Genomic DNA, 40858 nt, shown 5'->3' with positions numbered 1-40858 from the left:
TGACATGGTCGACGACGCCGAGCTGCTTGAGCTGGTCGAAATGGAAGTGCGCGAGCTGCTGAGCAAGTACGACTTCCCGGGCGACGACACCCCGATCATCGCCGGTTCGGCCCGTCTGGCGCTGGAAGGCGACCAGAGCGACATCGGCGTGCCGGCCGTCATCAAGTTGGTCGAAGCCCTGGACAGCTGGATTCCGCTGCCGGAGCGTGACGTCGACAAGCCGTTCCTGATGCCGGTGGAAGACGTGTTCTCGATCTCCGGCCGCGGCACCGTGGTGACCGGTCGTATCGAGCGCGGCGTGATCAAGGTCGGCGAAGAAATCGAAATCGTCGGTATCCGCGACACCGTCAAGACCACCGTCACCGGCGTGGAAATGTTCCGCAAGCTGCTCGACCAGGGTCAGGCAGGCGACAATGCCGGTCTGCTGCTGCGCGGCACCAAGCGTGACGACGTGCAGCGCGGTCAGGTCCTGTGCAAGCCGGGTTCGATCAAGCCGCACACCGAGTTCGAAGGCGAAGTGTACGTGCTGTCGAAGGATGAGGGCGGCCGTCACACCCCGTTCTTCAACGGCTACCGTCCGCAGTTCTACTTCCGCACCACCGACATCACCGGCGCTGCCAAGCTGCCGGAAGGTGTTGAAATGGTGATGCCGGGCGACAACGTGAAGATGGTTGTCACCCTGATCAACCCGGTCGCCATGGACGAAGGCCTGCGCTTCGCCATCCGCGAAGGCGGTCGTACCGTCGGCGCCGGCGTGGTCTCCAAGATCATCAAGTAATCTGTTAGACTCTGCACCCCGATGTTGCCTGGGTAGGGCATCGGGGTGCTTTTAAAAGGGAAAAGAAACACAGGATGTGTTTCGTGTTCCCCGGACCAGGATCGGTCGCGCCATTCAGGCTTTGTCAACACGCTGTGTTGACAGGCTTTTTGTATGTGCGCTATGCTTCTACGTCTGGGCAGGCCGGGAAACCGACCTGCCTACGTTTTTGAGGTTAAGGGATTGACCTTGTCGGCCTGCAGGAGTGCGGGCCGTCTGTATTCAGGATATTCATGGGACATGGCAACCCAGAGGCCTTGTCCGTCGCTCTTTTAACGAAGGAACCCCCGTCATGGCGGACCAAAAGATCCGTATCCGGCTGAAGGCGTTCGATCATCGCTTGATCGACCGTTCGGCCAGCGAGATCGTAGAAACGGCAAAGCGGACCGGCGCGCAAGTGCGTGGCCCGATCCCGCTGCCGACCAAGATCGAACGCTACACCATCCTCGTCTCCCCGCACGTCGACAAAGACGCGCGTGACCAGTACGAGACCCGCACGCACAAGCGCGTGCTCGATATCGTTGATCCGAACGACAAGACCGTGGACGCGCTGATGAAGCTCGAACTGGCTGCCGGCGTCGACGTTCAGATCAAGCTGACCTGAGGACTACGACCATGACGAAGAAATATTCGTTGGGCTTCGTGGGCCGCAAGGCTGGCATGAGCCGCGTTTTCACTGAAGATGGCCAGTCCATCCCGGTGACCCTGATCGAAGCTTCCCCGAACCGCATCGCGCAGATCAAGACCGTCGAAACCGACGGCTACAGCGCCGTGCAGGTGACCGTCGGCGCACGTCGTGCTGCCCTGGTCAACAAGCCGGAAGCCGGCCACTTCGCCAAGGCGAAGGTCGAAGCCGGTCGTGGCCTGTGGGAATTCCGCGTTGAAGACGCGCAGCTCGGCGATTTCGCCGTTGGCGGCGAAGTCAAGGCGGACATCTTCGAAGTCGGCCAGATCGTCGACGTCCAGGGTGTCACCAAGGGCAAGGGCTTCCAGGGCACCATCAAGCGCTACAACTTCCGCATGGGTGACGCTACCCACGGCAACTCGCTGTCGCATCGCGCGCCGGGTTCGCTGGGTCAGCGCCAGACGCCCGGCCGCGTGTTCCCGGGCAAGAAGATGTCCGGTCACATGGGTTCGGTGCAGCAGAGCACCCAGAACCTGGAAGTTGTCAAGGTCGACGTCGAGCGCGGTCTGATCGCAGTTCGCGGCGCCGTTCCGGGCGCGGCGGGTGGCGACGTGATCGTCCGTCCGGCGAGCAAGGCATAAGGAGAGATGACGATGGAACTCGTTATCACGGGTAGCAACAACAAGGTCTCGGTCTCCGAAGCCGTGTTCGGTCGCGATTTCAGCGAAGATCTGGTTCACCAGGTCGTCGTCGCCTATCGCAACGCCGGTCGCGCTGGTACCAAGGCTCAGAAGACTCGTTCTGAAGTGGCTGGCACCACCAAGAAGTCGAAGAAGCAGAAGGGCGGCGGTGCGCGTCATGGCGCGCTGACGGCTCCGATCTTCGTCGGCGGTGGCGTCACCTTCGCGGCCAAGCCGCGCAGCTTCGAGCAGAAGGTCAACCGTAAGCAGTACCGTGCCGCCATGTGCGCGATCCTGTCCGAGCTGAACCGTCAGGGCCGTTTGACGATCGTGGAGGCCTTCGATGTCGAAGCGACCAACACCAAGTCGTTGATCGCCAAGCTGGCCGGCCTGGAAGTGGGCAAGCGCCCGCTGATCGTCACTGAAGATGCATCCGAGCACCTGTACCTGTCGGCCCGCAACATTCCCTACGTGGAAGTGCGTGACGTGCAGGGCCTGGACCCGGTGTCGCTGGTCGGTGCCGATACGGTCATCATTACCGCTGACGCGGTCAAGAAGGTCGAGGAGTGGCTGGCATGAGCAGCAACGAGAAAATCTTCAGCGTGCTGCGCGCTCCGCGAGTCTCTGAAAAGACCGCGCGCCTGCAGGAACTTTCCAACCAGTATGTCTTCGAGATTTCGAACGAAGCCACCAAGGCCGATGTAAAGGCCGCGGTAGAGCAGCTGTTCGACGTCAAGGTCGAGGCCGTCAACGTGCTGAACGTCAAGGGCAAGAACAAGTCCTTCCGTAACCGCGCTGGCCGCCGTGGCGATTGGCGCAAGGCGTACGTGCGCCTGGCCGATGGCCAGTCCATCGATGTAACGGCCAAGGCCTGAGGTCCATCCCATGCCATTGATGAAATTCAAGCCCACTTCCCCCGGCCGCCGTTCGGCCGTGCGCGTGGTTACGCCCGATCTGCACAAGGGCGCACCGCACGCAGCGTTGCTGGAGCCGCAGAGCAAGTCCGGTGGTCGTAACCACCACGGTCGCATCACCACGCGTCACGTTGGTGGTGGTCACAAGCAGCATTACCGCGTCATCGATTTCAAGCGCAACAAGGAAGGCATTCCGGCGCGCGTGGAACGGATTGAGTACGATCCGAACCGCACCGCCCATATCGCCCTGCTGTGCTACGTCGACGGTGAGCGTCGCTACATCATCGCACCGAAGGGCCTGAAGGCCGGTGACCAGGTGATCGCGGGCTCCGATGCGCCGATCAAGGCAGGCAACACGCTGCCGCTGCGCAACATCCCGGTCGGTACCACCATCCACGGCATCGAACTGAAGCCGGGCAAGGGTGCACAGATCGCTCGTGCCGCCGGCGCCGCCGTGCAGCTCGTTGCTCGTGAAGGCATCTACGCCACCCTGCGCCTGCGCTCGGGTGAAATGCGCAAGGTGCCGGTCGAGTGCCGCGCCACCATCGGTGAAGTCGGTAACGACGAGCACAACCTGGAAAAGCTGGGCAAGGCTGGCGCCAAGCGCTGGCGCGGTGTCCGCCCGACCGTTCGTGGTGCTGCCATGAACCCGGTTGACCATCCGCACGGCGGTGGTGAGGCGAAGGCCGGCCAGGGTAATCCGCATCCGGTCACCCCGTGGGGTGTCCCGACCAAGGGTTACAAGACGCGCCACAACAAGCGCACTCAGCAGTTCATCGTCCGCGATCGTAGGGGCTAATCGACCATGGCACGTTCACTCAAGAAAGGCCCGTTTGTCGATCACCACCTGGTTGCTAAGGTGGCTGCCGCTGCGGGTAGCAAGCGTCCGATCAAGACCTGGTCGCGTCGTTCGATGATCCTGCCTGACATGGTAGGCGTCACCATTGCCGTGCATAACGGCAAGAACCACATCCCGGTTCTCATCAACGAGAACATGGTCGGCCACAAGCTCGGCGAATTTGCCATCACCCGGACCTTCAAGGGTCACGGTGGTGACAAGAAGTCCGGCAAGTAAGGAGAGATGACAATGGAAGCGAAAGCCATTTTGCGCTCCGCACGCATCTCTGCGCAGAAAGCACGCCTGGTCGCTGACCAGGTGCGTGGCCTGCCTGCCGAGCGTGCGGTCAACCTGCTGAAGTTCTCGGACAAGAAGGCTGCCCACCTGATCAAGAAGGTGGTGGAGTCGGCTATTGCAAATGCCGAGAACAACCAGGGCGCTGACGTCGACGAGCTGAAGGTCCAGACCATCATGGTAGATGAAGGTCCGACCCTGAAGCGTTTCATGGCGCGGGCGAAAGGCCGCGGTACCCGCATCCTCAAGCGCACCAGCCACATCACTGTGGTTGTGGGCGCCGGCAAGTAAGCGGAAAGGAAAAGACCATGGGTCATAAAGTTCATCCGATTGGTATCCGCCTCGGTATTTCCAAGGATTGGAACTCCAAGTGGTACGCCAACAAGGCCGAGTTCGCTGGTTACCTGGCGGCCGACCTGAAGGTGCGGGAAATGCTGCGCAAGAAGCTTGCGCAGGCCGGCATCAGCAAGATCCTGATCGAGCGTCCGGCAAAGACCGCTCGCGTGACGATCCACACCGCCCGTCCGGGCGTGGTGATCGGCAAGCGCGGTGAGGACATCGAGAAGCTGCGCAAGGAAGTGAGCGAAATGATGGGCGTCCCGGCGCACATCAACGTCACCGAAGTGCGCAAGCCCGAGCTGGACGCCCAGCTGGTTGCCGAGTCCATCGCGCAGCAGCTTGAGCGTCGCATCATGTTCCGCCGTGCAATGAAGCGCTCGGTCGGCAACGCGATGCGCCTCGGTGCCCTGGGCATCAAGGTCAACGTCGGTGGCCGTTTGAACGGTGCTGAAATCGCCCGTTCGGAGTGGTACCGCGAAGGCCGCGTGCCGCTGCACACGCTGCGTGCCGACATCGACTACGGCTTCGCTGAAGCCAAGACGACCTACGGCATCATCGGCATCAAGGTCTGGATCTACAAGGGCGAGGTCTTCGATTTCTCCCAGGTTGGCCAGGAAAAGCAGGACGATTCCCCGCGCAACGATCGTAACGATCGCGGCGACCGCGGTGACCGTCAGCGCCCGGCTCGTGAAGCGAGGTAACGACAATGTTGCAACCCAAGCGAACCAAATACCGCAAGGTACATAAGGGTCGTAACGACGGCCTGAGCTGGAGCGCCAATGCTGTCAGCTTCGGCGAGTACGGCCTGAAGGCAACCGCCCACGGTCAGCTGACCGCGCGTCAGATCGAAGCGGCCCGCCGCTCGATCAGCCGCTACGTCAAGCGCGGTGGCAAGATGTGGATCCGTGTGTTCCCCGACAAGCCCATCACCAAGAAGCCCATCGAAGTTCGAATGGGTTCGGGTAAGGGCAACGTGGAATACTGGGTGGCCCAGATCCAGCCCGGCCGCATGATCTATGAAATCGAGGGTGTAACCGAAGACGTGGCACGCGAGGCGTTCCGCCTGGCCGCCGCCAAGCTTTCGGTCACCACCACTTTCGTAACCCGGACGGTGCGCTGATGGACCTCAAACAACTCCGTGAAAAGTCGGCTGACGAACTGAAGGCCCACCTGATCGACCTGCGTAAGGAACAGTTCTCTGTCCGTATGCAGCAGGTCACCGGCCAGCTGCCGAAGACTCACGATATCCGCCGGGTCCGGCGCGAGATTGCTCGCACCAAGACCCTGCTCGGCAGCATCAAGTAAGGATGGCCGCTATGAGCGACAATACTGAAAACAAAGCGCTGCGCACGGTCGAAGGCCGTGTCGTCAGCAACAAGATGGACAAGACGGTCACCATCCTGGTGGAACGCCAGGTCAAGCACCCGCTGTACGGCAAGTACATCAAGCGCTCGACCAAGCTGCACGCCCACGATGCCGACAATGCCTGCAACGAAGGCGATGTCGTGCGCGTGACCGAGATTGCTCCGATGTCCAAGACCAAGAACTGGCGCGTGGTGGAAGTCATCACGCGTGCGGCTGAATAAGGAGATCTGACTCATGATCCAGATGCAGAGCTACCTTGACGCCGCGGACAACTCCGGTGCCAAGGAACTGATGTGCATCAAGGTGCTTGGCGGTTCCAAGCGCCGTTATGCCCACATCGGTGACATCATCAAGGTCACCGTGAAGGATGCGATTCCGCGCGGCAAGGTCAAGAAGGGCGAAGTTTACGACGCCGTTGTTGTCCGTACCCGTAAGGGTGTTCGTCGTCCGGACGGTTCGCTGATCCGCTTCGACGGCAACGCGGCTGTCCTGCTGAACAACAAGCAGGAGCCGATCGGCACCCGTATCTTCGGACCGGTGACGCGTGAACTTCGTTCCGAGAAGTTCATGAAGATCGTCTCGCTCGCTCCCGAAGTGCTGTGAGCGACAGGAGATAATCATGGCTAACCGTATCAAGAAGGGCGACCAGGTTGTCGTCACCGCTGGCAAGGACAAGGGCAAGCAGGGCGAAATCGTCCGCGTCGACGGCGACCGTGTGGTCGTCGCCAACGTGAACATCGTCAAGCGCCACACCAAGCCGAATCCGCAGGCAGGCGTTGCCGGCGGCGTGGTCGAGCGTGAAGCGTCGATCCATATCTCCAACGTAAGCGTCGTCAACCCGGCAACGGGCAAGGGCGAGCGCGTTGGCTTCAAGGTGCTGGAGGATGGACGCAAACTGCGTGTGTTCCGCTCCAGCGGTGAGGCGCTCGACGCCTGAGGATGCGCTGATGAATACCCGTCTCGAAAAGTTTTACAAGGAAGAAGTAGTCCCGGCGCTGATGAAGCAGTTCGGCTACAAGAATCCGATGGAAGTGCCGAAGCTGGTCAAAGTCACCCTGAACATGGGTGTCGGTGAAGCAGCGACCAACAAGAAGATCCTGGAAAACGCCGTCGGCGACATGACCAAGATTTCCGGCCAGAAGCCGGTTGTCACCAAGTCGCGTGTGTCGGTTGCGTCGTTCAAGATCCGCGATGGTTGGCCGATCGGCTGCAAGACCACGCTGCGCCGTGAAAAGATGTACGAGTTCATGGACCGCCTGATCAACATCTCGCTGCCGCGCGTGCGCGACTTCCGTGGTGTTTCCGGCCGTTCCTTTGACGGTCGCGGCAACTTCAACATGGGTGTGAAGGAACAGATCATCTTCCCGGAAATCGACTTCGACGCTGTCGACGCGATCCGCGGCATGGATATCGCCATCACCACCACGGCGAAGACCGATGCGGAAGCGAAGGCGCTGCTGGCAGCGTTCAAGTTCCCGTTCCGTAACTGATACGTCGAGGAATAACCGAAATGGCAAAGACCTCCATGGTCAACCGCGACATCAAGCGGAAGAAGCTGGCTGAGAAGTTCGCTGACAAGCGCGCTGCCCTGAAGAAGATCGTGTCCTCCCCGGACGCGTCTTACGAAGAGAAGATCGAAGCCTCCACCAAGTTGTCGAAGCTGCCGCGCGATTCGTCGCCGAGCCGCCACCGCAACCGTTGCGAACTGTCTGGCCGCCCGCGTGGCGTGTACAGCAAGTTCGGCCTGGGCCGCAACAAGCTCCGCGAAGCCACCATGCGTGGTGACGTCCCGGGCCTGCGCAAGGCCAGCTGGTAACAGCTGACCGCCTTGCCTGAACAGGGCGGGGCGGATCCAGGGGAGGCAAGTTCAGCTGCCCTCCAGAAAAAACCAGGGAGCCCGACGCAAGTCGGGCTCTTTTGGCGTATACTCCCGCGTCTCGCTCTGCGCCTGTCGTGGGGGAGTAACAGGGTTCTGGCCCATTCCAGGAACAAAAACAGAATTCGCGAAAGCGGATATCGGTGCACTCAAAGGTACTCATAATGAGCATGACTGATCCCATCGCCGACCTGCTGGTCCGCATCAAGAATGCGGCAGCGGTTGGCAAGCAGACGGTGAAAGCCCCGTCGTCCAAGATCAAGGTTGCGATCGCCCAGGTCCTGAAGGACGAGGGTTACATCACCGACCTGCGCGTTACCGCGCTCGAGAACAACAAGTCCGAGCTGGAAATCGTGCTGAAGTATTTCGAAGGCAAGCCGGTCATCGCGACCCTGAAGCGCTTCTCGCGTTCGGGCCTGCGCCAGTACCGTGGCAAGAGCGAACTGCCGAAGGTCATGAACGGCCTGGGCATCTCCATCATTTCCACCTCCAAGGGCATCATGACTGATGCGCAGGCGCGCCAGTTGGGCGTCGGCGGCGAAGTCCTGTGCTTCGTGGCCTAAGGCGAAAGGAGTAAGACATGTCCCGTGTAGCCAAGAAGCCGATCGACCTGGGTAAGGTCGAACTGAACGTCCAGAACGAGAACGTCACCGCCAAGGGCCCGAAGGGCACCCTGTCGCTGGCCAAGCCGGCTGGTATCGAAATCAATGTCGAAAACGGCGTTGCCACCCTGAGCACCGAAGACGCAGCCCTCGTGCCGCTGACCGGTACCGTCCGCGCGATCCTGGCCAACATGGTCAAGGGCGTCACCGAAGGCTTCGAGCGCAAGCTGGAGCTGGTCGGCGTCGGTTACCGTGCGTCGATGCAGGGCAAGGACCTGAGCTTGGCGCTCGGTTTCTCGCACCCGGTGCTGTACGTGGCGCCGGAAGGCATCACCATCACCACCCCGACCCAGACCGAGATCCTGGTCCAGGGCGCGGACAAGCAGGTCGTCGGTGAAGTCGCCGCCAAGATCCGTGCGTTCCGCAAGCCGGAACCGTACAAGGGCAAGGGCGTGAAGTACTCCGACGAAGTCATCATTCGCAAGGAAGCCAAGAAGGCGTAAGCGCGAGTCCCTCGCAAGAGCCCGCACCTCCGTGTGCGGACTCCCCGGGGAGAAGCCTGACCTTCAGCTTTCCAGGACAAATAATCATGAACAAGAACATCGCCCGTCTGCGTCGTGCCAAGTCGACCCGCGCCCACATCCGTGTGCTCGGCGTCGCCCGTCTGTCGGTGCTGCGCACCGGTCAGCACCTGTACGCGCAGGTCTTCACTGCCGACGGCTCGAAGGTGCTGGCTGCCGCCAACACCACCCAGGCCGACGTCAAGGATGGCCTGAAGAGCGGCAAGAACGCCGAAGCCGCCGCCAAGGTGGGTCGCATCGTTGCCGAGCGCGCCAAGGCCGCTGGCATCGAGAAGGTGGCCTTCGATCGTTCGGGTTACCGTTACCACGGCCGCATCAAGGCCCTGGCTGACGCTGCCCGCGAAGCCGGCCTGCAGTTCTAAGGGACAAGGAAGGGAGCCTCCGGGCTCCTTTCCGCCTGCTCGCCGGCCAGAGGGTGGCCGGACGCTGTCGTTCTTCTGCAACGACATGACGGAACAACGCATCACTTCACAACCATAAGCGGCCCTGAGCCGTACATACCCAATCAATCAAGGAATAGAAATGGCAGAAGAACGTCAGCAGCGGGGTCGCGATCGCGACCGTAACCGCGAAGAGAAAGTCGACGACGGCATGATCGAGAAGCTGGTCGCGGTCAACCGCGTCAGCAAGACCGTCAAGGGCGGTCGCCAGTTCACCTTCACCGCACTGACCGTGGTCGGCGATGGCGAAGGCAAGGTCGGTTTCGGCTATGGCAAGGCGCGCGAAGTGCCGGTCGCCATCCAGAAGTCGATGGAACAGGCTCGCAAGAACCAGGTCACCGTCGATCTGAACAACGGCACTCTGTGGCACACGGTCAAGGACGGTCACGGCGCAGCCCGTGTGTTCATGCAGCCGGCCTCGGAAGGTACCGGCGTGATCGCCGGCGGCGCCATGCGTGCCGTGCTGGAAGCAGTTGGCGTGAAGAACGTGCTGGCCAAGGCCACCGGTTCGCGCAACCCGATCAACCTGGTGCGTGCCACCGTGAAGGGCCTGGCTGCCACGCAGTCGCCGGCCCGCATCGCGGCCAAGCGCGGCAAGAAGGTAGAGGATCTGAACCATGGCTAATGAAACCGGCAAGACCGTCAAGGTGCGCCTGGTGCGCGGCCTTCGTGGTTCCCAGTCGCTGCACCGCCTGTCGGTCCGCGCCCTGGGCCTGAGCAAGCTCAACGATGTGCGTGAACTGAAGGACAGCCCGCAGGTTCGCGGCCTGATCAACAAGGTTCACTACCTCGTCAAGGTTGAGGAATAATCCAATGACCATGCATCTGAATGACCTGAGCCCGGCACCGGGCGCCCGTACCGCACGCACCCGCGTCGGTCGTGGCATCGGCTCCGGCCTGGGCAAGACCTGCGGCCGCGGCCACAAGGGTTCGTTCGCCCGCAAGGGTGGCGGCAAGATCAAGGCCGGCTTCGAAGGCGGCCAGACCCCCATGCAGCGTCGTCTGCCGAAGATCGGCTTCAATTCGCCGATCGCCAAGGACACCGCTGAAGTGCTGCTGTACCAGCTGGACAAGCTGCCGGCCGGCGAGATCACCTTCGCCATCCTGCGTGAAGCCAAGCTGGTCCCGAGCATTGCCAAGCGGGCCAAGATCGTCGTCAAGGGCGAACTGACCAAGGCGTACACCCTGAAGGGCATCGTTGCCACGGCTGGTGCCAAGGCTGCGATCGAAGCTGCCGGCGGCAGCGTAACGGAGTAATAGCATCATGGCGCAAGCTGGCATCGGTAACCTCGCGGGTGGAATGGGCAAGTTCACTGAACTTCGCCAACGTCTGCTGTTCGTGGTCGGGGCTTTGATCGTCTATCGGATCGGCTGCTATGTGCCGGTCCCGGGCGTCAATCCCGATGCCATGCTTGCCATGATGGAACAGCAGGGCGGCGGCATCGTGGACATGTTCAACATGTTCTCGGGCGGCGCCCTGCACCGTTTTTCGATCTTCGCGCTGAACGTCATGCCGTACATTTCGGCATCGATCGTGATGCAGCTGGCGGTCCACATCTTCCCGGCGCTGAAGGCGCTGCAGAAGGAAGGTGAATCCGGACGCCGCAAGATCACCCAGTATTCCCGCATCGGCGCCGTGTTGCTGGCGGTGGTGCAGGGCGGCAGCATCGCGCTGGCGCTGCAGAACCAGGTCTCGCCTGGTGGCGCGGCCGTGGTATATGCGCCGGGCATGGGCTTCGTGCTCACGGCCATCATCGCGCTGACCGCCGGTACGATCTTCCTGATGTGGGTCGGCGAGCAGGTCACCGAGCGCGGTATCGGCAACGGTGTGTCGCTGATCATCTTCGCCGGCATCGTCGCCGGTCTGCCGGGTGCGATCATCCACACCTTCGACGCCTACCGTGACGGCAACATCCAGTTCATCCAGCTGCTGCTGATCGCGCTGGTGGTGCTGGCCTTCACCTTCTTCGTGGTGTTCGTCGAACGCGGCCAGCGCCGCATCACGGTGAACTACGCACGTCGCCAGGGCGGCCGCAACGCGTACATGAACCAGACCTCGTTCCTGCCGCTGAAGCTCAACATGGCCGGCGTGATCCCCGCGATCTTCGCCTCCAGCCTGCTGGCCTTCCCGGCAACGCTGGCGATGTGGTCCGGCCAGGCGGCCAACCAGAGCACCACCGGCCAGTGGCTGCAGAAGATCGCCAATGCGCTGGGCCCGGGCGAGCCGCTGCACATGATCGTGTTCGCTGGCCTGATCACCGGTTTTGCGTTCTTCTATACCGCGCTGGTGTTCAACTCGCAGGAGACCGCCGACAACCTGAAGAAGTCGGGCGCGCTGATCCCGGGCATTCGTCCGGGCAAGGCCACCGCCGATTACATCGACGGCGTGCTGACCCGCCTGACCGCAGCTGGTTCGGCCTACCTGGTGATCGTCTGCCTGCTGCCGGAACTGATGCGCACCCAGCTGAATGCTTCGTTCTACTTCGGCGGCACCTCGCTGCTGATCGTGGTGGTGGTGGTGATGGACTTCATCGCCCAGGTGCAGGCGCACCTGATGTCGCACCAGTACGAGAGCCTGCTGAAGAAGGCAAACCTGAAGGGCGGCAACCGTGGCGGTTTTGCGCGCGGCTGATCTCCCTGTTACACTATCGTCTTCCTGATGTGATGGTCCTCCGCTTCGCGGACCCGGCTATCCAAAGAAGGGCGGCCCCCGCAGCGGTTCCGGGTGGGGGTGAGATCTGGTGGTCCTGCGCAGGAGTAGCGCGGGCGGCCACGGCAGCAATCCCCCGGGATTGCCGTCGCGACCAACCTGATCCGGCGCCGGAGCCTGGGCACACTCCCCGGGCCAAGGTTCATGAAGCCTTCGTGGTTTCACGGACTTTCCAGTAAACCGGAACCTGTTCGTTTGTTGGTTACCATTTTTGATCCATCCTGCCGGATTTGCGCGCCTTCATGGTGCGCTGTCGGCCATCACTCAGCTGGAGAACCGCGTCATGGCGCGTATTGCAGGCGTCAACCTGCCAGCCCAGAAGCATGTCTGGGTCGGGTTGCAAAGCATTTACGGCATCGGCCGTACCCGTTCGAAGAAGGTCTGCGAAGTCGCAGGCGTTGCTTCGACCACCAAGATCCGCGATCTGTCGGAGCCGGAAATCGAGCGTCTGCGTTCGGAAGTCGGCAAGTACATCGTTGAAGGTGATCTGCGCCGTGAAATCGGCATCGCGATCAAGCGCCTGATGGACCTGGGCTGCTACCGCGGTCTGCGTCATCGTCGCGGTCTCCCGCTGCGTGGCCAGCGTACCCGTACCAACGCCCGCACCCGCAAGGGTCCGCGCAAGGCGATCAGGAAGTAAGGGACACATAAATGGCTAAGCCCGCTGCTAAGACCAAGAAGAAGATCAAGCGCGTCATCACTGATGGCGTCGCCCACGTCCACGCTTCTTTCAACAACACCATCGTGACCATCACCGACCGCCAGGGTAATGCCCTGTCGTGGGCGACCTCCGGTGGCGCCGGCTTCCGCGGTTCGCGCAAGTCGACCCCGTTCGCTGCCCAGGTTGCCGCCGAAAAGGCCGGCCGTGCTGCGCTCGACTACGGCGTGAAGTCGCTGGAAGTCCGCATCAAGGGCCCGGGTCCGGGTCGTGAGTCCGCCGTTCGTTCGCTGAACAACGTCGGTTACAAGATCACCAACATCATCGACGTGACGCCAATCCCGCACAACGGGTGCCGTCCGCCGAAGAAGCGTCGCGTCTAAGGGAGCGATAAGAAATGGCTCGTTATATCGGTCCTACCTGTAAGCTCGCCCGCCGCGAAGGCGCCGACCTTTCCCTCAAGAGCCCGGCGCGTGCGCTGGACTCCAAGTGCAAGCTGGAGCAGAAGCCCGGCCAGCACGGCGCCACTGCCCGCAAGGGCAAGCTGTCCGACTACGCCACCCAGCTGCGTGAAAAGCAGAAGGTCAAGCGTATCTACGGCCTGCTGGAGCGTCAGTTCCGCAACTACTACAAGAAGGCCTCGACCAAGAAGGGCAACACCGGCGAGAACCTGCTGCAGCTGCTGGAAACCCGTCTGGACAATGTCGTCTATCGCATGGGCTTCGCTGTGACCCGTCCGGCTGCTCGTCAGCTGGTCTCGCACCGCGGCGTCACCGTCAACGGCAAGTCGGTCAACCTGGCTTCGTACCAGATCAAGGCCGGCGACGCGGTTGCACTGTCCGAAAAAGCTGCCAAGCAGCTGCGCGTCCAGGAAGCCCTGACCGTTTCGGCCACGCACGACATGCGTCCGTCGTGGATTGAAGTGGATTCCGGCAAGTTCGCCGGCGTCTTCAAGGCGGTTCCGGATCGTTCGGACCTGCCTGCAGACATCAATGAAGCGCTGATCGTCGAGCTGTATTCGAAGTAATTCACATTGGAGAGCCCCCGGCGACGGCCGGGGGTTCACTAGGAGAACCCGCAACATGACGGTTACCGCCAACCAGGTTCTGCGTCCTCGTGGCCCGCAGATCGAACGCCTTACCGACACACGCGCCAAGGTCGTTATCGAACCCTTGGAGCGTGGTTATGGGCACACGCTGGGCAACGCCCTGCGTCGCGTCCTGCTGTCGTCCATCCCGGGCTTCGCGATCACGGAAGTCGAAATCGACGGCGTGTTGCATGAGTACACCACGGTCGAAGGTCTGCAGGAGGACGTGCTTGAAGTCCTGCTCAACCTGAAGGACGTGGCCATCCGTATGCATACCGGCGACAGCGCCACCCTGTCCCTGTCCAAGCAGGGTCCGGGCGTCGTTACCGCTGCCGACATCAAGGTCGATCACAACGTGGAGGTCCTCAACGGCGACCACGTGATCTGCAACCTGACCAAGGATACGGCAGTCAACATGCGTCTGAAGATCGAACGTGGTTTCGGCTACCAGCCGGCTGCCGCGCGTCGTCGTCCGGACGAAGAAACCCGTGCCATCGGCCGCCTGGTCCTGGATGCCTCGTTCTCGCCGGTCCGCCGCGTCGCCTATGCCGTGGAAGCGGCACGTGTCGAACAGCGTACCGACCTGGACAAGCTGGTCATCGATATCGAGACCAACGGCACCATCGACGCCGAGGAAGCCGTGCGCACTGCCGCCGACATCCTCAGCGACCAGCTGTCGGTGTTCGGTGACTTCACCCACCGCGACCGCGGTGCAGCCAAGCCGGCCAACAACGGCGTGGATCCGGTGCTGCTGCGCCCGATCGACGACCTGGAGCTGACCGTGCGTTCGGCCAACTGCCTGAAGGCGGAAAGCATCTATTACATCGGCGATCTGATCCAGAAGACCGAAGTGGAGCTGCTGAAGACCCCGAACCTGGGCAAGAAGTCGCTCACCGAGATCAAGGAAGTGCTGGCCCAGCGTGGTCTGTCACTCGGCATGAAGCTGGAGAACTGGCCGCCGGCCGGTGTCGCCAGCCACGGCATGCTGGGCTGATACCTGCTTCTGCAATACCGCGAAAGGCTCCACCGGCGACGGTGGGGCCTTCGCACAAACCGACGGACGAAACGTCCGCGGACAGGCCGACCAGGACGGGCGGCCAGGACCATCCGCAGTCCGAATTCAGCGCCATGACGGCGACAACGATCCCCAAAGCCTCAATCTTGCAAAGGAATCACCACCATGCGTCACCAGAAATCCGGCCGTAAGTTCAGCCGCACCAGCGCCCACCGCGAAGCGATGTTCAAGAACATGGCCGCCTCGCTGTTCAAGCACGAGCTGATCAAGACCACCCTGCCGAAGGCCAAGGAACTGCGCCGCGTCGCCGAGCCGCTGATCACCCTGGCCAAGGTCGACTCCGTCGCCAACCGTCGTCTGGCCTTCGCCCGCCTGCGTGACAACGAAGCCGTCGGCAACCTGTTCACCATCCTCGGCCCGCGTTACGCGTCGCGTCCGGGTGGCTACCTGCGTCTGCTGAAGTGCGGTTTCCGCGCCGGCGACAATGCGCCGATGGCCTACGTCGAGCTGGTCGACCGTCCGGCCGCCGTTGCCGAGGAAGTGGCCGAGTAATCGGACCGTTTCCTGCTGTACTGTCAGAAGCCCGGCCTCGCGCCGGGCTTTTGCGTTGGCAGGCGGCGATATTCCGACCGGCGCGGCGCGCAGCGGTTCGAACGGCGGCGCCGGTCGGTTACCCTTGGCACCTGCCTGGCTAGAGTCGCCCCATGAATCCGTTCCGTTGGCCGTTCCGCGCCCAGTTCCTGCTGGGTTTCCTGATCTGTGCCGGTCTGCTCGGCTACGCCATCTTCCTGCAGTTGCAGATGGGGCTGGAGCCGTGCCCGTTGTGTATTTTCCAGCGCATCGCCTTCGCCGCGCTGGGCCTGCTGTTCCTGATAGGTGCACTGCACGGGCCGTCCAACCGCCCCGGCCGGGTCACCTTCGGGGTGCTGGCCTTCATTGCCGCAGGCGTGGGGATCGGCATCGCGGCACGGCACGTGTACGTGCAGATGATCCCGCCGGAGTTCGGCGCCACCTGCGGCCCGCCACTGGCCTTCCTCAGCGAAACCATGGGGCCCTTCGAAGTGTTCCGCACGGTGCTGACCGGCACCGGCAACTGCGGCAACATCGACTGGACCTTCCTCGGGCTGACGATGCCGATGTGGTCGCTGGCGTGGTTCGCCCTGCTGGCGGCCTGGGCGTTGCTGGTATCGTTCCGCCGCACGCGCTGAGCGTGCCTGCTGTAGTTGTCCCGCCGAGCATGGCTCGGCGCTACCCTGAACGTTCTGGAGTTCGTCATGTCGTCCGTTGATTCCCTGCCCACCGTCGACTGGTCACCGGACAGCTGGCGCGGCAAGACCGCGCTGCAGATGCCCACCTACCCGGATCCGGTGGCGCTGGATGCCGCGCTGCATGAGCTGAAGCGGCTGCCGCCGCTGGTGACCTCGTGGGAGATCGTCGCACTGAAGCAGCAGTTGGCCGACGCCCAGGAAGGGCGCCGTTTCCTGCTGCAGGGCGGTGACTGCGCGGAGAACTTCAGCGACTGCGAGTCGGGCATGATCTCCAACCGGCTCAAGGTGCTGCTGCAGATGAGCCTGGTGCTGGTGCACGGTCTGCGCAAGCCGGTTATCCGCGTCGGGCGCTTCGCCGGCCAGTACGCCAAGCCGCGTTCTGCCGATACCGAAACGCGCGACGGGGTGACCCTGCCGAGCTACCGCGGCGATGTGATCAACGCGCCGGCCTTCACCGAAGCGGCACGCCTGCCGGATCCGCGTCGGATGCTGCAGGCGCATGCCCATTCGGCGATGACGATGAACTTTGTGCGCGCGCTCATCGACGGCGGCTTCGCCGACCTGCATCACCCGGAATACTGGAACCTGGAGTGGGTGCGGCATTCGCCGCTGGCCGTTGAATACCAGAAGATGGTGACCTCGATCGAGGATTCGATCGGCTTCATGGAGACCATTTCCGGTTCGCGCGTGCACAACCTCAAGCGGGTCGACTTCTATACCTCGCATGAAGCGCTGCTGCTGCCCTACGAGCAGGGCCTGACGCGGCAGGTGCCACGCCAGCAGGGCTGGCTGAACCTGAGCACGCACTACCCGTGGATCGGCATGCGCACGGCGGCGCTGGATGGCGCCCACGTGGAATACCTGCGTGGCGTGCGCAATCCGATCGCGATCAAGGTCGGGCCGTCGGTGCAGCCGGACCAGTTGCTGCGCCTGATCGACGTGCTGAACCCGGACGACGAGCCGGGCCGCCTGAGCTTCATCCACCGCATGGGCGCAGCGCAGATCGCCGACAAGCTGCCACCGCTGCTGGATGCGGTGAAGCGCGACGGGCGTCGCGTGCTGTGGGTCTGCGATGCGATGCATGGCAACACCGAAAGCACCGGCAACGGCTACAAGACGCGTCGCTTCGACAACATCCGCGGTGAGGTGGAGCTGTCCTTCGACCTGCATGCCGCAGCGGGCACGCGATTGGGTGGCGTCCACCTGGAGATGACCGGTGAGGATGTCACCGAGTGCACCGGCGGCGCGCGCGAGCTCACCGAGCGCGACCTGGAACGTGCCTATCGATCCAGCGTGGATCCGCGACTGAACTACGAGCAGTCGCTGGAAATCGCGATGGCGATCGTGCGCAAGCAGGCAGGCTGACAGGGGTCAGAGTCTGGGGTCAGAGTCCGGGGTCAGAGTCGCGACTCTGACCCCAGACTCTGACCCGCTGTTTACGAACGGCTGACACCGCGATCATGGCCTTTGCGACACGCTGATCCTCTCGCGTGGTCGTGGAGGTGCAAGGGTGATGCAGTGGCAACAGGTGCAGGCTTACGTGGTACCGCTGGGCATCGCACTGGCGGTCGGTGCGCTGGGGGCGTGGGTCATCCTGGCGCTGTATCGTCGCCTGGCCGGCAGGGACCGGCGGCGTGCACGTATCGGCCGGATGCTGGGTCCGCCGCTGGCGCTGGCCTTCCCGCTGTTCCTGATGGTTCCCGCGCTGGAAGCCACGCCCCTGCGCGGTGGCTGGCTGGAACAGGCACAGCGCGTCGCACACATCGGCTTGACCGCCTGCTTCATCTGGCTGCTGGTGCGCGCGGTCGCTGCCGGTGAAAAAGCCATCCTGCGCAACCACCCCATCGAAGTGGCCGACAACCTCGAAGCCCGTCGCATCCAGACCCAGACCCGCGTCCTCAGCCGCGTGCTGATGGGCGGCATCATCATCCTGGGTGCCTCGCTGGTGCTGCTGCAGTTCGAGATGGTGGCCAAGATCGGCTCGGCGCTGCTGGCTTCGGCAGGCCTCATCGGCCTGGTTGCCGGTATTGCCGCCAAGCCGGTGTTCGGCAACCTGATCGCCGGCATGCAGATCGCGGTGACCCAGCCGATCCGGCTGGATGACGTGGTCATCGTGGAAGGGGAGTGGGGGCGGATCGAGGAGATCGGCAGCAGTTACGTCGTGGTCCGCATCTGGGACGAACGACGGATGGTGGTGCCGCTGACCTGGTTCATCGAAAATCCCTTCCAGAACTGGACCCGGCGCAGCGCCGATCTGCTGGGAACCGCGTTCCTGTGGCTGGACTACCGTGCGCCGATTCCCGCGATACGGGCAGAACTGGAGCGCATCTGCAAGGACGCCCCGCTATGGGATGGCCGGGTCTGCGTCACCCAGGTCACCGAGACCACCGAACACACCGTGCAGGTGCGCCTGCTGGTCAGTGCGCGCAACTCCGGCGACGCCTTCGATCTGCGCTGCCTGGTGCGTGAACGCATGCTGGATTTCCTCGCGCGGGAACACCCGCAGGCGCTGCCGCGGCTGCGCGCGCAGATGGAAGAGGGGGCCGACATGCCGCGTCACCGCGTGGCGGCGGCGCCCGATGCCGATGTCCGTTCCCCCGGTGCGGAAGATGGCGAGCCCGCAGTCGGTTAGCCGCGCCACGACGGCGGCGTCAGCCCGGTAGCGCCGAGCCATGCTCGGCGGCATGTCGACGATCCAGCCGACCTGTAGCGGCTACAACGGCGGCGGTCGGCGGGCCATGGTCCGTTGTTCGTAGGCGTAGCCCAGCTCGATCAGGCGCGGTTCGGTCCAGGCGGTGCCCATGAACAGCAGCCCCACCGGCAGGCCATCCACATGGCCCATCGGCACGCTCAGGCTGGGATAGCCGGCAACGGCGGCGGCGCTGTAACTGCCGCCGGGAAAGGCATCGCCGCCGCTGCGGGCGATCGGCCATGCGGTACCGGTGGTCGGCGCTACCAGCGCGTCCAGCTGGTGTGCGCGCAGCAAGGCATCGATGCCCTGCTCACCGGCCATCCGGCGCGCTTGGGTGCGCGCCTGGATGTAGCCTGCATCGCCCAGCGTGCCGGCCTGCGCCGACGCTTCCAGCAGTTCCTGGCCGAACAGCGGCAGTTCCTGGGCGGCGTGTTCCGTATTGAAGGCGATGACCTGCGGCAGCGTGCGCAGAGGCGCTTTCCAGCGACGCAGGTAACGTTCCAGGCCGGCCTTGAACTCGAAACGCAGCATGGTCTGCTCGGCGTCGGCCCACTGGCGTTCGTCCAGCGCCGGCACCCTCACCACGGTGGCGCCGGCCCGGCGCAGTTCGTCCAGGGCGTGCTGCATCAGCGTGTCGATGCCGGGGCGCTGGGTCAGTGGGCTGTCCAGCACACCGATCCGCGCACCGCGCAGGCCATCGGGGTTCAGCCGCGCGGTGTAGTCGTACACCGCTCGTCCCGGCATCGTCGCCGTGGCCGGGTCGGCGTCATCGCGTCCGGCGATGGCAGTCAGCACCGCGGCGGCGTCCGCCACCGTGCGGGTGATCGGGCCGGGCGTATCCTGGCTGAAGGAGATCGGGATGATGCCATCCCGGCTGACCAGGCCCACGGTAGGCTTCAGGCCGACCACCCCGTTGACGGCGGCCGGGCAGACGATGCTGCCATCGGTTTCGGTGCCGATCGAGACCGCGGCCAGGTTCGCCGACACCGCCACCGCGCTGCCACTGCTGGAGCCGCAGGGGCTGTAGCCGGGTCGATACGGGTTGCGGGTCTGGCCGCCGCGCGCGCTCCAGCCGGAGGTGGAGTCCTCGCCGCGATAGTTGGCCCATTCACTCAGGTTGGCTTTGCCGAGGATCACCGCGCCGGCTTCGCGCAGGCGCCTCACCAGGAAGGCATCGTCCGGCCGTAAACCGGCCAATGCCAGCGAACCGGCCGTGGTGCTCATGGGCGCGGCGTTGATGTTGTCCTTGAGCAGCACCGGGATGCCATGGAGGGGGCCGCGCAGGCGGCCGCTGCGGCGCTCCTGGTCGCGTTGGGCGGCGTCCTTCAGCGCATCCGGGTTGAGCTCGATGACCGCGCGCAGGCGCGGCCCCGCACGGTCCAGCGCGGCGATCCGCTCCAGATAGGCACGGGTGAGGGTGCGGCTGGTCAGCTCCCCGGCCAGCATGCGTGCCTGCAGGTCGGCGACTTCGGCTTCGGCATAGGCGAAAGGCGCCGCGGCTGCCGCAGCAGGATGCGCCGTGGGCGCGCGTGGTGGCGCCGCCGACAGGCCGCCCGGGCACGCCAACAGCAGCGCGGCGAGCACGCTGGACAGGCGGAAACAGGGGTGCAGCTTCGGGACGATGCGCATGAGGGGCGGCTTGGTCACCGGCCCAGTGTATCGCGGGGTCGTCAGGGTTTGCGCTTTAGGATGTCGCGTGCGAGCACGTAGACCACCAGCAGGTTGATCACCAGCACGGTCCAGGAGGCCCAGCCGGGATGGCGGGCAATAGCGTACACATCGAAGGGCAGGTAGATGCCGGCTGACACGCAGCCCAGCCACGACGCCCAGGCCTTGGCGCGCCACAGGCCCCAGGCTTCCACCAGGTGCAGCACCGCGTAGGCGAGCATCGCCGCCGCCGCCAGATGCACTGCATCGGGACTGATCATGTTGAGCAGCGAGGGTAGGGCGCCATGATCCGGATCCAGGCTGAAACGCCGGATCAGGGCACTGATTCCATCGCGCAATGGCTGCGGACCGAGCAGTTCCAGCCCGGTCGCCGCCAGCAGTGCAAGCACCGCCTTGCCCGTTTCGAGCAAGGCGATGACATGCAGCCCCGGATGCCGTTTCGGATCCGGGTTGTAAGCGGTCTGGCTCACGGGTCGGCTCAGCCGCCGCGCGAGGCCTTCTTGCGATCGCTTTCGGTCAGCCCCTTCTTGCGCAGGCGGATTTCCTTCGGCGTGATCTCGACCAGCTCGTCGTCTTCGATGAAGTCCAGGGCCTGCTCCAGCGAGTACTTGATCGCCGGGGTCAGCTGGATCGCATCGTCCTTGCCGGAAGCGCGCATGTTGGTCAGCGGCTTGGTCTTGATCGCGTTGACGGTCAGGTCGTTGTCCTTGGAATGGATACCGATCAGCTGGCCTTCGTACACGTTGTCGCCTTCAGCAGCGAACAGCTTGCCGCGTTCCTGCAGCGGTCCGAGCGAGTAGGCGGGGGTGGCGCCCGGCGCATTGGCGATCATCACGCCGTTCTGGCGCTTGGCGATGCTGCCCTGTTCCTTCGGACCGTAATGGTCGAAGACGTGGAACAGCAGGCCCGAGCCCTGGGTCAGGGTCTTGAACTCGTTCTGGAAGCCGATCAGGCCACGCGCCGGGATCTGGTACTCCAGGCGCACGCGGCCCTTGCCGTCCGGCTCCATGTTCTTCAGCTGGCCCTTGCGGGTGCCCAGCTTTTCCATGACGCCGCCCTGGTGCTGTTCTTCGATGTCCACCACCAGCTGTTCGATCGGCTCCATGGCCTGGCCGTCGATCTGCTTGATGATCACTTCCGGGCGCGACACGGCCAGCTCGTAGCCTTCGCGACGCATGTTCTCGATCAGCACCGACAGGTGCAGCTCGCCACGGCCGGAGACCAGGAACTTGTCCGCGTCTTCCAGCTGCTCCACCTTCAGGGCCACGTTGTGGACCTGTTCGCGGTCCAGGCGGTCCTTGATCTGGCGGCTGGTCAGGAACTTGCCACCGGACAGGTCCTTGTTGCCGGCGAACGGCGAATTGTTGACCTGGAAGGTCATCGAGATCGTCGGTTCATCGACGGTCAGCGCCGGCAGCGCTTCCGGGGTATCCGGATGGCACAGGGTGTCGGAGATGGTCAGCTCGGCGATGCCGGAGATGGCGACGATATCGCCGGCTTCGGCGGTGTCCTGCTCGATGCGCTCCAGGCCCAGGAAGCCCAGCACCTGGGCAACCTTGCCGTTGCGCTTCTTGCCTTCACGGTCGATCACCGCGACCTGCATGTTCTTCTTCAGGGTGCCGCGCTGGATGCGGCCGATGCCGATCACGCCCACGAAGTTGTTGTAGTCCAGCTGGCTGATGCGCATCTGGAACGGGCCGTCCGGATCCACTTCCGGCTTCGGCGCGTGCTGCATGATGGCTTCGTACAGCGGGGTCATGTCGCCGTCGCGCACGCTGTCTTCCAGGCCCGCATAGCCGTTCAGGGCCGAAGCGTAGACGATCGGGAAATCGAGCTGCTCATTGGTGGCGCCGAGCTTGTCGAACAGGTCGAAGACCTGGTCGATCACCCAGTCCGGACGCGAGCCCGGACGGTCGACCTTGTTGACCACCACGATCGGCTTGAAGCCCATCGCGAAGGCTTTCTGGGTCACGAAGCGGGTCTGCGGCATCGGGCCGTCCATCGCATCGACGAGGATCAGCACGGTGTCGACCATCGACAGCACGCGCTCCACTTCGCCGCCGAAGTCGGCGTGTCCGGGGGTGTCGACGATGTTGATCCGGTTCTTGATACCGGTCTTCTTGTCTTCCCAGGTGATGGCCGTGTTCTTGGCCAGGATGGTGATGCCGCGTTCCTTTTCCTGATCGTTGCTGTCCATCACGCGCTCGGCGAGGACGGTGCGCTCGGACAGGGTGCCGGACTGCTTCAGCAGCTGATCGACCAGGGTGGTCTTACCATGGTCGACGTGCGCGACGATGGCGATGTTGCGAAGATTTTCGATGGACATGCGAAAGGGGGCCAGTCGGCGCCGGATTTGGAAAAAGAAGTCCATCATCATACCGCGATCTGGCCGTTTCGCGAAAACCTTGTTTCAGGCGTGGTCGGATGCCCATTCAGGTGGAAGCGCAGCGCCTCTCTGACGGGGGCGGGCGAGGGCGGGACAGGCTGCCCGGGACACGCCGTAAATACGTCCCTGTAGGCTCGTCGCCGCATCCCTGCGGCTCTAACGGTCCCGGGCAACCTGTCCCGCCCTCGCCTGCACAGACCACGTGCCCGGCGGCAGCCCCCAGCCACGCTGGACGGCCCGTGCTTCTGCTTCTGCTCTTCCTTCCCCCACCGCAGCGGCCATCTGTCCAGAGGCGGCGGGGTGTCCGCTGCGGGACTGTTGGAGCCCATGGATGGGCGTAAACAAGCCTACAAGGACGTACTTGCGGCGGGTCCCGCAGCGGATACCCCGCCGCCGCCGCACGAGACAGAACCGCTGCAGAAGCTTCAACGATCGTCGTACCCGCGCCCTGAACATCACGGGTGTAAACTAGGGAGCTAGACCTTTCCAACCCGAATTCCTGAGGATCCGCATGTCCCTGATCGCCACTTTCGACACCACCCAGGGCCCGATCAAGGTCGAGCTGTTCGCCGACAAGGCACCGCTGACCGTGGCCAACTTCGTGAACCTCGTCCAGCACAAGTTCTACGACGGCCTGGTGTTCCACCGCGTGATTCCGGACTTCATGATCCAGGGCGGCTGCCCCAAGGGCCAGGGCACCGGCGGCCCGGGTTACAAGTTCGAAGACGAAAAGAATGGTGTGAAGCACCAGGTGGGTTCGCTGTCGATGGCCAACGCCGGCCCGAACACCAATGGCAGCCAGTTCTTCATCACCCACATCAAGACCGATTGGCTGGACGGCAAGCACACCGTGTTCGGCCAGGTCCTGGAAGGCCAGGCCATCGTGGATTCGGTCAAGCAGGGCGACGTGATCCATTCGATCACCCTGGAAGGCGACACCGACGCTGTGCTGGCCGCCCAGGCCGAGCGCGTGGCGGAATGGAACAAGCTGATTCCCAACGCCTGATTCGCTCCCGACGGCCCCCTGTGAAGGGGGCCGTTTTCATGTTCCGGCCGCCCCGCCAAGCCTGTCTCCGCCCGCGCGGCCGTCTCCCACATCGCTACTTAGCTTCTTAGCAGAGGAAATCCCCATGAAAGCACCCGTTCGTGTTGCCGTGACCGGCGCTGCCGGCCAGATCGGCTATGCCCTGCTGTTCCGCATCGCCTCCGGCGAAATGCTCGGCAAGGACCAGCCGGTCATCCTGCAGCTGCTTGAGCTGCCGATGGAAAAGGCCCAGGCCGCGCTGAAGGGCGTGATCATGGAACTGGAAGACTGCGCCTTCCCGCTGCTGGCCGGCATCGTCGGTACCGACAACGCCGAAGTGGCCTTCAAGGACGTCGACGTGGCCCTGCTGGTCGGCGCCCGTCCGCGCGGCCCGGGCATGGAGCGCGCCGATCTGCTGCAGGCCAACGCAGAGATCTTCACCGCCCAGGGCGCCGCGCTGAACAAGGTCGCCAAGCGTGACGTCAAGGTGCTGGTGGTCGGCAATCCGGCCAACACCAATGCCTACATCGCGATGAAATCGGCGCCGGACCTGAACCCGCGCAACTTCACCGCCATGCTGCGCCTGGACCACAACCGCGCGCTGAGCCAGCTGTCGACCAAGCTGGGCAAGCCGGTCGCCGGAATGGAAAAGCTGGTCGTGTGGGGCAACCACAGCCCGACCATGTACCCGGATTACCGCTTCGCCACCGCTGATGGCGCGTCCATCGCCGAGGCCATCAACGACCAGGACTGGAATGCCGGCACCTTCATCCCGACCGTGGGCAAGCGCGGCGCGGCGATCATCGAAGCCCGCGGTTCGTCCTCGGCCGCGTCGGCTGCCAACGCCGCCATCGACCATGTCCGTGACTGGGTGCTGGGCAGCAACGGCAAGTGGCTGACCATGGGCGTGCCGTCCGACGGTTCCTACGGCATTCCGGAAGGCGTGATCTTCGGCTTCCCGGTCACCACCGAGAATGGCGAGTACACCCTGGTCAAGGACCTGCCGATCGACGAGTTCAGCCAGAAGTACATCGACAAGACCCTGGCGGAGCTGGAAGACGAGCGTGCGGCCGTAGCGCACCTGCTGGGCTGATTCACCGTTTCAGTTGGTTCGAAGAAACGCCGGGCTAGTCCTGGCGTTTTTTTTCGCCTGGTGGTGGGGTGGCGAACGTGTGAGACCCCCTCGCGGCGGGCTCTGGAGCTGCAGCTGGGGGGGGGGGGGCCGGGCGGTGACGGGGACACGTCATCGCATTCGCGCTGCCGCTCCCACGCTTTGCTGGGCAAACCGTGGGCCCCTCCTCACCAACACCCACACCCCGCCGCTTCGCGGCCGCCCCTGACTCAGGGGCTCCCTCCACCCGACGCGCCAACGTGGCCTGTAGCGCCGAGCCATGCTCGGCGAGCGCAGCGGGCCGTTGGCGGGAACATTCCGCCGACCATGGGTCGGCGCTACCGATACCCGCATGTCCCATGGCCCCCATGGACCTGTCGAAGGTGGGGCGGGGTGGGTTCGCGGGGGCGTTGAGCGCCATGGATGGCGCGAAACGAGGCTCGCAGGATGCGGTTGTTGCCGTCCCCCGCGAGCCCACCCCGCCCCGCCCAACCCACAGCCCTGCAGGGCTTTTGACGTTGACGTTGACGTTGACCTACGACCAAGGTCGGGGCGTTCGCGCCGCTGCTGGCGCTCTATGCTCGATGCCATGACTTTGTCTGGGAGGGCTGTGTCATGGACTACGAAGAAACCTACCGCCGTTCGATCGACGAGCCGGAGGAGTTCTGGGGCGAAGAAGCCAATCGCATCTATTGGCACAAGAAGCCACAGCAGGTGCTGGACTACAGCAATCCGCCATTCCGGCGGTGGTACGTCGGCGGGGAAACCAACCTCTGCTACAACGCCGTCGACCGTCACCTGGCCGAACGCCCCGACCAGCTCGCGCTGGTGGCGGTGTCCACCGAAACCGGTACCACGCGCGAAATCACCTACCGCCAGTTGTACCGCGAAGTGAACGACTTCGCCGCCGTGCTGAAGCGGCTGGAGGTTGGTCACGGGGATCGCGTGGTCATCTACATGCCGAACATGGCCGAGGCGGTGTTCGCCATGCTGGCCTGCGCCCGGATCGGCGCCGTGCACTCAGTGGTGTTCGGCGGCTTTGCAGCCCACAACCTGGCCCTGCGCATCGATGACGCGCAGCCGAAGCTGTTGATCGCCGCCGACGCCGGCATGCGCGGTGGCAAGCTCATCCCCTACAAGGGCATGGTCGATGCGGCCTGCGCCGAGGCGCAGAATCCACCGCCGCACGTACTGATCGTGTCGCGCGGGCTGGACCCGGCTGAACCGCGCCAGGCCGGGCGCGATCTGGACTACGCCACCCTGCGTGCCGAAGTCGGCGAAGTCGATGTGCCCGTCCAGTGGCTGGAATCCAGCGAGCCGAGCTACCTGCTGTATACCTCTGGCACCACCGGCAAGCCGAAAGGCGTGCAGCGCGATGTCGGTGGCTATGCGGTGGCGATGGCCCAGTCGATGCAGACCGTGTTCGATTGCCAGCCGGGCCAGGTGATGTTCTCCACCTCCGATGTCGGCTGGGCGGTGGGGCACTCCTACAACGTGTATGGGCCGCTGATCGGCGGCTGCACGTCGCTGTTGTACGAAGGCCTGCCGACCCACCCGGATCCGGGCATCTGGTGGGCGCTGTGCGAGCAGTACAACGTGCGCACCCTGTTCTCTTCGCCGACCGCGATCCGCGTGCTGAAAAAGCACGATGTCGACTTCATCCGCCGGCATGACCTGAAGGCGCTGAAGTACATCTTCCTGGCCGGTGAACCGCTGGACGAGCCCACCGCACACTGGGCCAACGAAGCGCTGGGCAAGCCGATCATCGACAACTACTGGCAGACCGAAACCGGTTGGCCGGCACTCACCCTGCTACCGGGACTGGACATGAAACCGGTGCGCTTCGGCTCTCCCGGCTTCCCCAACCTGGGTTACCGGATGAAGGTGATCGATGAGAACACCGGGGGGGAGGTCGCGCCCGGGCAGAAGGGCGTGCTGGTGATGACCCCGCCGCTGCCGCCGGGCTGCATGAGCACCGTATGGAACGACGATGCGCGCTTCCTGCAGAGCTACTTCAGCCACTTCAAGGAACTGCTCTACAGCTCGCTGGACTGGGCCATCCGCGATGAGGATGGCTACACGTTCATCCTCGGCCGCACCGACGATGTGATCAACGTGGCCGGGCATCGGTTGGGCACGCGCGAGATCGAAGAGGCCATTTCCGGTCATCCGCGGGTGGCCGAAGCAGCGGTGATCGGGGTCAAGGACGAACTGAAGGGGCAGGTGCCGCTGGTGTTCGTGACCCTCAAGCAGGGCCTCAACGGCGAAGACCCGGCCCCGGTGGTGGCGGAAATGATGGCGGCGGTGACCGCCTCGCTGGGGGCGGTCGCCCGGCCGGCGCACATCCACGTGGTCAATGCGTTGCCGAAAACCCGCTCCGGCAAGCTGTTGCGGCGTTCGCTGCAGGCGTTGGCCGAGCAGCGCGATCCGGGCGATCTGTCGACCCTGGATGATCCGGCGGCACTTGATGAGATCCGGCGCGCGCTGGGACGCTGAGCAGTGCGGTGGGGCCGGTGCCGGGGTGGCCCCGGTCGCCCGCATGCGGACGTGCTGCACTGCAGCTCCGCCGGTGCGGCGACTGCGCTAAGCTCGGCCTGTCATCGCGCTGCCACACAGCACCCCGCCTGGGGGAAACAGGCGGGGTTGCCGCAGCCGGTGGTAATGGGAGTCCAGACAGGGGGGGGAACACACATGGCACTGCTGCACGCCAAGACGGCCGCTGGCCGTCAGGAAATCGATGATCGCGCACGGCGGCTGCCTGCCGCGCTGCGATCGATCCTTTTGATGGTTGACGGCCAACGCGACGATGATGCACTGCGTGCGTTGCTGCCGGGGCTGCGTGCGCCGCCCGACGCGCTGGAACAACTGCTGGCACAGGGCCTGATTGAAAACGTCGGCGGGACGGCCGCGCCGGCACGCTCCCCGGCGCTGACGGAAGGCCGCGGCCAGGACCCGGAGCTGTACCGACGTCTCTACGACTTGATGAGTGAATCGGTGCGCCGCCACCTCGGCCTGAAAGGCTATTTCATGCAGTTGAAGATAGAGCGTTGCACCGACGCGGCAGCACTCGAACAGCTGCTGCCGGACCTGGTCGCGGCCATCGGCAAGGCACGCAGCACCGCACTGGCCAACCGCTGGCTGGAGGAAACGCGGCAACAGCTCGAGCCCGCCGTGCTCGGCTAGCGCGTGAATGGTGCGGATGCACATGCGGGTAAGGTTGGATCGAACTGAGACCTTTCGGCCAACGTGCCGACGCCCGGGTGGGCTAAAGTGAGCCCCCCGGATCGTCCAGGTTCCATTGTGCAGATCGCCTCCCCTTCCGAGCCTGCCACCATCATGAACGATGACAACGGCACCCCCGGCTGGGATGCCATCAGCCAGGCGCTGTGCGCCGCCCATCCCGGTCAGATGCCGCGTCACTTCGGTACGGCATTGCCTTGGACGCTTGGCGGCAAGGATCCGCTGGATGGGGTCAGTGTGTACTGGAGTGGACAGGGTCGCCCCCACTGGCATTACGTCAGCTATGGTCTGTCCGAGCTGTTCGACAAGGAAAGCGACGACGCCGACGTCAGTGGTTTCGGCTTCGAGCTGACCTTCCGCCTGGCCGCTGCGGAAGGCAGCACCGAGGCGGACAGCCCGCCTACCTGGCCGATGAGCCTGCTGCAGAATCTCGCACGCTACGTGTTCCAGACCGGCAACGTGCTGGAGGCGGGGCACCATCTGGACGCCAACGGTCCGATCGCCGCCGGTCACACCACGGCGCTGCGCCACCTCGCCTTCGTCGAGGACCCGCAGTTGCCGGCGCGCGATACCCCCAATGGGCGCCTGCAGTTCCTGCAGGCGGTGGGGCTGACCGATGGCGAACAGGGCGCGATCCTGGCCTGGTCCACCGGAGGAGTGTTGAAGGCGCTGGAACCGACCATGTCCTTGTGGATCACCGACCTTGACCGGGCCTGCGCGCTGTCCGATGCCGACGTGGCCGCCCGCATCGCCGCAGGGACGCAGGCGCAGGGCGCCGCCACCGGTCTGCTGCTGGTGGAGATGCTGGAATGGCAGGATGCAGGGGATCCCGGCGCCACCACCCTGGTGCTCGGCGCGGGGCAGGTCGAGCGCCTGCGGGAGCTGCTGGAGGTTCGCCTGGGCGCTGGCCTGCCGCTGGAGATCGTCGGACCGCAGAAACGCTGGATGTTTGAACCGGGCGAGCGGGACCGCGTGCACGGCGATGACCTGCAGCGGATCTGCGTGCTCTCGCCGGGCACGTGCGGGCGCCTGCAGCAGGCGCTCAGGCCCGTGGCCGGCGTGGCGCGGATCTCCGACATGCTGTCGATCGACATCCGCCGCTCCTGCCTTCGCGACAGCGAAGGAAAACCCCTACGCTTCATCGGCTGACGCCGCTGAAGCATCCCGAAAGCCCCGCTCGCGGACCTGGACACGCGGGGCGGTCACCCCGCGCGCGCCATGCTGACACCGATCAGGCCAGGCCTTCCGCCTTCAGTACGGCCTGAACGCCTGCATCGGCATCCATGCGCGTCTTGTACGCGGCAAGATGCTCCAGGCCGGACAGGTCGACCTTCGCCGCGGCGGCCCAGCGCAGGGTGATATAGAAGTAGGGATCGGCGAAGCTGCGGAATCCGGCCAGCCACGGCTTGTCGGCCAGCTGCGCGTTGGCCTGTTCGAAGAGGCCGCGCAGGCGCTTGTGCGCGGTTGCGGCCAGTGCTGCCCTCTGCCCTTCATCAGCCAGGAACTTGCCTGGCGCGAACAGCGGCGCGAACGCCGGGTGCAGGTCGGAATTGACGAAGGACAGCCAACGGGCCGCTTCAGCACGCTGGCGCGGGCTGCCATCGCCCGCCAGGCCTGCCTGCGGATGGGTATCGGCGATATAGCCCATGATCGCCGCATTCTGGGTCAGCACGAAATCGCCGTCGACCAGCGCGGGCACCGAACCGACCGGGTTGATCTTCAGGAATGCCGGGCTCTTCAGGGTTTCACGATCCAGCAGTTCAACCTCGAACGGCTGGCCGGTCCACTGCAGGGCGATGTGGTCGGCGGTGGAACAGGCACCGGGCTTGCTGTACAGCTTCATGGGAACTCCGCGCGGGATAGGTGGCAACAGACCAACACTATCGCGGAGCCCGCAGCGCCCGGCAATCATGCACAGGCACAACAGTCCGTTACGACTGCCGCGGCTTGAGGCTCTGCACCTTGTAGAAGGTGTGGTCGCCGATGGTCGCGACCTGGTAAGCGTTGCGCCAGCTCGGGCTGGCAATGGACAGCGCCGCGAAGTGGCTGGCTCCGGGCACGATTTCCTTGCGCTCGCTGACCGGCAGGGCCCAGTTGCGTTCAGCATCGAAGGCAACGGTCATGGCTTCGCGCCAAGCGGCGTCATTGGCCAGCTGGGTGCCCGGCGCCACGATGGTCGGGGCGAACTGCTTGCGCGCCGTTACCACCTGGCACATCGAGTCACCCCACAGGCCGCTGTCGCGGCGTCGCAGGGCCACCTCGGCGACGGCCTGCTGGCCACGCACGGTCTGGTCGCGGGCTTCCAGGTAAACGGTTGTGCTCAGGCACAACGAATCAGCGGCCGGCTGCGGCAACAACTGCGACAGCCAGAGAATCCAGGCCAGTTTCATATAACTCCTTGCTCCGTATGGGCCGGACCTGGCGGGTCGGTCGGCGGTGTGGCCGGCAGAGGCGGAGGTACGGCTTGGCGTCATGGGGAGGCGACCATCGGGGTCACCCCGTGGGCGGTCACCAAAAGTGATCGACGATCGATCAGGTGGACCGCACCTGCTCACCGGAACTGGGTGGTGAGCGGGAAAGTTGGCGCAAGGTAAGGGGGTATTTCGCAACGCATCCTGAATCAATCGAGTTGACATTCAGGTTCGGGGCGGGGCCGGAAAGCCGATCCAGCTGCCCCTATTCAGTTTTTTCAGAGGGCAGCGGCGACGCGGCTGCCTTGGTCAATCGCGCGCTTGGCATCGAGTTCCGCAGCAACGTCGGCACCGCCGATCAGCTGCGCACAGATGCCAGCCGCAGCGAGTTCCGCATGCAGGGAACGGTTGGATTCCTGCCCTGCGCAGATCACCACGTGATCGACGTCCAGCAACTGCTCCACCCCCTCCACGCGGATATGCAGACCGGCATCGTCCACACCCAGATACTCCACGCCACCCAACTGCGTCACGCCCTTGGCTTTCAGCGTGGCGCGGTGGATCCAGCCGGTGGTCTTGCCGAGTTTCGCGCCCGGACGTCCGGCGCTGCGCTGCAGCAGCCACAGCTTCCTTGGCGAAGGAACGATGACCGGACGGGCAAGGGCGCCGCGCGCTTCGAAACTCGGATCCACGCCCCATTCGGCCATCCAGCTCGCCGTGTCCAGCGACGGTGACGGGCCGGCATGGCTCAGGAACTCGCCGACATCGAAGCCGATACCACCGGCGCCGATGATCGCCGCACGCGGACCCACCGTGACCCGGCCCAGCAGCACGTCCAGGTAGTCCACCACCTTGGCATGTCCGGCACCGGGGAAATCGACCTTGCGCGGCAGGATGCCGGTCGCCAGCACCACCTCGTCGAAGCCGGCAAGCGCGTCGGCAGACACCCGCGTGCCCAGACGCAGCTGCACGCCGGTTTCCTCCAGCTTGTGGCGGAAGTAACGCAGGGTTTCGTGGAACTCTTCCTTGCCCGGGATACGCTTGGCAACGTTGAACTGGCCGCCGATCTCATCGTTGGCGTCAAACAGGGTGACGTGGTGGCCGCGCTCGGCAGCGACGGTCGCACAGGCAAGGCCGGCCGGGCCTGCACCGACCACCGCGATGCGCCGCGGCGAGGCGGTGGGTCGATAGACCAGCTCGGTTTCATGCGCCGCGCGCGGATTGACCAGGCAGCTGGCCAGCTTGTTCTCGAACACGTGGTCCAGGCAGGCCTGGTTGCAGGCGATGCAGGTGTTGATGCGCTCGGGACGGCCGGCGCGTGCCTTGTTGGCCCACTGCGGATCGGCCAGCAACGGGCGCGCCAGCGACACCATGTCGGCGCCGCCGCTGGCCAGGATGCGCTCGGCCACGTCGGGCATGTTGATCCGGTTGGTCGCCACCAGCGGCACGCCGACGTGGGGCTTCAGCTTGGCGGTGACGCCGGCGAACGCCGCGCGCGGGACCGAGGTGGCGATGGTCGGAATGCGCGCCTCGTGCCAGCCGATGCCGGTATTGATGAGCGTTGCGCCGGCTGCTTCGATGGCCTGCGCCTGGGCGACGATTTCCTGCCAGTTGCTGCCATCGCTGACCAGGTCCACCAGTGACAGCCGGTAGATGATGATGAAGTCCGGGCCGCAGGCTTCGCGGATGCGACGCACGATTTCCACCGCGAACCGCATGCGCTGCGCAGCATCGCCGCCCCATTGGTCGGTGCGGGTGTTGGTGCGCGGGGCGACGAACTCGTTGATCAGGTAGCCCTCCGAGCCCATCACTTCCACGCCGTCGTAGCCCGCATCGCGGGCCAGCCGCGCGCTGCGCGCGTAATCGGCGATGTGCCGGTCCACGCCCCGGCTGGACAGGGCGCGCGGGGTGAACGGATTGATCGGGGCCTTCAGCTTCGATGGCGCAACCGACAACGGGTGGTACGCATAACGCCCCGCGTGCAGCAACTGCAGGCAGATCTTCGCGCCGTGCTGGTGGGCGGCCGCAGTGAGCTGGCGATGCGGGCGGACTTCCCATGGCCAGCTGAGCTTGCCGCCGAACGGCTTGAGCCAGCCGACCACGTTGGGCGCGAAGCCGCCGGTGACGATCAGCCCGACACCGCCTTCGGCGCGCTCGGCAAAGTAGGCGGCCAGGCGCGGGAAATCGCGGGCGCGGTCTTCCAGCCCGGTGTGCATGGAGCCCATCAGGATCCGGTTGCGCAACTGGGTGAAGCCCAGGTCGAGCGGAGTGAACAGGTGGGGGTAGGCGCTGTCGCTGGCTGGCGTCATCGTGGATACGCTTGCGTACGGAAGCGCCCAGCGTGCCGTGAATCCGCGTCCGTCGCAAGGCGCGCTGCGGCATCTCCCCTGTGCGCGGGGTGTTCGATGGCGGCCGGGTCAGCCTGGCGGAACCGGCGCCTGCGCCGCGACCGGGGGCCTGCCGATGCCGAACCAGCCCAGCGTCATGCCGCACAGTGGCCCGATCAGCAGCGCGAAGGCCAGCGTGCCCAGTCCCACGTTGCCGCCCAGCAGCCAGCCTGCCAGCAACGCGCTGCCTTCTATCAGGCTGCGCACCTGCCAGATCGGCCAGCCGCTGCGGGCATGCAGGCCGGTCATCAGTCCATCGCGCGGACCGGGCCCCAAGCGTGCGCCGATATACAGGCCGGTGGCTACAGCGATCAGCAACAGTCCGGCAGCGAACAGCGGCAGCCGCAGCCACAGGCTTTCCACCGCAGGCAGCAGCCACAGCCCGAACTGCGCAGCGGGACCGATCAGAAGCACGTTGAGCACGGTGCCCAGGCCGGGCTTCTGACGCAGCGGCCACCACAGCAGCAGCACCCCTGCGCCGATGACATTGGTGGCCAGGCCGAACGACAGCGGCGTATGCGCCGCGATGCCCTGTGACAGGACATCCCAGGGCGCCACGCCGACTTCCGCACGCACCATCAGGGCAATCCCCAAGCCGTACAGGCAGAGGCCGACAACCAATTGGGTGATGCGCAACAGCAGGGAGGAGGGCATGGCGGCAGGGCCTGTAGGGTCTGTCGCCACGATAGGTCGCAGGAGAGGCGGCGAACAGGTACAGCACGCTGCAATTGGCGCCATACAGCGGTGAGCGCAGTCTCGGTGGTGATTCCTTGATCGACCCAGTGAATCTGCTGCGGTGTGCGTTACGCGCCTGCACACTAAACTGCGCGTGGCAACGCAAGCGTATGCCAGTAAATCCGGATGAGCGTCGCTAACAGCGCGCCCCCGCGGTTCAGACTGGCTTGGCGCAGAAAGTTCCTCACCGCACAGGCTGTGGGATGAACGCTTGACTTTCCGGCGAAGCAAAATGTGGCATCGCGAGACTGAAGCCCGGTAAAACCCTTGCCACGCCTGACTGTTGCGGTTTTTCATGATCCTGTATAGGGTGCAACCGCCGGTCCGGTGGAGGCCCGGCGCCCGTTTTTCACATGTTACGGGACTGTTAACATGGCCTTCACTCCCCTGAGCATAATGTTCGCGGCGGTGGCGTGCTGAATCGGCTGTCGTAGTGCTGGCCCATGCCTCTACCGGTTTCATACCCCCGATATAGGAGCTGTACTCAATGAACAAGAAGATCCTTACCGCCGCGCTGCTGGGTGGTCTGGCTTTCGCCCAGGCTGCTTCGGCACAGGAGTTTGACGACCGCTGGTACCTGACCGGTTCGGCTGGTTTCAACTTCCAGGACAGCGACCGCACCACCAACGATGCTCCGTTCGTCAGCCTGGGCCTGGGCAAGTTCATCAGCCCGAACTGGTCGCTCGACGGTGAGCTGAACTACCAGAACCCGAACTTCGACGCCAACCAGGACCTGAACTGGTCGCAGTACGGCGCCTCGCTGGACCTGCGTCGCCACTTCGTGCAGGAAGGCCGCGGCTGGAACCCGTACCTGCTGTTCGGCCTGGGCTACCAGAAGTCGGAAGAAGAGTTCGCTGCTGTCGACGCCAATGGCCCGCGTGAGCGCAAGGACGGCAACTTCGCCGCCAAGCTCGGCGCCGGTCTGCAGACCACCTTCGACAAGCGCGTTGCCGTGCGTGCCGAAGTGGCCTACCGCGCTGACTTCGACGACAAGAGCGTTGCCGCTCCGAGCGAAGACTGGTTCGGCGACGTGCTGGCTTCGGTCGGCGTCGTGATCCCGCTGGGACCGGCTCCGGTCGCTGCCGTGCCGGCTCCGGCTCCGGTTGCCCCGAGCTGCGCCGACCTGGACGACGATGGTGACGGCGTCAACAACTGCGACGACAAGTGCCCGGATTCGCAGCCTGGCCAGACCATCGGTCCGGACGGTTGCCCGGTGCCGGTCTCGATCGACCTGAAGGGTGTCAACTTCGACTTCGACAAGGCCAACCTGCGTCCCGACGCGGTTGCGATCCTGAGCGAAGCCTCGCAGATCCTGACCCGTTACCCGGACCTGAAGGTTGAAGTTGCTGGTCACACCGACTCGAAGGGTTCCGACGAGTACAACCAGAAGCTGTCCGAGCGTCGTGCTACCGCCGTGTACAACTACCTGACCTCCAACGGCGTTGCTGCTTCGCGCCTGCAGGGTCCGGTCGGTTACGGCGAGAGCCGCCCGATTGCTCCGAACACCAATGCTGATGGTTCGGACAACCCGGAAGGCCGTGCGAAGAACCGTCGTACCGAGCTGAACGTCCAGAACTGAGTTCTGACGCTTCACCGGTAAGACATACAGCAGGACCCGGCTTCGGCCGGGTCTTGTTGTTTGTGCGATGTCGTTTTGTACCGCTTATCCGAAAAAAACAAAAAAACCAATGAGTTGCCGTATTCATTGAATGTAGGATCTTGAAAGCCGTTGTGTCGCTGTTAAACTCGCGCCACTACCCACTTCTGGATGCTCCTCATGCTGCGCACTGCATCGGCCGTCGTCCTGGCCCTGGCCTTGGTTCCCGCCGCCCACGCTGCCGTGGACTGCTCGGTCTCGGCCAGCAGCGCTCCGCTGCCGTTGCCGGCCACCGCGATCGCACCGGTGGCGAGCGAGCTGTTTACCCGCAACTCCCGGCTGGGCATGCCCGCCGGCGTGTTGACCACCAATTACGAACAGGCCCAGTCGCTGGACAGCGTGCTGCGTCGCCTGCGCATCGAAGGCTGCCAGAACGTGGCCAAGGCCATGCCGAGTGCACCGGCGGTGAGTCCGAATGATCCGGCCGCCTACAAGCCGCAGACGGCGTTCGACAACACGCCATGGCGCTTTGACATGAGCCAGAACGGCAAGCGCATGACCGCCGAAGAGTTCGATGCCTGGATGAAGGCGCGTGGCGTTCGCGTGGTCAAGGCCCGTCCGGTGCCGGCCACCGCCGTCGCGCCGGTTGCCCCGGTGGAAGCCTCTGCCGAGACCAAGCCGGCTGACAAGAAGTAAGTGAGGGCTGGGCAGGACATGCGGCCACGGCGCCCGCCTGCCAGCCCGCCTGCTCGTGCCCGCCCCGGTGGTGGGCGCGCAGCGCCTGCAGCAGGCGGGGGCGTTCGCCACGGACTGGCACGCGTGTTGTCCAAGGCGGGCCTGTGTTCGCGTACTGAAGCCGCGCGCTGGATTGCCGCCGGCCGGGTGAGCGTGGATGGGCGCACCGTCCGTGATCCCGAATTCCCGATCCAGGCCGGCCGCCAGCAGGTGCGCGTGGACGGCCAGCCGCTGGATGCCGCGCCGCGCATCTACCTGATGCTCAACAAGCCGCGCGGCCTGGTGACCACCGTCCAGGACGAACAGGGCCGCGATACGGTCTACCGCTGTTTTGATGGGGCCGACTTGCCATGGTTGGCGCCGGTCGGCCGCTTGGACAAAGCCAGCGAAGGCCTGCTGCTCTTCAGCAATGACCCGCAGTGGGCGGCCGCGCTGATGGACCCGGCCACCGGCCCGGACAAGACCTACCACGTGCAGGTGGATGGTATTCCGGGCGCATCGATGCTCGCCGCATTCTGCGCTGGCATCGAGGACGAAGGGGAGTTCCTGGCCGCGCGCGCGGTGAATCTGCTGCGTACCGGCGAAAAGACCGCGTGGCTGGAAGTGACGCTGGACGAAGGGCGCAACCGGCATATCCGCCGCCTGCTCGCGGCGTTCGACCTGCAGGTACTGCGGCTGGTTCGCATCGGCATCGGCGGGCTGCGGCTCGGCGAACTGCCCAAGGGCCAGTGGCGGACGCTGCAGGCAGAAGATCGGCGGCAACTGGAGGCCGCTGCAGGACCGGGCTGAGACCCGCGGCCGACGCCTGGCGTCGGTCCCGCTCCGGGCGCAAGGGGGGCCCGGCTTTGCATTTACTGAAAGAGGTATCCCACCGTGTTGCGTTCCCTGACCTCTCCGCTGCGCCTGACGCTGCTGCTGCCTTTGGCGGCCCTGGCCGCATGCAGCCACAAGAAAGAACTGGCCAAGGCCCCGCCACCGCCGCCGCAGGACATCATCGAAGTACGCATCCCCGAGCTGGACGGGCGCGGCAGCTACCGTTTCAACATGAGCGAAGGCGACAAGAAGATGTCCGCCGACGAATTCGACGACTGGATGAAAGCCAACGGCATCCGCGTGGCCAAGGGCCGCTGACACAAAAAAGGGGACGGAGGGCATTAAGTCGTATCCAGCCGGTACAGGCTGGATACGACTTAATGCCCTCCGTCCCCTTTTTGTCAGATCACCCCGAGTTCGCGGCCGATGCGGGTGAAGGCATCGATGGCGCGGTCCAGGTGCTCGTGCGTGTGCGCTGCGCTGATCTGGGTGCGGATGCGCGCCTGGCCCTTGGGCACCACCGGGAAGAAGAAGCCGATCGCGTAGATGCCTTCTTCCAGCAGGCGCTCGGCGAACTTCTGCGCCAGCGGTGCGTCGTACAGCATCACCGGGCTGATCGGGTGCACGCCGGGCTTCACGTCGAAACCGGCAGCGACCATCTTCTCGCGGAAGTAGGTGGTGTTGGCCACCAGCGTTTCGCGCAGGTCGTCGGCGGCGGCCAGCATCTCGAAAGCCTTGATGCCGGCGGCCACCACGTGCGGCGGCAGCGAGTTGGAGAAAAGGTAGGGGCGCGAGCGCTGGCGCAACAGTTCGATCACTTCGGCCTTGGCCGTGGTGAATCCGCCCAGTGCACCCCCCATCGCCTTGCCGAGGGTGCCGGTGATGATGTCGATCTTGTCCAGCACGCCCTTCACTTCGGCCGAGCCGCGGCCGGTCTTGCCGAGGAAGCCGGTGGCATGGCATTCGTCGATGTGGACGAGCGCGCCGTACTTCCGGGCCAGCGCGGTGATCTGGTCCAGCGGCGCGATGAAGCCGTCCATCGAGAACACACCGTCGGTGGTGATCAGCTTGGTCCGGCAACCGGCTGCATCGGCGGCCTGCAGCTGGGCTTCCAGATCGGCCATGTCACAGTTGGCATAGCGGAAGCGCTTGGCCTTGCACAGGCGCACGCCGTCAATGATCGAGGCATGGTTGAGGCTGTCGGAAATGATCGCATCCTGCTCGCCCAGCAGCGGCTCGAACAGGCCGCCATTGGCATCGAAGCAGGCCGCATACAGGATGGTGTCCTGCTTGCCGAAGAAGCCGGCGATCTGCGCTTCCAGCTGCTTGTGCAGGTCCTGCGTACCGCAGATGAAGCGCACCGACGCCATGCCGAAGCCGTGGCTGTCCAGCGCATCCTTGGCGGCCTGGATCAGTTCCGGGTGGTCGGCCAGGCCCAGGTAGTTGTTGGCGCAGAAATTCAGCACCGTGCGCCCGTCTTCCAGGGTGATCTCCGCCGACTGCGGGCTGGTGATGATCCGCTCGGACTTGAACAGGCCCTGGGCGCGGATGGCGTCCAGTTCCTCGGCGTAATGGCGGGTCAGGTCAGGCGAGGATTCGGTCATGGTGGCAGCACGGCTCAACACGGGAAAACGACGATTTTACCCGCCCCGGCCACGGAAGGGCGGCAGGGCAGGGAGCACGAACGTGTTGCGTTGCAATATCAAACAGGTTAAAAAACCGTGAACCGGATGGATTCCCGCAGCCGGTCCGCGCCCCGCCCCATGTCCCTCCTCCCCGCCATCGCCCCCCGGAGACGCCCATGAAGCACGCCGTCCGCTGTCTTGCCGCTGCTGCCGCACTGTCCCTCGCCTCGTTCGCCGCCAGCGCGCAGGAAGTCGAGTCGCCCTACAGCTGGAATGTCACCGCCGTGTCCGATTACGTCTTCCGTGGCGTGTCGCAGACCGACGAGGATCCGACCCTGCAGGCCGGCTTCACCTACACCAGCCCGGTTGGCCTGTATGCCGGCGTCTGGGGCTCCGGCGTCGACTTCGGGCCGGGCGACCCGAGCACTGAAGTGGACTTCCTGATTGGTTACGGCTTCGACGTCAGTGACAACGTCAACTTCGACGTGCTGTTCAACCGCTACACCTACCCGGGTGCCAGCGAGCTCAATTACAACGAGCTGATCACCAGCACAACCTTCGCCGAGCAGTACAAGCTCACCGTGGCCTACACCAATGACCTGTCCGGTTCGGATACCAAGAGCTGGTATTACGCCGTCGGTGGTGAGTGGGCGCTGCCGCAGGATTTCACCCTGGCGGCCAACGTCGGACGCACCTCGCTTGAGACCGATTTCGGCAAGGACTACACCGATTTCAACATCGGCGTCAGCCGCCAGTTCGGCCTGTTCAACCTTGGCCTGGGCTTCCACGGCACCGATGGCGCCGGCCGTGACAACAACGGCTACCTGGCCGACAACCGCGTGGTGTTTACCGTGGCAGTCGGGAAGTAAGCGAACTGCGCCTGCGGGCGCAGCTGCATCGCACGTCATGCACAACGAAAAAGGCGCCCTTGCAGGCGCCTTCTTCACGCATGACCCTTTGTTCCCTCTGGTGGAGAGCCCCCTTGTTGTTCAAGGGGGCGCGCCGACAGGCGCGGGGATAAGGAAACATGCGGGAGAACTGATCGGACGCGCTTCGCGCGCCCGATCAGTTCCAGCTCAGTACCACCTTGCCGGCCTTGCCTTGTTCCATCAGGTCAAAGCCCTTCTGGAAGTCATCGATCGGCAGCTGGTGGGTCATCACCTTGCCGAGCGGGAAGCCGGACAACACCAGCTGGGTCATCTTGTACCAGGTCTCGTACATCTTGCGGCCGTAGATGCCCTGCACGGTCAGGCCCTTGAAGATGATCTTGTCCCAGTCGCAGCCGGCGCCTCGGGGCATGATGCCGAGCATGGCGATCTTGCCGCCGTGGTACATGCAGTCCAGCATGTCGTTGAACGCACGCGGGTTGCCGCTCATTTCCAGGCCCACGTCGAAGCCCTCCATGTGCAGTTCCTTCATCACGTCCTTCAGCGACTGGTTGGCCACGTTCACCACGCGCGTGGCGCCCATGTCGGCGGCCAGCTTCAGGCGGAAATCATTGACGTCGGTGACCACCACGTTGCGCGCACCGATGTGCTTGCAGATGCCGGCGGCGATGATGCCGATCGGGCCGGCGCCGGTGATCAGCACGTCCTCGCCGATCACGTTGAACTCCAGCGCACAGTGCGCGGCGTTGCCGTAGGGATCGAAGAAGGCGGCCAACTCGGACGGGATCTGGTCCGGGATCGGCCACAGGTTGGTGGCCGGCATCACCATGTATTCGGCGAAGGCGCCGTTCACGTTGACGCCGATGCCGACAGTGTTCGGGCACAGGTGCTGACGGCCGCCACGGCAGTTGCGGCAATGGCCGCAGACGATATGGCCTTCGGCCGAAACGCGCTGGCCGACTTCGTAACCGGTGACCGCACTGCCGAGCGCGGCGACGCGGCCGACGAACTCATGGCCGATGGTCAGGCCGGGCGTGATGGTGCGCTGGCTCCACTCGTCCCACAGGTAGATGTGCAGGTCGGTGCCGCAGATGGCGGTCTTTTCCAGCTTGATCAGGACCTCGTTGGGGCCCGGCACCGGCACCGGCACTTCTTCCAGCCAGATGCCCTTGGCGGCTTCGCGCTTGACCAGCGCCTTCATCGTTTGTGCCATCTCGGTGGAACTCACAGGGGGAAAGATGGCGCGGATTATAAAGCCGCCAGCGCCCGCGCCATGTTGCAGCGCGGGTCGGCCGGCGCAAAGCCGCCAACCATGGCCGGCGCTACCCAGGCCACCGGTAGCCTGTCGAAGGCGGGGCGGGGTGGCTGTGCAGGACCGTCTTTTCGCATGGATGCGAAAAGCGAGCCTACAGGGACGTACTTGCGGCGTGTCCTGCAC

50 protein-coding genes are annotated in these 40858 nt (G+C 64.5%); 41 read left to right on the top strand and 9 right to left on the bottom strand.

The window, feature by feature from the left end:
• The 31 genes from SOM47_RS17125 to SOM47_RS16975 form a co-directional block, all read left to right on the top strand.
• A partial coding sequence (locus SOM47_RS17125) for an elongation factor Tu (protein ID WP_320506244.1) occupies nt 1-778 on the top strand: 778 nt, incomplete at its 5' end.
• Nucleotides 779-1109: 331 nt separating this feature from the next.
• A complete protein-coding gene (gene rpsJ, locus SOM47_RS17120) occupies nt 1110-1421 on the top strand; it encodes a 30S ribosomal protein S10 (RefSeq protein ID WP_010341589.1) in 312 nt (103 codons plus the stop codon).
• A gap of 11 nt (nt 1422-1432) precedes the next feature.
• Nucleotides 1433-2083: a 50S ribosomal protein L3 gene (gene rplC / locus SOM47_RS17115; protein WP_042614230.1), complete on the top strand. Its 651-nt coding sequence runs from the start codon at nt 1433-1435 to the stop codon at nt 2081-2083.
• A gap of 12 nt (nt 2084-2095) precedes the next feature.
• Nucleotides 2096-2701 (top strand): 50S ribosomal protein L4, encoded by a 606-nt coding sequence (gene rplD / locus SOM47_RS17110; RefSeq protein ID WP_042614229.1) that lies wholly within the window; start codon nt 2096-2098, stop codon nt 2699-2701.
• Nucleotides 2698-2997 (top strand): 50S ribosomal protein L23, encoded by a 300-nt coding sequence (gene rplW / locus SOM47_RS17105; RefSeq protein WP_042614228.1) that lies wholly within the window; start codon nt 2698-2700, stop codon nt 2995-2997. The genes rplD and rplW overlap by 4 nt, the downstream gene beginning before the upstream one ends.
• A gap of 10 nt (nt 2998-3007) precedes the next feature.
• On the top strand, nt 3008-3835 hold the full coding sequence (gene rplB, locus SOM47_RS17100; RefSeq protein ID WP_042614227.1) for a 50S ribosomal protein L2: 828 nt from the start codon (nt 3008-3010) through the stop codon (nt 3833-3835).
• A 6-nt stretch (nt 3836-3841) separates the two neighbouring features.
• Nucleotides 3842-4111 carry a 30S ribosomal protein S19 gene (rpsS, locus tag SOM47_RS17095; RefSeq protein WP_042614226.1) on the top strand — a complete coding sequence of 90 codons (270 nt, stop codon included), beginning with the start codon at nt 3842-3844 and terminating at the stop codon, nt 4109-4111.
• Nucleotides 4112-4123: 12 nt separating this feature from the next.
• Complete coding sequence (gene rplV, locus SOM47_RS17090) at nt 4124-4459, top strand: 50S ribosomal protein L22 (RefSeq protein WP_017355410.1); 336 nt, start codon at nt 4124-4126, stop codon at nt 4457-4459.
• 17 nt (nt 4460-4476) lie between these two features.
• Nucleotides 4477-5208: a 30S ribosomal protein S3 gene (gene rpsC / locus SOM47_RS17085; protein ID WP_042614225.1), complete on the top strand. Its 732-nt coding sequence runs from the start codon at nt 4477-4479 to the stop codon at nt 5206-5208.
• 5 nt (nt 5209-5213) lie between these two features.
• Entirely contained in the window at nt 5214-5627 is a 414-nt protein-coding gene (gene rplP / locus SOM47_RS17080) for a 50S ribosomal protein L16 (protein ID WP_042614224.1), read from the top strand.
• A complete protein-coding gene (rpmC, locus tag SOM47_RS17075) occupies nt 5627-5812 on the top strand; it encodes a 50S ribosomal protein L29 (protein WP_042614223.1) in 186 nt (61 codons plus the stop codon). Before rplP ends, rpmC begins: the two co-directional genes overlap by 1 nt.
• Before the next feature lie 11 nt (nt 5813-5823).
• Nucleotides 5824-6093: a 30S ribosomal protein S17 gene (gene rpsQ, locus SOM47_RS17070; protein ID WP_042614222.1), complete on the top strand. Its 270-nt coding sequence runs from the start codon at nt 5824-5826 to the stop codon at nt 6091-6093.
• Between the two features lie 13 nt (nt 6094-6106).
• Nucleotides 6107-6475 (top strand): 50S ribosomal protein L14, encoded by a 369-nt coding sequence (rplN, locus tag SOM47_RS17065; RefSeq protein WP_042614221.1) that lies wholly within the window; start codon nt 6107-6109, stop codon nt 6473-6475.
• Between the two features lie 16 nt (nt 6476-6491).
• Nucleotides 6492-6809 (top strand): 50S ribosomal protein L24, encoded by a 318-nt coding sequence (gene rplX, locus SOM47_RS17060; protein ID WP_042614220.1) that lies wholly within the window; start codon nt 6492-6494, stop codon nt 6807-6809.
• 10 nt (nt 6810-6819) lie between these two features.
• Nucleotides 6820-7362, top strand: coding sequence for a 50S ribosomal protein L5 (gene rplE, locus SOM47_RS17055; protein ID WP_042614219.1), 543 nt, complete (start codon nt 6820-6822; stop codon nt 7360-7362).
• A 20-nt stretch (nt 7363-7382) separates the two neighbouring features.
• Nucleotides 7383-7688, top strand: coding sequence for a 30S ribosomal protein S14 (gene rpsN / locus SOM47_RS17050; protein ID WP_042614218.1), 306 nt, complete (start codon nt 7383-7385; stop codon nt 7686-7688).
• Between the two features lie 224 nt (nt 7689-7912).
• On the top strand, nt 7913-8311 hold the full coding sequence (gene rpsH, locus SOM47_RS17045) for a 30S ribosomal protein S8 (RefSeq protein ID WP_004145387.1): 399 nt from the start codon (nt 7913-7915) through the stop codon (nt 8309-8311).
• Between the two features lie 17 nt (nt 8312-8328).
• A complete protein-coding gene (gene rplF, locus SOM47_RS17040; RefSeq protein ID WP_042614217.1) occupies nt 8329-8853 on the top strand; it encodes a 50S ribosomal protein L6 in 525 nt (174 codons plus the stop codon).
• 80 nt (nt 8854-8933) lie between these two features.
• Nucleotides 8934-9293 (top strand): 50S ribosomal protein L18, encoded by a 360-nt coding sequence (rplR, locus tag SOM47_RS17035; protein ID WP_182657547.1) that lies wholly within the window; start codon nt 8934-8936, stop codon nt 9291-9293.
• Nucleotides 9294-9453: 160 nt separating this feature from the next.
• Nucleotides 9454-9996, top strand: coding sequence for a 30S ribosomal protein S5 (rpsE, locus tag SOM47_RS17030; RefSeq protein WP_042614215.1), 543 nt, complete (start codon nt 9454-9456; stop codon nt 9994-9996).
• The gene (rpmD, locus tag SOM47_RS17025; protein ID WP_042614214.1) at nt 9989-10180 is read left to right on the top strand and encodes a 50S ribosomal protein L30; all 192 of its coding nucleotides are present in this window, start codon (nt 9989-9991) and stop codon (nt 10178-10180) included. Before rpsE ends, rpmD begins: the two co-directional genes overlap by 8 nt.
• A gap of 4 nt (nt 10181-10184) precedes the next feature.
• Entirely contained in the window at nt 10185-10628 is a 444-nt protein-coding gene (gene rplO, locus SOM47_RS17020) for a 50S ribosomal protein L15 (protein ID WP_042614213.1), read from the top strand.
• Between the two features lie 7 nt (nt 10629-10635).
• Nucleotides 10636-12003: a preprotein translocase subunit SecY gene (gene secY / locus SOM47_RS17015; protein ID WP_042614212.1), complete on the top strand. Its 1368-nt coding sequence runs from the start codon at nt 10636-10638 to the stop codon at nt 12001-12003.
• Nucleotides 12004-12364: 361 nt separating this feature from the next.
• The gene (gene rpsM / locus SOM47_RS17010) at nt 12365-12721 is read left to right on the top strand and encodes a 30S ribosomal protein S13 (RefSeq protein WP_042614233.1); all 357 of its coding nucleotides are present in this window, start codon (nt 12365-12367) and stop codon (nt 12719-12721) included.
• Nucleotides 12722-12732: 11 nt separating this feature from the next.
• The gene (gene rpsK, locus SOM47_RS17005; protein WP_042614211.1) at nt 12733-13122 is read left to right on the top strand and encodes a 30S ribosomal protein S11; all 390 of its coding nucleotides are present in this window, start codon (nt 12733-12735) and stop codon (nt 13120-13122) included.
• A gap of 14 nt (nt 13123-13136) precedes the next feature.
• Entirely contained in the window at nt 13137-13766 is a 630-nt protein-coding gene (gene rpsD / locus SOM47_RS17000) for a 30S ribosomal protein S4 (RefSeq protein ID WP_042614210.1), read from the top strand.
• A gap of 55 nt (nt 13767-13821) precedes the next feature.
• A complete protein-coding gene (locus tag SOM47_RS16995) occupies nt 13822-14820 on the top strand; it encodes a DNA-directed RNA polymerase subunit alpha (RefSeq protein WP_042614209.1) in 999 nt (332 codons plus the stop codon).
• Between the two features lie 186 nt (nt 14821-15006).
• Nucleotides 15007-15393, top strand: a complete 387-nt coding sequence (gene rplQ / locus SOM47_RS16990; protein ID WP_042614208.1) for a 50S ribosomal protein L17 — start codon at nt 15007-15009, stop codon at nt 15391-15393.
• Nucleotides 15394-15545: 152 nt separating this feature from the next.
• A complete protein-coding gene (locus tag SOM47_RS16985; protein ID WP_320506243.1) occupies nt 15546-16049 on the top strand; it encodes a disulfide bond formation protein B in 504 nt (167 codons plus the stop codon).
• Between the two features lie 66 nt (nt 16050-16115).
• Nucleotides 16116-17474 (top strand): class II 3-deoxy-7-phosphoheptulonate synthase, encoded by a 1359-nt coding sequence (locus SOM47_RS16980; RefSeq protein WP_192084514.1) that lies wholly within the window; start codon nt 16116-16118, stop codon nt 17472-17474.
• A gap of 148 nt (nt 17475-17622) precedes the next feature.
• Nucleotides 17623-18741 carry a mechanosensitive ion channel family protein gene (locus SOM47_RS16975; protein WP_042614205.1) on the top strand — a complete coding sequence of 373 codons (1119 nt, stop codon included), beginning with the start codon at nt 17623-17625 and terminating at the stop codon, nt 18739-18741.
• A gap of 81 nt (nt 18742-18822) precedes the next feature.
• Here the strand turns inward: SOM47_RS16975 and SOM47_RS16970 are convergent, their stop codons facing one another.
• The 3 genes from SOM47_RS16970 to typA are packed head-to-tail and all read right to left on the bottom strand — an operon-like array spanning nt 18823 to nt 22795.
• A complete protein-coding gene (locus SOM47_RS16970) occupies nt 18823-20430 on the bottom strand; it encodes an amidase (protein ID WP_320506242.1) in 1608 nt (535 codons plus the stop codon).
• A gap of 41 nt (nt 20431-20471) precedes the next feature.
• Nucleotides 20472-20939 (bottom strand): DUF2127 domain-containing protein, encoded by a 468-nt coding sequence (locus SOM47_RS16965; protein ID WP_042614204.1) that lies wholly within the window; start codon nt 20937-20939, stop codon nt 20472-20474.
• An 8-nt stretch (nt 20940-20947) separates the two neighbouring features.
• The gene (gene typA / locus SOM47_RS16960; protein ID WP_042614231.1) at nt 20948-22795 is read right to left on the bottom strand and encodes a translational GTPase TypA; all 1848 of its coding nucleotides are present in this window, start codon (nt 22793-22795) and stop codon (nt 20948-20950) included.
• A 571-nt stretch (nt 22796-23366) separates the two neighbouring features.
• Here typA and SOM47_RS16955 point away from each other — a divergent pair.
• The 5 genes from SOM47_RS16955 (at nt 23367) to SOM47_RS16935 (ending at nt 29379) form a co-directional block, all read left to right on the top strand.
• On the top strand, nt 23367-23861 hold the full coding sequence (locus SOM47_RS16955) for a peptidylprolyl isomerase (RefSeq protein ID WP_191771607.1): 495 nt from the start codon (nt 23367-23369) through the stop codon (nt 23859-23861).
• 124 nt (nt 23862-23985) lie between these two features.
• Entirely contained in the window at nt 23986-24972 is a 987-nt protein-coding gene (locus tag SOM47_RS16950; RefSeq protein WP_182657600.1) for a malate dehydrogenase, read from the top strand.
• Nucleotides 24973-25605: 633 nt separating this feature from the next.
• Entirely contained in the window at nt 25606-27486 is a 1881-nt protein-coding gene (gene prpE / locus SOM47_RS16945) for a propionate--CoA ligase (protein ID WP_042615050.1), read from the top strand.
• Nucleotides 27487-27681: 195 nt separating this feature from the next.
• Entirely contained in the window at nt 27682-28173 is a 492-nt protein-coding gene (locus tag SOM47_RS16940; RefSeq protein WP_320506241.1) for a hypothetical protein, read from the top strand.
• Nucleotides 28174-28326: 153 nt separating this feature from the next.
• Complete coding sequence (locus SOM47_RS16935; protein ID WP_320506240.1) at nt 28327-29379, top strand: suppressor of fused domain protein; 1053 nt, start codon at nt 28327-28329, stop codon at nt 29377-29379.
• An 82-nt stretch (nt 29380-29461) separates the two neighbouring features.
• On the opposite strand, the gene SOM47_RS16930 is transcribed toward SOM47_RS16935, so the two are convergent.
• The 4 genes from SOM47_RS16930 to yczE all read right to left on the bottom strand — a co-directional run bounded on the left by SOM47_RS16930 (nt 29462) and on the right by yczE (nt 33682).
• Nucleotides 29462-30073, bottom strand: coding sequence for a glutathione S-transferase N-terminal domain-containing protein (locus SOM47_RS16930; RefSeq protein WP_320506239.1), 612 nt, complete (start codon nt 30071-30073; stop codon nt 29462-29464).
• Nucleotides 30074-30161: 88 nt separating this feature from the next.
• On the bottom strand, nt 30162-30620 hold the full coding sequence (locus SOM47_RS16925) for a cell wall hydrolase (RefSeq protein WP_042615053.1): 459 nt from the start codon (nt 30618-30620) through the stop codon (nt 30162-30164).
• 299 nt (nt 30621-30919) lie between these two features.
• Nucleotides 30920-32950: an FAD-dependent oxidoreductase gene (locus tag SOM47_RS16920; RefSeq protein WP_320506238.1), complete on the bottom strand. Its 2031-nt coding sequence runs from the start codon at nt 32948-32950 to the stop codon at nt 30920-30922.
• 108 nt (nt 32951-33058) lie between these two features.
• A complete protein-coding gene (gene yczE, locus SOM47_RS16915) occupies nt 33059-33682 on the bottom strand; it encodes a membrane protein YczE (protein WP_320506237.1) in 624 nt (207 codons plus the stop codon).
• A gap of 568 nt (nt 33683-34250) precedes the next feature.
• On the opposite strand from yczE, the gene SOM47_RS16910 reads away from it, so the two are divergent.
• From SOM47_RS16910 to SOM47_RS16895, 4 genes are all read left to right on the top strand, one after another.
• Entirely contained in the window at nt 34251-35342 is a 1092-nt protein-coding gene (locus SOM47_RS16910; protein WP_042615056.1) for an OmpA family protein, read from the top strand.
• Nucleotides 35343-35540: 198 nt separating this feature from the next.
• The gene (locus SOM47_RS16905; RefSeq protein ID WP_042615057.1) at nt 35541-36056 is read left to right on the top strand and encodes a hypothetical protein; all 516 of its coding nucleotides are present in this window, start codon (nt 35541-35543) and stop codon (nt 36054-36056) included.
• An 18-nt stretch (nt 36057-36074) separates the two neighbouring features.
• Nucleotides 36075-36884, top strand: coding sequence for a pseudouridine synthase (locus SOM47_RS16900; protein ID WP_320506236.1), 810 nt, complete (start codon nt 36075-36077; stop codon nt 36882-36884).
• A gap of 84 nt (nt 36885-36968) precedes the next feature.
• Entirely contained in the window at nt 36969-37226 is a 258-nt protein-coding gene (locus SOM47_RS16895; RefSeq protein ID WP_320506235.1) for a hypothetical protein, read from the top strand.
• Nucleotides 37227-37309: 83 nt separating this feature from the next.
• Here the strand turns inward: SOM47_RS16895 and kbl are convergent, their stop codons facing one another.
• Nucleotides 37310-38512 carry a glycine C-acetyltransferase gene (kbl, locus tag SOM47_RS16890; protein WP_320506234.1) on the bottom strand — a complete coding sequence of 401 codons (1203 nt, stop codon included), beginning with the start codon at nt 38510-38512 and terminating at the stop codon, nt 37310-37312.
• Between the two features lie 197 nt (nt 38513-38709).
• On the opposite strand from kbl, the gene SOM47_RS16885 reads away from it, so the two are divergent.
• Nucleotides 38710-39402, top strand: coding sequence for a TorF family putative porin (locus tag SOM47_RS16885; RefSeq protein ID WP_042615138.1), 693 nt, complete (start codon nt 38710-38712; stop codon nt 39400-39402).
• Between the two features lie 196 nt (nt 39403-39598).
• Here the strand turns inward: SOM47_RS16885 and tdh are convergent, their stop codons facing one another.
• Entirely contained in the window at nt 39599-40633 is a 1035-nt protein-coding gene (gene tdh / locus SOM47_RS16880; protein ID WP_320506233.1) for an L-threonine 3-dehydrogenase, zinc-binding type, read from the bottom strand.
• Between the last annotated feature and the right edge of the window lie 225 nt (nt 40634-40858).

This window comes from Stenotrophomonas sp. CFBP8980 (assembly GCF_034046095.1).
Lineage (GTDB): Bacteria > Pseudomonadota > Gammaproteobacteria > Xanthomonadales > Xanthomonadaceae > Stenotrophomonas > Stenotrophomonas lacuserhaii.
Note: the sequence above shows the minus strand (reverse complement) of the source record. Positions and strands in the feature narration are given on the sequence as shown.

Excerpts from the sequence above, each read along its gene's own strand:
- rpsN (WP_042614218.1), top strand. The coding sequence starts at position 7,383 with ATGGCAAAGACCTCCATGGTCAACCGCGACATCAAGCGGAAGAAGCTG.
- SOM47_RS16995 (WP_042614209.1), top strand. The coding sequence starts at position 13,822 with ATGACGGTTACCGCCAACCAGGTTCTGCGTCCTCGTGGCCCGCAGATC.
- rpmC (WP_042614223.1), top strand. The coding sequence starts at position 5,627 with ATGGACCTCAAACAACTCCGTGAAAAGTCGGCTGACGAACTGAAGGCC.
- SOM47_RS16940 (WP_320506241.1), top strand. The coding sequence starts at position 27,682 with ATGGCACTGCTGCACGCCAAGACGGCCGCTGGCCGTCAGGAAATCGAT.
- rpsK (WP_042614211.1), top strand. The coding sequence starts at position 12,733 with ATGGCTAAGCCCGCTGCTAAGACCAAGAAGAAGATCAAGCGCGTCATC.
- rplO (WP_042614213.1), top strand. The coding sequence starts at position 10,185 with ATGACCATGCATCTGAATGACCTGAGCCCGGCACCGGGCGCCCGTACC.
- SOM47_RS16905 (WP_042615057.1), top strand. The coding sequence starts at position 35,541 with ATGCTGCGCACTGCATCGGCCGTCGTCCTGGCCCTGGCCTTGGTTCCC.
- kbl (WP_320506234.1), bottom strand. The coding sequence starts at position 38,512 with ATGACCGAATCCTCGCCTGACCTGACCCGCCATTACGCCGAGGAACTG.
- SOM47_RS16920 (WP_320506238.1), bottom strand. The coding sequence starts at position 32,950 with ATGACGCCAGCCAGCGACAGCGCCTACCCCCACCTGTTCACTCCGCTC.
- prpE (WP_042615050.1), top strand. The coding sequence starts at position 25,606 with ATGGACTACGAAGAAACCTACCGCCGTTCGATCGACGAGCCGGAGGAG.
- rpsC (WP_042614225.1), top strand. The coding sequence starts at position 4,477 with ATGGGTCATAAAGTTCATCCGATTGGTATCCGCCTCGGTATTTCCAAG.
- rplF (WP_042614217.1), top strand. The coding sequence starts at position 8,329 with ATGTCCCGTGTAGCCAAGAAGCCGATCGACCTGGGTAAGGTCGAACTG.
- rpsJ (WP_010341589.1), top strand. The coding sequence starts at position 1,110 with ATGGCGGACCAAAAGATCCGTATCCGGCTGAAGGCGTTCGATCATCGC.
- rplC (WP_042614230.1), top strand. The coding sequence starts at position 1,433 with ATGACGAAGAAATATTCGTTGGGCTTCGTGGGCCGCAAGGCTGGCATG.
- rpsH (WP_004145387.1), top strand. The coding sequence starts at position 7,913 with ATGAGCATGACTGATCCCATCGCCGACCTGCTGGTCCGCATCAAGAAT.
- SOM47_RS16930 (WP_320506239.1), bottom strand. The coding sequence starts at position 30,073 with ATGAAGCTGTACAGCAAGCCCGGTGCCTGTTCCACCGCCGACCACATC.
- SOM47_RS16925 (WP_042615053.1), bottom strand. The coding sequence starts at position 30,620 with ATGAAACTGGCCTGGATTCTCTGGCTGTCGCAGTTGTTGCCGCAGCCG.
- rplW (WP_042614228.1), top strand. The coding sequence starts at position 2,698 with ATGAGCAGCAACGAGAAAATCTTCAGCGTGCTGCGCGCTCCGCGAGTC.
- SOM47_RS16950 (WP_182657600.1), top strand. The coding sequence starts at position 23,986 with ATGAAAGCACCCGTTCGTGTTGCCGTGACCGGCGCTGCCGGCCAGATC.
- SOM47_RS16900 (WP_320506236.1), top strand. The coding sequence starts at position 36,075 with ATGCGGCCACGGCGCCCGCCTGCCAGCCCGCCTGCTCGTGCCCGCCCC.
- SOM47_RS16980 (WP_192084514.1), top strand. The coding sequence starts at position 16,116 with ATGTCGTCCGTTGATTCCCTGCCCACCGTCGACTGGTCACCGGACAGC.
- SOM47_RS16935 (WP_320506240.1), top strand. The coding sequence starts at position 28,327 with ATGAACGATGACAACGGCACCCCCGGCTGGGATGCCATCAGCCAGGCG.
- rpsQ (WP_042614222.1), top strand. The coding sequence starts at position 5,824 with ATGAGCGACAATACTGAAAACAAAGCGCTGCGCACGGTCGAAGGCCGT.
- rplN (WP_042614221.1), top strand. The coding sequence starts at position 6,107 with ATGATCCAGATGCAGAGCTACCTTGACGCCGCGGACAACTCCGGTGCC.
- rplB (WP_042614227.1), top strand. The coding sequence starts at position 3,008 with ATGCCATTGATGAAATTCAAGCCCACTTCCCCCGGCCGCCGTTCGGCC.
- SOM47_RS16985 (WP_320506243.1), top strand. The coding sequence starts at position 15,546 with ATGAATCCGTTCCGTTGGCCGTTCCGCGCCCAGTTCCTGCTGGGTTTC.
- yczE (WP_320506237.1), bottom strand. The coding sequence starts at position 33,682 with ATGCCCTCCTCCCTGCTGTTGCGCATCACCCAATTGGTTGTCGGCCTC.
- rpsS (WP_042614226.1), top strand. The coding sequence starts at position 3,842 with ATGGCACGTTCACTCAAGAAAGGCCCGTTTGTCGATCACCACCTGGTT.
- rplE (WP_042614219.1), top strand. The coding sequence starts at position 6,820 with ATGAATACCCGTCTCGAAAAGTTTTACAAGGAAGAAGTAGTCCCGGCG.
- tdh (WP_320506233.1), bottom strand. The coding sequence starts at position 40,633 with ATGGCACAAACGATGAAGGCGCTGGTCAAGCGCGAAGCCGCCAAGGGC.
- rpsE (WP_042614215.1), top strand. The coding sequence starts at position 9,454 with ATGGCAGAAGAACGTCAGCAGCGGGGTCGCGATCGCGACCGTAACCGC.
- rplX (WP_042614220.1), top strand. The coding sequence starts at position 6,492 with ATGGCTAACCGTATCAAGAAGGGCGACCAGGTTGTCGTCACCGCTGGC.
- rpsD (WP_042614210.1), top strand. The coding sequence starts at position 13,137 with ATGGCTCGTTATATCGGTCCTACCTGTAAGCTCGCCCGCCGCGAAGGC.
- rplP (WP_042614224.1), top strand. The coding sequence starts at position 5,214 with ATGTTGCAACCCAAGCGAACCAAATACCGCAAGGTACATAAGGGTCGT.
- typA (WP_042614231.1), bottom strand. The coding sequence starts at position 22,795 with ATGTCCATCGAAAATCTTCGCAACATCGCCATCGTCGCGCACGTCGAC.
- rplV (WP_017355410.1), top strand. The coding sequence starts at position 4,124 with ATGGAAGCGAAAGCCATTTTGCGCTCCGCACGCATCTCTGCGCAGAAA.
- SOM47_RS16970 (WP_320506242.1), bottom strand. The coding sequence starts at position 20,430 with ATGCGCATCGTCCCGAAGCTGCACCCCTGTTTCCGCCTGTCCAGCGTG.
- rpmD (WP_042614214.1), top strand. The coding sequence starts at position 9,989 with ATGGCTAATGAAACCGGCAAGACCGTCAAGGTGCGCCTGGTGCGCGGC.
- rpsM (WP_042614233.1), top strand. The coding sequence starts at position 12,365 with ATGGCGCGTATTGCAGGCGTCAACCTGCCAGCCCAGAAGCATGTCTGG.
- SOM47_RS16885 (WP_042615138.1), top strand. The coding sequence starts at position 38,710 with ATGAAGCACGCCGTCCGCTGTCTTGCCGCTGCTGCCGCACTGTCCCTC.
- rplQ (WP_042614208.1), top strand. The coding sequence starts at position 15,007 with ATGCGTCACCAGAAATCCGGCCGTAAGTTCAGCCGCACCAGCGCCCAC.
- SOM47_RS16975 (WP_042614205.1), top strand. The coding sequence starts at position 17,623 with ATGCAGTGGCAACAGGTGCAGGCTTACGTGGTACCGCTGGGCATCGCA.
- SOM47_RS16955 (WP_191771607.1), top strand. The coding sequence starts at position 23,367 with ATGTCCCTGATCGCCACTTTCGACACCACCCAGGGCCCGATCAAGGTC.
- SOM47_RS16910 (WP_042615056.1), top strand. The coding sequence starts at position 34,251 with ATGAACAAGAAGATCCTTACCGCCGCGCTGCTGGGTGGTCTGGCTTTC.
- rplD (WP_042614229.1), top strand. The coding sequence starts at position 2,096 with ATGGAACTCGTTATCACGGGTAGCAACAACAAGGTCTCGGTCTCCGAA.
- secY (WP_042614212.1), top strand. The coding sequence starts at position 10,636 with ATGGCGCAAGCTGGCATCGGTAACCTCGCGGGTGGAATGGGCAAGTTC.